40 protein-coding genes and 1 pseudogene are annotated in these 43,949 nt (G+C 77.4%); 15 read left to right on the top strand and 26 right to left on the bottom strand.

What is annotated here, in order from left to right:
* The 12 genes and pseudogenes from KVT14_RS13240 to KVT14_RS13185 form a co-directional block, all read right to left on the bottom strand.
* Positions 1-1,060, bottom strand: a pseudogene (locus KVT14_RS13240) (hypothetical protein); the annotation flags it as partial.
* Complete coding sequence (locus tag KVT14_RS13235; RefSeq protein ID WP_217616093.1) at positions 1,057-1,737, bottom strand: ABC transporter ATP-binding protein; 681 nt, start codon at positions 1,735-1,737, stop codon at positions 1,057-1,059. The pseudogene KVT14_RS13240 and the gene KVT14_RS13235, both read right to left, overlap by 4 nt.
* Before the next feature lie 74 nt (positions 1,738-1,811).
* Positions 1,812-2,807: an ABC transporter ATP-binding protein gene (locus KVT14_RS13230; protein WP_308161063.1), complete on the bottom strand. Its 996-nt coding sequence runs from the start codon at positions 2,805-2,807 to the stop codon at positions 1,812-1,814.
* A 162-nt stretch (positions 2,808-2,969) separates the two neighbouring features.
* On the bottom strand, positions 2,970-3,611 hold the full coding sequence (locus tag KVT14_RS13225) for a DUF3618 domain-containing protein (protein WP_217616087.1): 642 nt from the start codon (positions 3,609-3,611) through the stop codon (positions 2,970-2,972).
* Positions 3,604-3,969, bottom strand: coding sequence for a phage holin family protein (locus KVT14_RS13220; protein ID WP_254630896.1), 366 nt, complete (start codon positions 3,967-3,969; stop codon positions 3,604-3,606). The genes KVT14_RS13225 and KVT14_RS13220 overlap by 8 nt, the downstream gene beginning before the upstream one ends.
* Positions 3,970-4,133: 164 nt before the next feature.
* The gene (locus tag KVT14_RS13215; protein WP_217616085.1) at positions 4,134-5,018 is read right to left on the bottom strand and encodes a hypothetical protein; all 885 of its coding nucleotides are present in this window, start codon (positions 5,016-5,018) and stop codon (positions 4,134-4,136) included.
* Between the two features lie 10 nt (positions 5,019-5,028).
* Positions 5,029-5,910 (bottom strand): manganese catalase family protein, encoded by an 882-nt coding sequence (locus tag KVT14_RS13210; protein ID WP_217616091.1) that lies wholly within the window; start codon positions 5,908-5,910, stop codon positions 5,029-5,031.
* 231 nt (positions 5,911-6,141) lie between these two features.
* Positions 6,142-6,549 (bottom strand): hypothetical protein, encoded by a 408-nt coding sequence (locus tag KVT14_RS13205; RefSeq protein WP_217616090.1) that lies wholly within the window; start codon positions 6,547-6,549, stop codon positions 6,142-6,144.
* 162 nt (positions 6,550-6,711) lie between these two features.
* Positions 6,712-7,101 carry a VOC family protein gene (locus tag KVT14_RS13200; protein ID WP_217616084.1) on the bottom strand — a complete coding sequence of 130 codons (390 nt, stop codon included), beginning with the start codon at positions 7,099-7,101 and terminating at the stop codon, positions 6,712-6,714.
* Positions 7,098-7,409, bottom strand: coding sequence for a helix-turn-helix transcriptional regulator (locus tag KVT14_RS13195; RefSeq protein WP_217616083.1), 312 nt, complete (start codon positions 7,407-7,409; stop codon positions 7,098-7,100). Before KVT14_RS13195 ends, KVT14_RS13200 begins: the two co-directional genes overlap by 4 nt.
* Before the next feature lie 69 nt (positions 7,410-7,478).
* Complete coding sequence (locus tag KVT14_RS13190) at positions 7,479-7,640, bottom strand: hypothetical protein (RefSeq protein WP_217616082.1); 162 nt, start codon at positions 7,638-7,640, stop codon at positions 7,479-7,481.
* A gap of 99 nt (positions 7,641-7,739) precedes the next feature.
* The gene (locus tag KVT14_RS13185; protein WP_217616081.1) at positions 7,740-8,312 is read right to left on the bottom strand and encodes a GPP34 family phosphoprotein; all 573 of its coding nucleotides are present in this window, start codon (positions 8,310-8,312) and stop codon (positions 7,740-7,742) included.
* Positions 8,313-8,515: 203 nt separating this feature from the next.
* Here KVT14_RS13185 and KVT14_RS13180 point away from each other — a divergent pair, with 203 nt between their 5' ends.
* The 8 genes from KVT14_RS13180 (at position 8,516) to KVT14_RS13145 (ending at position 16,692) form a co-directional block, all read left to right on the top strand.
* On the top strand, positions 8,516-10,390 hold the full coding sequence (locus tag KVT14_RS13180; protein WP_217616080.1) for an anthranilate synthase family protein: 1,875 nt from the start codon (positions 8,516-8,518) through the stop codon (positions 10,388-10,390).
* A gap of 37 nt (positions 10,391-10,427) precedes the next feature.
* Entirely contained in the window at positions 10,428-10,808 is a 381-nt protein-coding gene (locus KVT14_RS13175) for a hypothetical protein (protein WP_217616079.1), read from the top strand.
* 50 nt (positions 10,809-10,858) lie between these two features.
* The gene (gene dinB, locus KVT14_RS13170; protein WP_217616078.1) at positions 10,859-12,085 is read left to right on the top strand and encodes a DNA polymerase IV; all 1,227 of its coding nucleotides are present in this window, start codon (positions 10,859-10,861) and stop codon (positions 12,083-12,085) included.
* Between the two features lie 226 nt (positions 12,086-12,311).
* Positions 12,312-12,983, top strand: coding sequence for a PAS and ANTAR domain-containing protein (locus tag KVT14_RS13165; protein ID WP_217616077.1), 672 nt, complete (start codon positions 12,312-12,314; stop codon positions 12,981-12,983).
* A gap of 124 nt (positions 12,984-13,107) precedes the next feature.
* Positions 13,108-13,956 (top strand): UbiA family prenyltransferase, encoded by an 849-nt coding sequence (locus tag KVT14_RS13160; RefSeq protein ID WP_217616076.1) that lies wholly within the window; start codon positions 13,108-13,110, stop codon positions 13,954-13,956.
* A gap of 77 nt (positions 13,957-14,033) precedes the next feature.
* Positions 14,034-15,113 (top strand): type III polyketide synthase, encoded by a 1,080-nt coding sequence (locus tag KVT14_RS13155; protein ID WP_217616075.1) that lies wholly within the window; start codon positions 14,034-14,036, stop codon positions 15,111-15,113.
* Positions 15,114-15,118: 5 nt separating this feature from the next.
* Positions 15,119-15,664, top strand: a complete 546-nt coding sequence (locus KVT14_RS13150; protein WP_147796796.1) for an isoprenylcysteine carboxyl methyltransferase family protein — start codon at positions 15,119-15,121, stop codon at positions 15,662-15,664.
* Positions 15,661-16,692, top strand: coding sequence for an FAD-dependent monooxygenase (locus KVT14_RS13145; RefSeq protein ID WP_217616074.1), 1,032 nt, complete (start codon positions 15,661-15,663; stop codon positions 16,690-16,692). Before KVT14_RS13150 ends, KVT14_RS13145 begins: the two co-directional genes overlap by 4 nt.
* Before the next feature lie 6 nt (positions 16,693-16,698).
* Here the strand turns inward: KVT14_RS13145 and KVT14_RS13140 are convergent, their stop codons facing one another.
* Positions 16,699-17,643, bottom strand: coding sequence for a GGDEF domain-containing protein (locus tag KVT14_RS13140; protein WP_217616073.1), 945 nt, complete (start codon positions 17,641-17,643; stop codon positions 16,699-16,701).
* A gap of 170 nt (positions 17,644-17,813) precedes the next feature.
* Between KVT14_RS13140 and KVT14_RS13135 the strand changes: the two genes are divergently transcribed.
* Both KVT14_RS13135 and KVT14_RS13130 read left to right on the top strand, forming a co-directional pair.
* Positions 17,814-18,674, top strand: a complete 861-nt coding sequence (locus KVT14_RS13135; protein ID WP_217616072.1) for an alpha/beta fold hydrolase — start codon at positions 17,814-17,816, stop codon at positions 18,672-18,674.
* A 107-nt stretch (positions 18,675-18,781) separates the two neighbouring features.
* Positions 18,782-19,537, top strand: coding sequence for a DinB family protein (locus KVT14_RS13130; protein ID WP_217616071.1), 756 nt, complete (start codon positions 18,782-18,784; stop codon positions 19,535-19,537).
* 15 nt (positions 19,538-19,552) lie between these two features.
* On the opposite strand, the gene KVT14_RS13125 is transcribed toward KVT14_RS13130, so the two are convergent.
* Complete coding sequence (locus tag KVT14_RS13125; RefSeq protein ID WP_308161062.1) at positions 19,553-20,350, bottom strand: methyltransferase domain-containing protein; 798 nt, start codon at positions 20,348-20,350, stop codon at positions 19,553-19,555.
* A gap of 20 nt (positions 20,351-20,370) precedes the next feature.
* Positions 20,371-22,836: a family 43 glycosylhydrolase gene (locus tag KVT14_RS13120; protein ID WP_217616070.1), complete on the bottom strand. Its 2,466-nt coding sequence runs from the start codon at positions 22,834-22,836 to the stop codon at positions 20,371-20,373.
* Between the two features lie 182 nt (positions 22,837-23,018).
* Here KVT14_RS13120 and KVT14_RS13115 point away from each other — a divergent pair, with 182 nt between their 5' ends.
* Positions 23,019-23,444 (top strand): PLD nuclease N-terminal domain-containing protein, encoded by a 426-nt coding sequence (locus tag KVT14_RS13115; RefSeq protein WP_217616069.1) that lies wholly within the window; start codon positions 23,019-23,021, stop codon positions 23,442-23,444.
* 6 nt (positions 23,445-23,450) lie between these two features.
* On the opposite strand, the gene KVT14_RS13110 is transcribed toward KVT14_RS13115, so the two are convergent.
* The 3 genes from KVT14_RS13110 to KVT14_RS13100 all read right to left on the bottom strand — a co-directional run bounded on the left by KVT14_RS13110 (position 23,451) and on the right by KVT14_RS13100 (position 27,610).
* Positions 23,451-25,616 (bottom strand): iron ABC transporter permease, encoded by a 2,166-nt coding sequence (locus KVT14_RS13110; RefSeq protein WP_217616068.1) that lies wholly within the window; start codon positions 25,614-25,616, stop codon positions 23,451-23,453.
* Positions 25,617-25,650: 34 nt separating this feature from the next.
* Positions 25,651-26,646, bottom strand: a complete 996-nt coding sequence (locus tag KVT14_RS13105; protein WP_217616067.1) for an iron-siderophore ABC transporter substrate-binding protein — start codon at positions 26,644-26,646, stop codon at positions 25,651-25,653.
* Between the two features lie 97 nt (positions 26,647-26,743).
* Complete coding sequence (locus KVT14_RS13100) at positions 26,744-27,610, bottom strand: ABC transporter ATP-binding protein (RefSeq protein WP_254630888.1); 867 nt, start codon at positions 27,608-27,610, stop codon at positions 26,744-26,746.
* Positions 27,611-27,794: 184 nt separating this feature from the next.
* Here KVT14_RS13100 and KVT14_RS13095 point away from each other — a divergent pair, with 184 nt between their 5' ends.
* Both KVT14_RS13095 and KVT14_RS13090 read left to right on the top strand, forming a co-directional pair.
* Complete coding sequence (locus tag KVT14_RS13095; RefSeq protein WP_217616065.1) at positions 27,795-28,988, top strand: NAD(P)/FAD-dependent oxidoreductase; 1,194 nt, start codon at positions 27,795-27,797, stop codon at positions 28,986-28,988.
* A gap of 31 nt (positions 28,989-29,019) precedes the next feature.
* Complete coding sequence (locus KVT14_RS13090) at positions 29,020-29,520, top strand: glutathione peroxidase (protein WP_217616064.1); 501 nt, start codon at positions 29,020-29,022, stop codon at positions 29,518-29,520.
* Positions 29,521-29,654: 134 nt separating this feature from the next.
* Here the strand turns inward: KVT14_RS13090 and KVT14_RS13085 are convergent, their stop codons facing one another.
* The 8 genes from KVT14_RS13085 to KVT14_RS13050 form a co-directional block, all read right to left on the bottom strand.
* Positions 29,655-30,332, bottom strand: a complete 678-nt coding sequence (locus tag KVT14_RS13085) for a GPP34 family phosphoprotein (protein WP_217616063.1) — start codon at positions 30,330-30,332, stop codon at positions 29,655-29,657.
* Between the two features lie 80 nt (positions 30,333-30,412).
* A complete protein-coding gene (locus tag KVT14_RS13080; protein WP_217616062.1) occupies positions 30,413-33,961 on the bottom strand; it encodes an ABC transporter ATP-binding protein in 3,549 nt (1,182 codons plus the stop codon).
* 157 nt (positions 33,962-34,118) lie between these two features.
* Complete coding sequence (locus KVT14_RS13075) at positions 34,119-34,751, bottom strand: response regulator transcription factor (RefSeq protein ID WP_217616061.1); 633 nt, start codon at positions 34,749-34,751, stop codon at positions 34,119-34,121.
* Positions 34,748-36,139 (bottom strand): histidine kinase, encoded by a 1,392-nt coding sequence (locus KVT14_RS23480; protein ID WP_217616060.1) that lies wholly within the window; start codon positions 36,137-36,139, stop codon positions 34,748-34,750. Before KVT14_RS23480 ends, KVT14_RS13075 begins: the two co-directional genes overlap by 4 nt.
* A 30-nt stretch (positions 36,140-36,169) precedes the next feature.
* Positions 36,170-36,748, bottom strand: a complete 579-nt coding sequence (locus KVT14_RS13065) for a hypothetical protein (protein ID WP_217616059.1) — start codon at positions 36,746-36,748, stop codon at positions 36,170-36,172.
* Between the two features lie 123 nt (positions 36,749-36,871).
* A complete protein-coding gene (locus KVT14_RS13060; protein ID WP_254630882.1) occupies positions 36,872-37,255 on the bottom strand; it encodes a hypothetical protein in 384 nt (127 codons plus the stop codon).
* Positions 37,252-39,261 (bottom strand): ABC transporter ATP-binding protein, encoded by a 2,010-nt coding sequence (locus tag KVT14_RS13055; RefSeq protein ID WP_217616058.1) that lies wholly within the window; start codon positions 39,259-39,261, stop codon positions 37,252-37,254. Before KVT14_RS13055 ends, KVT14_RS13060 begins: the two co-directional genes overlap by 4 nt.
* Positions 39,258-40,991, bottom strand: coding sequence for an ABC transporter ATP-binding protein (locus KVT14_RS13050; protein WP_217616057.1), 1,734 nt, complete (start codon positions 40,989-40,991; stop codon positions 39,258-39,260). Before KVT14_RS13050 ends, KVT14_RS13055 begins: the two co-directional genes overlap by 4 nt.
* Positions 40,992-41,323: 332 nt before the next feature.
* Here KVT14_RS13050 and KVT14_RS13045 point away from each other — a divergent pair, with 332 nt between their 5' ends.
* Together KVT14_RS13045 and KVT14_RS13040 are read left to right on the top strand one after the other, a co-directional pair.
* Positions 41,324-42,238 carry a WecB/TagA/CpsF family glycosyltransferase gene (locus KVT14_RS13045; RefSeq protein WP_217616056.1) on the top strand — a complete coding sequence of 305 codons (915 nt, stop codon included), beginning with the start codon at positions 41,324-41,326 and terminating at the stop codon, positions 42,236-42,238.
* Positions 42,235-43,949 (top strand): glycosyltransferase (locus tag KVT14_RS13040; RefSeq protein ID WP_217616055.1); only part of this gene is annotated, 1,715 nt, incomplete at its 3' end. The genes KVT14_RS13045 and KVT14_RS13040, both read left to right, overlap by 4 nt.

The raw sequence follows: 43,949 nt of genomic DNA, 5'->3' as shown, positions 1-43,949 counted from the left end.
GGCCCGCGAGGAGCAGCGCGGCCGCCGCGCGGGCGACGCCGACCAGCCCCGCGGTCAGCGCCGCGGCCCCCGCCACGGCGTGCTGGGTCGCCACCGCGCGGACCGTCGCCGGGAACGCGGTGCGGACCACCGCGCGGTCCGCACGGTCGCCGAGCGCGTCGGCGAGCGCGGGGCGCAGCCGGGCGACGTCCCGGCCGGCCTGCTCCAGGTCCGCGACGGCGACGCCCGCGGTGCCCGGACGCAGCGTCACCGTCACGACCCCGACGCCGGTCCCCGCGGCGGGCAGCGCACCGGGCGCGACCACGAGGGGCCCGTACGCGGGCGACAGCTTCCGGCCCGAGGTGCCCGGCCGGGGGTGCTCCGGGTCGACCCCGGCACCCCCGAGCAGGTCGCGCTGCCACACCGGCGTCCCGGCGTCGCCCCGGCCGAGCGGCTCGAACACGCCCACGACCCGGACCGTCGTCCGCGGTGCCGCCGCGGGCGCGTCGGGCGACGGGGCCAGGTCCACGGTGTCCCCGGGGACGAGGTCCAGGGCCGCGGCGGTGGCCGCGGGGACCGCGACGTCGACGGGGGCCGTCGCGACCGCGGCGGTCCCCGCGGCCCCGGGAGCCCCGGCGTCCCCGGGCCAGGACCCCGCCACCAGGCGCGCGGCGTCCGCGAGGTCGGCGGCGTCGGTCAGGTACGCGTAGCCCGCGTCGTCCGAGCCGTCCTCGGGCAGCGCCAGCAGGGGCGACTCGGTCCAGGTGGACGCGGTCGCGGGCAGCGGCGCGAGCGCGTCCGCGACGACGGCCGCCACCGCGGGCGCCAGGTCGTCGGCGTCCGCGGCGTCCGCCCCGACGGGCGGCACGACCCGGGCGACCACCTGGGTGCCGCTGGTGCCCGCGGCGGCGAGCGCCGCGTCCAGCGCGTCCCGGCGGCCGGCGGTGAGGAGCAGCCCGCACGCCGCCAGCACCGTCAGGGCGACCAGCGCGGTCGCCGTCACGGCCGCCAGCAGCGGCGCCTGCGCCCGGGCGCGGTGCAGCGCCAGCGCGGGCACCTCCCGGGCCCAGGCGGCGCTCATGCGGGCAGCACGTGCCCGTCGACCAGACGCACCGCCCGGTCCGCCAGCCCGATCATCACCGGGTCGTGGGTCGACACGACCGCCGCCATGCCCTCCGCCTCGACGACCGCCCGGATGAGCGCCATGACCGCGAGGCCGGTCTCGGTGTCGAGCTGGCCGGTGGGCTCGTCGGCGATCAGCAGCCGCGGCGACCCCGCCAGCGCGCGGGCGATCGCGACGCGCTGCTGCTGCCCGCCCGACAGCTCGTCCGGCCGCAGCCCGGCGTGCCCGTCCAGCCCCACGAGCCGGAGCAGCAGGGCCACCCGGCGCTCGCGGTCGGCGACCGGCAGCGCGCGCAGCCGCAGCGGCACGGCCACGTTCTCCGCCGCGCTGAGCACCGGGACCAGCCCGAACGTCTGGAACACGAACCCGACCACGTCGCGGCGCAGCCGGACCTGGCCCGCGGCGTCGAGCGTGGTCACGTCGGTGCCGTCGACGTGCACCGACCCGGCGTCCGGGCGGTCCAGGCCTCCGACGACGTTGAGCAGCGTCGTCTTGCCCGAGCCGGAGCGGCCGACCAGGGCGACGAGCTCGCCGGGCGCCACGTCCAGGTCGACACCCCGCAGCGCGTGCACGGCGGCGCGACCCGAGCCGTAGGTGCGGTGCACGCCGCGGACGCGGACCAGCGGCGCGGTCACCGGGGCCGCGGGCGTCGAGGTGCCGGACCCCGCCACCGCCCCGTCCGGGGTCCCGGCGGCCGCGGTCGACCCGGTCACGCGGCACCGTGCCGGCGCCGCCGGGCCGGCGCGGCGGCACTGCGGTCGCCCGGACCGCCCGATCCCGCGGCGGAGTCCGGCCGCACCGCGACGTGGTCCGCCTCGAGCTGCAGCCGGACCCGGCGGGTGAGGTCGAGCGCCTCCCGGTACTCCCGCGGCACCTGGACCCGCCCGGCCCGGTCCATCACCGCGTACTCCTCGGCGACGACGGCCGCCGCGCCGTCCTCGCCGACGTGCGCGCGCCGCAGCACCTCGCTGCTGGTCCGCCCGTCCCGGATCGCCACCGTGCGCTCCACCTGCCCGCTCACCGCCGGGTCGTGCGTCACGACCACGACCGTGGTCCCCGCGTCCCGCTGGGCGGCGCGCAGCGCGTCGAACACCTGCTGGCCGGTGGCGGTGTCGAGCTCGCCCGTCGGCTCGTCGGCGAGCAGGAGCCGGGGCCGGTTGGCGAGCGCGACCGCGATCGCGACCCGCTGCTGCTCGCCCCCGGACAGCTCGGCGGGGCGCCGCCCGCCCGCGTCGGCGAGCCCGACCAGCTCCAGCAGCTCGCCCACCCGCGCGGCCCGCTGCCCGCGCGGCACCCCCGCCAGCGTGAGCGGGAGCGCGACGTTCTGCCGCGCGCTCAGGTAGGGCACGAGGTTGCGCGCGGTCTGCTGCCGGACGGTCCCCACCACCGTGCGCCGGTACGTCACGCGGTCCCGCGCGGTCAGCGCCCCGAGGTCCCACCGCCCGACGCGGACCCGCCCGGCGCTCGGCGCGTCGGCGGCGGACAGGATCCGCAGCAGGGTGGACTTGCCGGAGCCCGACGCCCCGACGACCGCGACCATCTCCCCCGCGTGCACCAGCAGGTCGAGCCCCTGGAGGGCCTGCACCTCGACGCCGCCGGACCGGAAGATGCGGACCACGGCGTCGCACGCGACGAGGGCCTCGCTCCCGAACTCCTCGGGCGCGGCGAGCCGCTCGCCGAGCTCCTCCACGATGCTGCGCTGCACGGTGCCCCTCCTCGGACGACGGCGGGACTGTACCCCGTGCGTCGTCGCACGTCACCGGCGCGCCGGTGCCGTCACCCGCACGCGCCGGGGCCGGGCCGCGCCGGGACGGCGCGACGCCGCCCCGGGAGCGGCGTGCTCCCGGGGCGGCGTCGTCGGCGCGGGTCAGCCCTGCTGCGGGGCCTGCCGCACCTCCTGGGCCGAGTCCTGCGCCTGGTCCTTCAGGTCGCTCGCCGCCTGGGTGCCCTGCTCCTTGACGGAGCCGACGGCCTCGGCAGCGCGCTCCTTGACCTGGTCGACGGCCTGCTGCGCCGGCTCCCGCAGCTCGTCGACGACCTGGCCGGCGGCCTCCTTGACCTGCGGCGCCAGCTGCTGCGCCTGGTCCTTGACCGCCTGGGCAGCCTGCTGCTCCTTCTGCGAGGACGGCAGCAGCGACGCCGCCAACCAGCCCACGCCGAAGGCGATCAGGCCCGCGGCGAGCGGGTTGCCCTGCGCCTGGCGCGCGACGGTCGACGGCGCGCCCTGCACGCCCTCGGCCAGCCCGTGCGCCGCGCTCCTCGCCGAGTCGGCGGCGGAGTGCGCCGAGCCGGACGCGCTGCCCGCAGCGCCGCTCACGGAGTCACGGGCGTCGTGCACCGTGCCCATGACCCGGTCGCGGACCGAGCCGACCTTGCTGCGGACCTTGTCCGCCTGGCGGTGCGCCACCTGGCGCGGGTCCAGCGCGTCGCCGACCGCGTCCACGTTCGCGCTCAGGTCGGCACGGGTCGCCTCGATCCGCGCACGGATCTCGTCCGGGTTCTCACTCATGGTTCGCCTCCTCGTCACCCTTGAGGGCGTTCGGGATCTTCTTCACCGTCTCCGCCGTGCGCGGCGCGCCCTTGACGCGCTGCAGCTCGGAGCGACCGCGCAGCGCGAGCACGGCCGCGATCACACCCCAGACCACGGCCACGACCAGCGCCGACCAGGCGTGGCCGAGCGGGTGGGCGAGCGCCCACCACAGCGCGATGGACAGGAACAGCAGCACGAAGTGCCCCGCGACGCCCGCACCCGCGAGCATCCCGCTGCCCCGGCCGGCCCGCTTGGCCGACTGCGTCAGCTCGGCCTTGGCCAGCTCGACCTCCTGGCGCACCAGCGCCGACAGGTCCTGCGTGACGTTGCCGATCAGGTCGCCGAGCGACGGGCGCTCGCCGCCCGCCCCGGCCGGTGCCGTCCCCGCCGGCGCCGACCCGGGTGCGTCTCCCAGGGGAGGCACGCCCGCCGTGCCGCCCGTGCCCGCACCACCGGGTCCCGCGCCGGGGGCCGCGGCGACGGTCGGGTCCCCCGGCCCGGTCACGGCTGGTCCTCGCGGCGGAGGCCGGCCAGCGGGTCGCCGCCCGCGGTGCCGGAGTCGTCCGTCGACGGCAGGTGGCCGGGCGTCGGGGCGACCGGGGCGTCGCCGCCCGCCGCCGCCCACGCCTGCTCCTCGGAGCCGAGGCCGCCCTCGTCGGCCGGGCCGGGCTCGCGGTGCTGCCCGCCGAACTCGGCGTCGACGTCCGTCACCTCGGCCGTGCCGCCCGCGACCACGCCCGGCCCGCCCGCGGCCGCGACCGCCGGCGTGAGGTCCTGCGTGGTGGCGGCCGGCGACCCGCCCGCGGATCCCGCGGTGGGGGTGGACAGGCCGGTGGTGGCGCCGGGCAGGGACGAGCCGGTCGAACCGGAGGTCCCGGTCGCGCCGGTGCCGCCGCCGGACGGTGGCGCGTCCTTCAGCCCGCGGGTCAGCCGGCCCGCGAGGACGCCCGCACCGGCCGCCAGGGCCAGGAACACCCCGGGGCGCCGCCGCGCGAAGTCGGTGACCTCGCCCAGCACGTCGCCCGGCTCGCGGTTCTCGAGCCACGTCGCCACGGAGCCGGTGCGCCCGGCCACCTGGCGCACGAGGTCCGCCGCGAGCCCGCCCTGCTCCGAGCCGTCAGCCATCCGGCCCAGCTCGTCGCCGAGCGAGCGGAGGCTGGACGCCGCCCGCGCCTGCTGGTCGGACGCCTGGCTCGTCAGGCCCGCGCGCGCCTCGCCCAGCAGGTCCCGGGCCTGGCCCTTCGCCTCCTGCACGACGTCCGCCGCCTGGTCCTTCGCCTCGTGCAGCACACCCTGGCCGCTGTCGGCCGCCGCGTGCGCCAGTCCGGACGCCTGCTCCTTCGCGGTGCCCACCGCTGCAGCGGCGCCGCTGTCGTTCGTGCTCATCGCGTCCTCCTCACTCGCTCTTGAAGGTGTCCTTGAGCTTCCCGGCGACCTTCTCGGCCGTGTTCGGGAGCGGGGTGGTGCCGTACAGCCGCGGGTCGGGCTGCGTGGGCGGCGGCATCGGCACGCCGGCCGGGGGCTCGGCGACATAGCTGAACTCGCCGAGGCCGTCCGGGGTCGGGCCGGAGGCCCAGGAGCCCTTGTCCGCGTCCGTGCCGTTCGAGAAGTTGATGTACTGGTAGGACACCTCGCGGTGCTCCTGGTCGATCGGGAAGTTGCTCGGGGTCGGGATGCCCTCGAAGCCCTCCTCCTGCAGCTCGCGCGCCGCCGCGATCCACTGGTTCTGGTGCATGGTGTCGCGCGCCAGCAGGAACGCCAGCATGTCCCGCACGCCCTTGTCGTCGGTCATGTGGTAGAGCCGCGCCACCTGCACGCGGCCCTGCATCTCGGCGTTCGCGTTCGCCTGGAAGTCGGCCAGCAGGTTGCCGCTCGCGGTGATGTAGCCCGCACTCCAGGGGTTGCCGTTGCTGTCGACCGGGCGCGCACCGGCTCCGGCGACGATCGCGTGCTGGACGTCGGTGCCGCCCACGATCGCGGCGATCGTCGGGTCGTTCTGCACGGCCTCCTCGGTGATCCCGATGGGCGCCTTCTCGAGCAGCTGGGCGATCATCGTCGCCAGCATCTCGACGTGGCCGAACTCCTCCGCGCCGATGCCGTACAGCAGGTCGCGGTACTTGCCGGGCAGGTGCGTGTTCCAGGACTGGAACCCGTACTGCATCGCGACCGTGATCTCGCCGTACTGCCCGCCCAGGACCTCCTGGAGCTTGCGGGCGTAGACGGCGTCCGGCTTGTCGGGTGTGGCCTTGAACTGCAGCTCTTGACGGTGGAAGAACATCGCGACCTCCGCGCCCCGCACTCGGGGCAGTCGTCTGCGGGAGCCTCGGTCGCGAGAGGTGCCGGTGGCGGCGCCCACCCGGACCGGGCGGTGCGCCGGCGCCCTGCTGCACCGACACGGCGGCGGTCCGTCTAGCGGACCGCCTCGACCCGACGCTAGGTCCGTCCGTGTGAACGCGCCTCTCGGGAGCGCGGTTGTACGCCCTGCGCCGCGGTGCGACGTCGCCGCCGGTCAGGCCGTGGGCCGCGCCTCGTGCCCCGGGCGCCCGTGGGTGCGGTTCCGCTCCTTCAGCTGCGACTCGTAGACGTGCCTGCGACCGCCGACCAGGCGCTCGCGGGTGCGCCGCTCGGCGTCGGCGAACGCGCGGTAGTAGCCGTCGTCGAAGTCCTCGCCGACCTGGAACGTCCAGCGCCCCTCGAGCACGTTCCGGCCGACGACCTCGGCCCGGAGCTCGTCGGCGACCTCGGGGTGCCCCGCCTCGGCGAGCCGGTCGAGCGCGTCGGCGAGCTCGGCGTCGGCCCGGCCGATCAGCCGGTGGAAGGCGTACAGCATCCCGCGGGCGTGCTCGACGACCTCGAAGGCGGCCGTGACCCCGCCGACGGCCTCGACGACGTCGTCGGGCACGCCGGCGGGCGGCAGGTGGGCGGCGTCGGGCCGCTCGGCGGACCCGTCGTCGCGGCGGTCGGCGGTCGGAGGCTGCAGGGCGTCGTCGGTCACCCGGCCATCGTGCGGCGCACCGCCCGAGCCCACCACCGCACGACGGCGCCGCGGCTCGGCGCGGGCCCGGGCCGCAGCCGCCCGTCAGGCGGCCGGCGAGGCGATCTGGACCAGGTTGCCGCAGGTGTCGTCCAGCACCGCCACGACGACCGGACCGGCCTCGGTGGGCGGCTGGACGAACCGCACGCCGAGCGCCTCGAGCCGCGCGTGCTCGGCGCGGACGTCGGCGACGCCGAAGCTCGTCCACGGGATCCCGTCCGCGACGAGCGCGGCCCGGAACGGCCCGACGGCGGGGTGCTCGGCCGGCTCGAGGAGGAGCTCGACGCCGTCCGGGGCCTCGGGCGACACGACGGTGAGCCAGCGGTGCGCGCCGACCGGCACGTCGGTCTTCGGGCGGAAGCCCAGGACGTCCGTGTAGAACGCGAGCGCCCTGCCCTGGTCGTCGACGAACACGGAGGCGGTGGTGATGATCACGGGGACTCCTCGGTGGCTGCGGGTGGGGATGCGGGTGCGGACAGGACGTCGAGCCAGCCGACGACGCCGGCCAGCGGCGTCGGGTCGAGGCGGTGCACGGTCGTCCGCCCCGCGCGGGTCGCCCGGACCAGGCCCGCGTCCGCCAGCACGCCCAGGTGCTTGGAGACCGCCTGCCGGGTGACGACGACGTCGTGGACGGAGATGAGCCGGGTGCACAGCTCGAACAGCGTCTGGCCGTCGCGTCGCCGCAGCTCCTCGAGGAGCAGCCGCCGCGTCGGGTCGGCCAGCGCCCGGAACACCTCGTCCACGCGACCACGATAGGCAACCGCACGGTTGCCCGACAAGCCCTCGCGGGCCACGACCTCTCGCGACGGGCGTCAGTCGGCGGCGCGCCGGGCCGCGCCCTCGGCCAGGCCCGCCGCGAGACCAGTGACCACGCCCGCCGCCAGGCTGACGGCGAACACGCCCAGCAGGCCGCCGACCACCTCCTGCGCCGTCGTCGTCGGCCGCGGCGCGGGCACCGCGACCGCACCCGGCACGTCACCGGCGCCCTGCTGGGCCCGCAGCCGCAGCGCCGCCTGCTGCAGGGCCGCCGCCGGCCAGCAGCCGTCCGCGAGCGACGCCGCCCGCCGCGCGACCTAGGCCGCGGGCACCGGGCCCGGCGGCAGCACGTCCTCCGCGAGCCCGACGGCCGCGAGCAGGGCGGCGAGGGCCCGGGTGCGCCGGTCCGGGGCGGCGCCCTCGACCAGCACCGACCACAGCGCGCGCCGCGCGCCGGACTCCCGCGAGACGTCCGCGGCGGGCCAGCGGAACGTGCCCGGCACGGGACCGGCCACCACCCTGAGCGGACCGCCGTCCGCGAGACGTCCCGCGAGCGCGGCCGGCAGGCCGGCACCCAGGCGCGCCACCAGCTCGACGGGATCCCGCGGCGCCTCGTCGACCCGCTGCACCGCGGCGCGCAGGACCGGGTCACCGGTGACGCCACCGGGCTCGAACGCGCGGGGCGTGACGACCACCTCGTGCCCGCCCGGTGTGCCCCGCAGCTGGACGGCGCCGGCCAGGTCGAGCTCCAGCAGCACGGCCCCGCCCAGCACCGCCTCGCCCGCGAGCACCGAGCCCGTGGGAGGACCGCCCGCGTCGCGCACCGCGAGGTCGCCGCGGTGGTCGTCGAGCAGGAGCAGCAGCAGGTCCTCGGCGATCAGCACGGCCATGCGCGGCACCGTAGCGCTTCTGGGGCCGCGCACGGCCCGTCACTCCCCCCGGTGCAGTAGCGTGTCCGCCATGTGCACGACGCAGAGCTGGTGGCCCGCCTCCTAGGCGGACCCCTCGACGCGTCGACGACCGCCCCTGAACCGGGTGGTAGTGGCCGCGGGCGCGGCGGGACCACCCGGTCCCCGACCGAACGGCACCCGCGATGACCTCCCTGCTCCGCTCCCTGCTCGACGACGACGCCACGCCGTTCGCGGTCCTGCACCGCCGCGGCACGGACTGGCTCGACGTCCTCGTCGGCGACGTCCTCGACGTCGACCGGCTGGCGGACGTGCCGCTCGACGGCGGCACCGTGCTCGCGCTCGTCCCGTTCCGCCAGGTGCGCGAGCGGGGGTTCGCCGCGCACGACGACGGCGCCCCGCTGCGCTGCCTGCGGGTCCGCGAGCGCGAGCGGGTGCCGCTCGCGGAGGCGCTGCCGCTGCTTCCGGCCGCCGTCGCCGTCGAGCCGGAGGGCTTCGACGTCGACGACGCCACCTACGCCGACCGGGTGCGCACGGTGATCGAGGACGAGATCGGCCGGGGCGAGGGCGCGAACTTCGTCCTGCGCCGGGACTTCGTGGCCCGGACGGGGTCCGCCCCCGGGCCCGCGGTGCTGGGGTGGCTGCGCGCGCTGCTGGAGCGCGAGCGCGGCGCGTACTGGACGTTCGCGGTCCGCACGCCCGGGCTCGCCGCCGCCGGCGCGACCCCCGAGCGGCACGTGTCCGTCGCGGGCGGCGTCGCCCGGATGAACCCGATCAGCGGCACGTTCCGGCACGGGGCGCAGCCGCCTACCGGGGCGGAGCTGCTGGCGTTCCTCGCCGACACCAAGGAGAGCGAGGAGCTGTTCATGGTGGTGGACGAGGAGATGAAGATGATGAGCGCGGTCTGCCCGGACGGCGGCCGGATCCTCGGGCCGTACCTCGCGCAGATGTCCCGGCTCACGCACACCGAGTACGTCCTGGAGGGGCGGACCGACCTGGACGTGCGCGAGGTGCTGCGGCTGACGATGTTCGCCCCGACCGTGACCGGCTCGCCGATGGGCAACGCCTGCGCGGTGATCGCCCGGCACGAGTCGACGCCGCGCGGCTACTACTCCGGCGTGCTGGCCCTGCTCGAGCCGGACGGCACGACCCGGCCGGACGGGGCGCCGGGGTACGAGGTCGACGCACCGATCCTCATCCGGACCGCCTACCTCGACGACGCCGGGCGGGTGACCGTGCCGGTCGGCGCCACGCTGGTGCGGCACTCCTCCCCCGACGGCGAGGTCGCCGAGACGCACGCCAAGGCCGCCGGGGTGCTGACCGCCATCGGCGCCCTCGCCCCCGCGCGTTCGGGGGCACCCGCCCCGGTGCTCGCGGACGAGCCCGGCGTCGCGGCGGCCCTCGCGTCGCGGAACGACCGGCTGGCCGCGTTCTGGCTGCGCCCCCAGGGCGCAGCGCCGGACCCGGCGCTCGCGGGCCGCACCGCCCTGGTCGTCGACGTCGAGGACCAGTTCACGACGATGCTCGCGCACCAGCTCCGGCACCTCGGGCTCGACGCCCGGGTGGTGCCGTGGCACGACGTCCCCGACGACCCGGCCACCGACCTGCTGGTGCTGGGGCCCGGCCCGGGCGACGCGCGGCACCTCGACGAGCCGCGGGTCGCGCGGCTGCACGAGCTGCTCGCCCGGCGGCTCGCCACGGGGCGCCCGCTCCTCGCGGTGTGCCTGAGCCACCAGGTGCTCGCGCTCCAGGCCGGCCTGCCGGTCGCGCCGCTGCCCGCGCCGCGGCAGGGCGTGCGGCTCGAGGTCGACGTGTTCGGCGAGCGCGCCGCCATCGGGTTCTACAACACGTTCGCGGCGCACCACGGTCCGGGGGCGGCCCGGACGCCGCTGCTCGGGCTGGAAGTGGCGACCGACGACGCGGGGGTGGTGCACGCGCTGCGCGGCCCCGGGGTCGCGTCGGTGCAGGGGCACCTGGAGAGCGTGCTGTCGTCCGACGGGCTGGCGACGCTGCGCCGGCTCGTCGGGCACGCCCTGGTTACCGCCCCGTCGCCGCGGTGACGGCGGACCCGCCGCGCGCCCGCTAGCGTGACCTGCCATGGCCTCCCGCACCGGCGTCTCCACCGCCTCCGGCTGGCTCGCCGTCGTGGCCCTGGCCGGCACGGCGCTGCTGCTCGTGCCCGGCTGGTTCGGCCGCCCGCCCGGCGCGCTGCTGCTCCCGGTCGCGGCGGCGGCCGCGCTCGGGCTCGGCTGGCTGCTCGACCCTGGGGCGAGCCGGGCGACGTTCGTGGACGGCGCGCTCGCGGCCGTGGGCCTCGGCGCGCTGCTCGGGGGCGCCGCCCTGCTGGTCTCGTCCCTGGTGCGGCTGATCGCGCTCGGCGACGTCGCGGCGCTCGGGTTCGGGCTGGGCGGGGCCGTGCTCGGCACGCTGATCGGCTCCGGCCTGCTGGCGACCCGGATGGACGGCCCGCCGATCTAGGAGCGGGCGCGGGCGAGCGCGTGTCAGACCCCGGGTCGAACATGTGTTCTATGCCCGCCACCGCCGATCCCGCTCCCGTCGCCGGGATCCTGCACGCCGATCTCGACGCGTTCTACGCCTCCGTCGAGCAGCGCGACGACCGCCGGCTGCGCGGGCGCCCGGTGGCCGTCGGCGGCGGGGTGGTGCTGGCCGCGTCGTACGAGGCGAAGCGCCGCGGGGTCCGCACCGCGATGAGCGCGCGGCAGGCGCGGTCGCTGTGCCCGGGCCTCGTCGTGGTCCGGCCCCGCTTCGAGGCCTACTCGGCCGCCAGCAGGGCGGTGTTCGCGATCTTCCGGGACACCACCCCCGCGGTGCAGGGCGTGTCGATAGACGAGGCGTTCCTCGACGTGCGCGGCCTGCACCGGATCGACGCGGCGCCCGTGCGGCTGGGCGCGCGCCTGCGGGACCGGGTCCGGGACGAGGTCGGCCTGCCGATCACGGTCGGGGTGGCCCGGACGCCGTTCCTCGCCAAGGTGGCCAGCCGGGTCGCCAAGCCCGACGGGCTGCTCCTGGTCGACCCCGACGCCGAGGACGCGTTCCTGCACCCGCTCCCGCTCGAGGTCCTCTGGGGCGTCGGCGCGGTCACGGCCGAGAAGCTGCACGCCTTCGGGCTCGCGACCGCCGGGGACGTCGCCGCGCTCCCCCGCTCCGTCCTGGAGCACGCGCTCGGACCGGCCATGGGCCGGCACCTGCACGCCGTGGTGCACGGCCGCACGCCCGACCGCGTCGAGACCGGGCGCCGTCGCGGCTCCGTCGGGGCCCAGCGCGCGCTCGGCCGCGGCCCGCACGACCCGGCGCAGGTCCGCGCCGCGCTCCTGGGTCTGGTCGACCGGGTCTGCCGTCGCATGCGCGGCGGCCACCGCCTGGCGCGGACGGTCGTGCTGCGCCTGCGGTTCGCCGACTACACGAAGGCCACGCGCTCGCGCTCGTTCGCGTTCGCCACGGCGTCCGGGTCCCAGATCGGCGCCGCGGCGGTGGCGCTGCTCGACGAGGCCGCGCCGCTGCTCCGCGAGCGGGGGATCACGCTGGTCGGCGTCGCCCTCAGCGGCCTGGAGCCGGACGGCCACTGGCAGCCGGAGCTGGACCTCGACGGTCCCGCCCCGGACGGGCTGGACGCGGCCGTCGACGCCGTGGCGGAGCGGTTCGGGTCCGCGGCTCTGGTGCGCGGCGCGCTGCTGCGCCGCGGTGCCGGGCTCGAGGTGCCGACCCTCCCCGACGAACCGGACGACCTGGCCTGAGTGCGGCGCGCTCCACCGCGCGGGCGTGGCCGAGGGGTGCTCGCCGTAGGCCTCCCGGGCCGGAGGTCGTCACGCTCGTCCACGGCCGTCGTCGCACGTCACGCGCACCGCCCGCTCCGCGGTGTCGCGGCCGCCCCGACGCGCGTACGGTCGTGGGAGCAACGGTGCCCGGGGGTGGAGCCCACCGCTCGTGCGCGCCGCACCGGACCTGACGAGGGCGGCGTCCATGACCCAGACCACCGACCCGGAGCGCGCGCTGGCGCTCGGCGCCCGCACGCGCGCAGGGGCCTACCGCCTCGACCTCGCGACGCAGCACTGGTGGTGGTCCGACGACGTCTACGCGATCCACGGGTTCGTCCCGCACGAGGTCGTGCCCACGACGGAGCTGCTGCTCGCGCACAAGCACCCCGAGGACCGGGACCAGTCGGTCGCCGTGCTCGACGAGGCGAGTCGCACCGGCGGCGCCTTCGCGACGGTGCACCGGATCGTCGACGCCCGGGGCCGGGAGCGCGTCGTCGCGGTGATCGGCGAGGGGCGCGGGCCGTCCGCCGCGGGACCGCCGTCCGAGCTGGTCGGCTACTTCGTGGACGTCACCGACGTGGTCGACGACCGCGCGCAGGCCGCGGCCACGGTGTCGATCGCCGCCGCGGCGCAGAGCCGGTCGGTGATCGACCAGGCGGTCGGGGTCGTCGCCTTCGTCGAGGAGGTCGACCCGGCCGCCGCGTTCCTGGTGCTGCGTGCGGCCTCGAACGACGCGAACGTGCCGATCCGCGTCCTGGCGCGCGCGATCGTCGGCTCGCTCCCGACGCTCCGGCACGACCCAGGGCGGGTCCGGCACTTCCTCGACGGGCTGCTCGCGCCCGCGCACCGATCCACCGCGACCCCGACCTGCGCCTGAGCACGACGCGCCCGCCCGATCCGCCCGGGCCGGCTCCTTGCCGGCCGGGCCGTCTGCGCCCCGCGCCGCTACGGTCGGCTCGACGGGCGCGCCGCCGCGGCGGGTCCCCCGGGCGAGGAGGGCCATGCCGCCGGCTGCCGCACCGACGACCGCGCGCCGCGCCGTCGCGCTGGTCCGCGCCGCGCACGCCCCACCGGCGTTCGCGGTCACGCTGTTCGCCGGCGCGTACGCCGCGGGCGCGGCGGGTGCTGGTCCTGCGCGCGCCGTGCTGGTGGCGGCCGCGGTGCTCGCCGGCCAGCTGTCGGTCGGCTGGTCGAACGACTGGATCGATGCCGGCCGGGACCTCGCGGTGGGCCGGGCCGACAAGCCGGTGGTCGCCGGGACGGTGACGGTCGCCGCGCTCCGTCGGGCGGCCCTCGTCGCGCTGGCCGCGTGCGCGCTCCTCTCGCTCGCGCTGGGGCCGCCCGCCGCGGTGCTGCACCTGGCCCTGGTCGCGGCCGCCTGGGCCTACAACGCGCGCCTGAAGTCGACCGCGTGGTCCTGGCTGCCGTACGCGGTGGCGTTCGGCGGGCTGCCGTCCGTCGCGACGCTCGGGGTGCCGGGCGGCGACGCGTTCGCGCCCTGGTGGGTGACCGCGGGGGGCGCGCTGCTCGGCGTCGGCGCGCACCTCGCGAACGTGCTGCCCGACCTGCAGGACGACGCGGCGACCGGCGTCCGCGGGCTGCCGCACCGGCTCGGCCGGCGGCGGACCGCGTTCGGGGCGGCCGGGGTGCTGCTCGTGGCCGTCGCGGTGGTGGTGCTGGGGCCGCCGGGCCCGCCCGGGGCGGTCGCGGCGGCGGGACTGGCCCTGGCGGCCGGGCTCGCCGCGTCGGGGGTCGCCGTCGCGCTCGCCCGGCCCGCCAGCCGCTGGCCGTTCGGCGCCGCGATGGCGGTCGCCGCCGTCGCGGTGGTGCTGCTGGTGGTCCAGGGGTGACCGCCGCCGCGGGGCGGTCGCGCGCGGCCACCCGCCGACCGGTCGCGGCCGCGAGGGTCGGAGGGCAGCATCGGGGCATGTCCCGCATCGCGGCCGTCGCCCCCGCGCTCCCCGAGCACGTCTACCCGCAGGCCGAGATCACCGCGGAGGTGGCGGGCCTGGTGACCCGCGACCCCCGGCGGCGGGCCCTGCTGGACCGGGTGCACGCGTCCAGCGGCATCACGACCCGGCACACGGTGCTGCCGCTCGAGAAGTACGCGGGGCTGACGTCGTTCGGCGAGACGAACGACGTGTTCCTGCGCGAGGGCCTGGAGCTGGCCGCGCGGGCGGTGACCGACGCCCTGGCCGCGGTCGGCCTGCGGCCCGCGGACGTCGACCACCTGTTCTTCACCACGGTCACGGGCGTCTCCGCGCCGTCGCTCGACGCGCTGCTCGTGGGCCGGCTCGGGATGCGGCCGGACGTGCGGCGGGTGCCGAGCTTCGGCCTCGGCTGCGCGGGCGGGGCCGCCGGACTCGCCCGGGTCGACGACCACCTCGCGGGCCATCCCGACGAGGTCGCCGTGCTGCTGTCGGTCGAGCTGTGCTCGCTCACGCTGCAGCACGACGACGACTCGACCGCCAACCTGGTCGCGAGCGGCCTGTTCGGCGACGGCGCCGCGGCGGCCGTGCTGCTGGGCGACCGCCGCGCGGTCGCGCTCGGGCTGGACGGGCCGGCCGTCGTCGGCGCCCGCAGCGCGCTCTACCCCGGGACCGAGCACGACCTCGGCTGGCAGGTCGGCGGCTCGGGCTTCCGCATCGTGCTCTCCGGCGGCATGGCGGACACCGTGGCCGCGCACGCCGCCGCGGACGTCGCCGCGCTGCTCGACCCGCTGGGCGCCCGGGTCGCGGACGTCGCCCGCTGGGTCGTGCACCCGGGCGGCCCGAAGATCCTCGACGCCGTGCAGGACGCGCTGGAGCTCGGACCCGAGGCGCTCGCCGGGTCGCGCGCCGCGCTCGCCCGAGCCGGGAACCTGTCGTCGGCCGCCGTGCTGCACGTGCTGGCCGACGTGCTCGCGGGCCCGCCGCCCGACCCGGGGGCGCTGGGAGCGGTCCTGGCGTTCGGCCCCGGGGTGGGCGCCGAGCTGGTCGCGCTGCGCTGGCCGGAGGTGGCCGCGTGAGCTCGCTGCTGTGGTTCGACGTCCTGGTCGCGCTGACGGCCCTCGAGCGGCTGGCCGAGCTCGTCGTCTCGTCGCGGAACGCCCGCTGGTCGTTCGCCCGCGGCGGCGTCGAGTCCGGCCGCGGGCACTTCCCGCCGATGGTGGCCCTGCACACCGGGCTGCTGCTGGCCTGCGTGCTGGAGGCGCACCTCGCCGACCGGCCGTTCCTCCCCTGGCTCGGCTGGCCGGCGCTGGTCCTCGTCCTGGCGAGCCAGGCGCTGCGCTGGTGGTGCATCGCGACGCTCGGCCCCCGGTGGAACACCCGGGTCATCGTCGTGCCGGGGCTCCCGCTGGTGGACCGCGGCCCGTACCGGTGGATCCCGCACCCGAACTACGTCGCCGTGGTCGTCGAGGGCATCGCGCTGCCGCTCGTGCACACCGCCTGGGTCACCGCGCTCGCGTTCACCGTGCTCAACGCGGTGCTGCTGCTCGGGTTCCGGATCCCGGCCGAGGAGCGCGCGCTCGCGGCGGCGACGGGCGGCGGCGGACCGGTGCCCGCGCCGGGCCGGTGAGCGCCACCCCGGACGTCGACGTCCTGGTCGTCGGCGGCGGGCCCGTCGGGCTCGCCGCGGCCCTCGAGGCGCGCCGCGCCGGGCTGTCGGCGCTCGTCGTCGAGCCGCGCGGGACGCCCGTCGACAAGGCGTGCGGCGAGGGCCTGATGCCGCGGGCGGTCGACCTGCTGCGGCGCTGGGACGTCGACCCCGCCGGACGCCCGCTCGCGGGCATCGCCTACGTGCGGGACGACCTGCGCGCCGAGCACCGATTCACCGGGCCGCCCGGCCGCGGTGTGCGCCGCACCGTGCTGCACGCGGCGCTCGCGGACCGGGCCGCCGCCGCGGGCGTCGAGCGGCACGCCGGCCGGGTCGGGGACCTCGCCCAGGACCGGGACGGCGTGACCGCCGCGGGGGTACGCGCCCGGTGGCTGCTCGGCTGCGACGGCCTGCACTCGACGGTCCGGCGGCTCGCCGGGCTGGAGGCCGCGCGCCCGGGCCGCGCCGCGCGCCGGTTCGGCGTCCGCCGGCACTACCGGGTCGCCCCGTGGACCGACCTGGTCGAGGTGCACTGGGGCCGGCACGCCGAGGCGTACGTGACGCCGGTCGGCCCGGACCTGGTCGGGGTGGCGCTGCTCGGGCCGGCCCCGGTCGACGTGGACGCCGAGCTCGCGGCGATGCCCGCCCTCGCGACCCGCCTGGCCGGCGCCCCGGTGGAGGCCGCGGACCGGGGCGCCGGCCCGCTGCGCCAGCGCACCCGCGCGCGGACGGCGGGGCGGGTGCTGCTCGTCGGGGACGCGTCGGGCTACGTGGACGCGCTGACCGGCGAGGGCCTGCGGCTCGGGTTCGCCCAGGCGGTCGCGGCGGTCGCGCACCTCGACGACCCCGCGGGCTACGAGCGCGCCTGGGCGGCGGCGACCCGGGACTACCGGCTGCTGACGTCCACGCTCGTGGGCGTGGCGACGTCGCCCCTGCGCGGGGCGCTCGTGCCGGCGGCGGTGCGGCTGCCTCCCGTGTTCGCCGGGGCGGTGGAGCGCCTGGCCCGCTGACCCGGGCTACGCCGGCGCGCCGGCCTTCCGGTCGTGCTTGTCGGCGTACAGGTCCGCGTCCGCGCGCACCAGCAGGTCCCGGGCGGTGTCGCCCGGTTCGTGCACCGCCACGCCCGCGCTGCACGGCAGCGGGGTCCACGCGCAGGCCAGCGCGGCCCAGCGTCGGGCCGCATCCTCGCCGTGCCCCGGGAGCACCGCGACGAACTCGTCGCCGCCGAGCCGCCCGACGAACCCCGCGCGGTCGAGCTCCGCGTGCCAGTGCGCGACCAGGTCGGCCATGAGGTCGTCGGCGCCGAGGTGCCCGTGCGCGTCGTTGACCCGCCGGAAGTCGTCGATGTCGAGCGCCACCACCGCGAGCGGCTCGCCCCGCCGGCGCGCCCGCGCGAGGGCCGCGTCGAGCCGCGCGTAGAACGGCCCGCGGGTCAGCGCCCCGGTGAGGTGGTCGGTGCCGCCCGCCTCGCGCAGCCGGTGGCCCTGCCACCCGAGCAGGACGCAGGACAGCACGCACAGGGTCGCCATGCTCACGATGTTGGTGGCGTGCACCGGCGCGACCGCCAGCCAGGCACCGACCGCGATCGTCGAGGCCGCGGCCGCCACCACCACGGCCGCGCGGCGCGTGTCCAGCACGTACGCCGCGAGCTGCCCCGCCAGGATCACGCCGAGCGCGAAGACGACCACGCCCTCGGTCGCCCGGCAGCTCGCGAGCACGCCCCCGGCGACGACGATGCCGGCGACGAGCACCACCTCGGTGCTCGTCGGGTGCGCGGGCAGCGTCACCGCGAGCACCGCCAGGAGCGCGTACGCCGCGGCCGCCACCGCCCACCGGCCGGTGGGCGTCTGCGGGTCGACGGGCGTGAGGCCGCCGAGCGCCGTGAGCACGGAGACGACGAGGAGCGCCACGGCGAGCTGCGCGCGCAGGTCCCCGTGCGGCGTCTGCTCCACCGTCGGCATGGCCCGATGGTGCCGTGTCCAGGCGCGGGGCGCGGCTCGCGTGCGGGTGAACTCCGTGACGTGCCAGGCTCCGTCCGGCCCGCACGGCAACCGCTCACCCGAACGGCGGCAGGTCCGTGCGGGGCGGCTCACCCGATCGGACGCGCGCGGTCTCGGCTACCGTCGCGCGGGTGACCGCCGCACCCCCGCCCGAGCCCGCCCGCACCCCCGCGCCGTCCCTCACCTCGTCCCCCGCGGCCGGCGACCGCACCGCGACGGCGGACGACGGCACGCGGCTGCGCTGGCGCGAGCAGGGCGCCGGCAGCCCCGTGCTGCTGCTCCAGGGCCAGGCGACCGCGATGGCGGGCTGGGACCGGGTCGCCGCCGACCTCGCCTCGGAGTTCCGGGTGCTGCGCACCGAGCAGCGCGGGGTCGCCGGCACGGACCCGGGCCCGGGCGGCCGGGTCCCGGACGGGCTGACGACCCGGGACCTCGCCCGGGACGTCCGCGCGGTGCTCGACGCCGCCGGCGTGGCCACGGCCCAGGTCGTCGGGCACTCGATGGGCGGCAAGATCGCGCAGTGGCTCGCGGTGGACGCGCCGGACCGGGTCGCGTCGCTCGTGCTGCTCGCGACCAGCGCCGGCGCGTCGGACGGGGTGCCGCGGGACGCCGAGGCGCACCGGCTGCTGCTCGCCGGCGACGGCGCCGCCCGCACCCGGCTGTTCTTCGACGACGCCTGGGCCGCAAGGCACCCCGACGAGGTGCGGACGTTCTTCGCGCTCGACGCCGACCGGCCGACGCTCCGCGCCCTGTACCGGGCGAGCGCCGAGCACGCCGCGCTCGGCGCCCTCGGGGCGGTGGTCGCGCCGACACTCGTCGTGCACGGCACCGAGGACCGGCTCGCACGCCTCGCGTCCGCGGAGCGGCTGGCGGCGGCGGTGCCGGGTGCCCGACTCGTCGCGGTCGCCGGCGCGCGGCACGGGCTGCACCTCGACAGCGCCGAGGCCGCGGCGGCGGTGCGGGAGTTCCTGCGGGCGCACGCGCCGGGGTGACGCGTCCGGGCCGGACCGGGGCGGCCCGGGGCCGGCCCGGGGCTGGCGCGGCCACCCGCCGCGGGCCTTGACTGGTCCCCCGGCGAGCCTCGACCCAGGGGGACGACATGACGACGACCGACCCGCTCGACCTGCGCGGCGCGCGCCTGGTCGCGGCCGACCTGCACGGCGCGCGGCTCGTCCGCGCCGACCTGTCCCGCGTCGTGATGCGCGGCGTCGAGATCGACGGCGCCGACATCGACGCGCCCTGGCTGCTCGACGGGGGCTCGCTGCTCGTGAACGGCGTGGACGTCGCCCCGTACGTGGACGCCGAGCTGGACCGGCGGTTCCCGGGGCGGTCCCTGCGCCGCGCCGCGGACCCCGAGGGCCTGCGCACCGCGTGGGCCGCCGTGGAGCGGACGTGGGCGGCCACCCTCGACCGCGTCGCCGCGCTGCCCGCCGGCACGGTGGACGTGTCCGTCGACGGCGAGTGGTCGTTCGCGCAGACGCTCCGGCACCTCGTGATGGCGACGGACACCTGGCTCCGGGGCGCGGTGCTCGGCGTCGAGGCGCCGTACCACCGGCTCGGGCAGCCGAACGTGGAGTACGCGGCGGACGGGCACGACCCGTCGGTGTTCGCGGACGGCACCCCGGCGTGGGACGAGGTGCTGGCGGTGCGCGCCGAGCGCGTGGCGATGGTGCGCGACTACCTGGCGGACGTCACCGACGCCGACCTCGCGGGGACCCGGCCGAACCCGTGGGCGCCCGAGCACCGGGAGACCGTGCTGTCCTGCCTGCACACCGTCCTCGAGGAGGAGTGGGAGCACCACCGCTACGCGGTCCGTGACCTCGCGGCGGTCGCCGCCGCCGCACCGGGGGCCTGAGGCCCCGTCGGCCGCTCAGCGGGGCCGGCGGGCGAGCGCGAGCCGGAACGCGTTCCGGAACCGGTACGACCCGTCCGCGAGCCGGAACGGAGCCGCCGCCGCGACCACCACCGGCCCGCGCGCCGCGAGCCCCTCGGCGTCCTCCCCGAGCAGCAGCCCCCGCACGAGCGCGCCTGCGTCCGGAGCCGTCCAGGGCACGTCGACCAGCGCGAGGTGCTCGACCACCAGCCCCGCGCCGGTGAGCAGCGTCCGCACCGGGGCCTCGCGGCGCAGCGGCCCCTCGGGGCCGGGCTCCTCGCCGTCGTCCGCCGCGAGGGCGGCCTCGACCGCGTCGAGCTCGCACCGGTCCCGCTCCGCCCAGCCGCAGACCGCCAGCGCCCCGCCGGGCGCCAGCACCCGGGCCGCCTCCGCGACCGCGGCGACCGGGTCGTCGGCCAGGTGCAGCACGTTCACCGCGGTGACGACGTCGAACGCCGCGTCCGGCCACGGGAGGTCCTCGGCGTCCGCCTCCCGCACGTCCGCCGCGGGGGCCGCGCGGCGGGCGCGGGCGACCATCCCCGGCGCGACGTCCGCCCCCGCCACAGCCGCGCCCCGGGAGGCGGCGTCTGCCAGCAGCTCGCCGGTCCCGCAGCCGACGTCGAGCAGCCGGGTGCCCGGCCCCACGGCGGCCGCGTCGAGCAGCGCTTGCCGGGCCGGGCCCGCGAAGCCGCCCCAGGCCGCGGCCCAGTCCTCGGCCAGCGCGGTCCAGGGGTCGTCGTCGTCGATCGCCGGGGCGAGGTCGGTCGCCGGGCCGAGGTCGGGGTCGTCGCGCACGGACCCAGTCTCACGCGGACTCAGTCCGCCCAGACCCGGAGGTGGTCGAACCGGGCCGTCGCCCGCGGCGCCGCCCCGTCCCACCCGTGCGCCACCAGCCCGACCCGCAGGTCGGTGCCCGCCGGGAAGGTCCACACGCCGCCGGCCACCCAGGTCGCCCCGTCCGTGCTGGTGAGCGCGCGCACCTCGTGCTCGCCCGAGTCGTCGGTCCGGTGCACCAGCCGCAGCCAGGTGGTGTCGCCCGGCGGCCCGACGATGGTCCCGCCGTACGACAGCCGCCCCGCGAAGGGCGTCTCCCGCCCGAACTCGGTCTGCCGGGTGTTCCAGATCGCGACGTGCGACAGCCGGGCGAACTCGTCGTCGCCCGCGTACGCCACGAGCCCCGCCTGCTGGTAGTTGCGCACGTCGTCGGTGCCGAGGTCGACGGACACCGCGGTCTCGGCGGTCCAGTCGCCGTCGGGGACGTCCCGCAGCAGGACGCCCGCGTCGTTCCCCGTGCCGGTCAGGTCCGCCTGCTCGACGGGCCACACCAGCGCCCCGTCCGCGACCGTGACGGCCGGGTCCCGCACCGCGGTCCAGCCGGCCCCGAGGTCCCCGCCCGGCGTCTCGTCGAAGGTGACCTCGTCCACCAGCTCCCCGGTCGACGGCAGCGGCTCCACGTCGCTGACCGGCTGGGCGAGCGGGACGGCGCTGAGGTCGTCGACGTGCACGCCCGAGGTCCGCGCCACCGCACCCGCCCCGCCCGGGCGCAGCCGCTGCGGCAGGTCCAGGGTCACGACGGCCAGCGGGTCGCCGAGCCGGGCCTGGCTCACCTCCGCCCGGGCGAGCCGGCCCTCGACCTCGAGCACCACGGCGTGCCAGGTCGACCAGTCGACGCCGTCGGGCAGCGGGACCGCGGCCCGGGCGGACCCGGACCGGACGACGAGCTCGCCGGCGGCGGGGTCGAGCACGGCGCTCACCCCGGTCCCGACGCGGGCGGCGCCCCGCACCCCCGCGGGGCCGGGAGCCGCCGCGGACCCGCCCGGGGAGCCCCCGCGCCCGAGGCCGAAGCCCGCGACGACGCCCCCGGACGCGCCGGGGTTCAGCCGCACGTCGGCCTCGACCCGCACGGGGCCGGGCAGCCGGGACCGGGTGAGCAAGGCCCCGGCGCCGACCGCCACGGCGTGCCCACCGCCCTGCGGATCGCCGCCGACGGCCCGCCAGGCGTCGCCCCGCCACCCCGCGCCGAGCCCGTCCTCGAAGCCCGCGACCGCGCGCCCGCCCGCGGCGGGTGCGGGCTGGGCGTCGTCCGACGCACCCCTGCCCGCGCGGACCACCGGCCAGCCGTCCACCCAGTCGAGCCGGTCCAGCAGCATGGGGCGGCGGTTGATCCCGTCCGTGCCGTCCAGGTACGGCTGCCCGCGGTCGATCGCGTGGTACACGATCCAGTCCCGCCCGGCCAGGTCGGTCACGACCGCGTTGTGGCCCGTGCCCACCCAGGCGTTCCCGTTCGGCGCGAGCACCGGCGTGCCGCCCGCGCGGGACTGCAGCAGGGGCACGCCCTCGCGGTCGACGTACGGCCCGGTGAGCGAGGTCGACCGCCCGACCTGCACGCTGTACCCGGTGGTCGGGCCGGCGCAGCAGTTCGCGGTCGACGCGAACAGGAACCAGTACCCGCCGCGCCGGACGACGTAGGCCCCCTCGAACTTGTTGTCGACGGCCAGCTGCACCGGCTCGCCGACCGCGCGGGTCCCGGTCGCGTCCAGCTCGGTGACCCAGACGCCCCCGTAGTACGAGCCGTAGACCAGGTGCTCGGTGCCGTCGGGGCCGACGACGTGCGACGGGTCGTACGTCCACAGGAAGTCGTCGGGCGCGCCGTTGCCACCGGGTCGCGGGTCCACGACCGGGGCACCCGCGTCGGTCCACGGACCGGTGGGCGTGGGCGCCGTGGCGACCCCGATCGCCGAGTCCCCGGTCCCCGCGGTCACGGTGGTCTCGGTGACGACGTAGTAGAGCCGGTACTCGCCGTCGACGTACCGCACGTCGGGGGCCCACAGCGCGGCCGGGTGCGCGGGGTCGGCGTCGGCCCAGGACGGCAGGGTGTCCTCGGTGAACGCGTCCCCGACGTACTCCCACGCGACGAGGTCGGCGGACCGGGACACCGGCAGCAGGTGCCGGGTCCCCTCGCCGGCGCGCAGCGGGTCGGTCGTGCCGTACGCGTACCACCAGCCGTCCTGGCCGCGGACCACCGCGGGGTCGGCGAACGTGTCGGCGAAGCCGGCGCTGACGGGGTTGGTGAAGGTCCCGGGGGCGCCGGTCGGGGACGTCGGACCGCCCCCGGTGAAACGCGCGTCGCCGACCGGGACCTCGGCGGCCGCGCGGGCCGGGGGTGCCGCGGCGGGCGCCGACGCGCCGGCCAGCACGAGCGCGAGGGCCGCCGCGGGGGCCGCGGCGCGCACACCGGTCCTCCCCGGGGCGTGCCGGTGCCGTGGGGTGCGCTGCGCCATCGCAGGCTCCTGCCGTTCGTGGGTCCGGAGCACCCCTTCTACGCCCCGCGGCGCACAGCCGCCACTCAGACGGGCGAGCCGGCGGCGCACGATCCGCCATTTCCCGGACAGGGTGGTGCTCGCTCCCCTACCGTCTCCGGTGTCCGCCGACAGCTCCGCACCGCCGACGAGAGGTCCCCGCCGTGATCCGCGTGCTGCCAGTCCTGATCCAGCTCGGGCTGCTCGTCTACTGCCTGATCGACTGCATCCAGACGGACTCGGTCCTGGTGCGCAACCTGCCCAAGACCGCCTGGGTGCTGCTCATCGTGTTCCTGCCGCTCGTCGGCGGGATCGCGTGGCTGGTCGCCGGACGACCGGAGCGGGGCGCGACCGCCCGGTCGGTGCCCTGGCCGAGCACCGCGACCGCCGGGTTCCCCGAGTACGAGCGCCCGCGCGCGACCGGCCCGGACGACGACCCGGAGTTCCTGGCGGGGATGCGCGACTCGGACGACCGGCACGAGCGGATGCTCCGCGACTGGGAGGCCGACCTGCGCGCCCGGGAGCAGGGCCTGCGCGACGGCGGCCCCGCGGCGGACGACGGCACCCCCGGGTCCCGCCCGGGCGCCTGACCGCGGTCAGCGGCGCGAGGTCGCGCGCATCCGCCAGAGCAGCCAGAGGAAGTACGGCGTCCCGACCACGGCCGTGACCAGGCCCGCGGGCAGCTGCGCCGGCGCGATCGCCGTCCGTCCCACCACGTCGGCCACGCAGACCAGCGCCGCGCCGAGCACGACGGTCAGCGGCAGCGTCCACCGGTGCCGCTTGCCGATCAGCATCCGCGCGGCGTGCGGCGCGACCAGCCCGACGAACACCACCGGTCCGATCGCGGCCGTGGCCGCGGCCGTCAGCAGCACCGCGGCCCCGACGTGCAGCGATCGGGACCGCGGCAGGTCGACGCCGAGCACGCGCGGCGTGACGTCGTCGACCTGGACCAGGTCGAGGTCGCGGTGCGTGCGGGCGACGACCAGCACGCCGATCGCCAGCGCCACCGCCATCGGCACCAGCTGCGGCGTCCCGGCGCCGTAGGTCGACCCGCCGAGCCAGGTGATCGCGCGGTTCTGGTTCCACGGGTCGGTGCGGACCAGCAGCAGCGTCGTGACCGCGCTCGCCGCCGCGCCGGTGCCGAGCCCGACCAGCACCATCCGGCCCGACGCCATGCCGGTGCCCGCCGTGACGCCGAACACCAGGAGGCCCGCGAGGACGGCACCGACCAGCGCGCCGCCGAACACCAGCGCGAACGACGGCGCCGCCGTGAGGACGATGACGACGACCGCACCGAGGCCGGCCGCGTGCGCGACGCCGAGGACGCCGGGGTCGGCGAGCGGGTTCCGGGTGACCGTCTGCACCAGCGCACCGGCCAGGGCGAGGCAGGCACCGGCGAGCAGAGCCGCGGCGACCCGCGGCACCCGGGAGTCGAGGATGATGTCCAGCCGCACCGACGCCTTGCCGGCGAGCCAGTTCGCCACGTCGCCGAGCAGCACCGTCGAGTCGCCGAGCAGCACGCCCGCGACGACGACGCCGACCAGGACGAGCACCCCGGCGCCCAGCAGCAGGGCCGGGGCGCGGCGGGCGAGGGCGCTGCCGGCGCGCAGCGTGACCAGCGTGTCGGGCTCCAGCGCGGCGCGCGCCCGGCGGGCCAGGACGACCAGGGCGACGGCGCCGATCAGGCTGGTCACGACGCCGGTCGGGACGGTGACGCCGGAGATCGGGCCGAACACGGCCCGCAGCGCGACGTCGGCGGTGAGCACGAGGGCAGTCCCCGCGACCGCGGCCGCGGGGATCAGGAGCCGGTGCCGGCCGAGCGGCCGGACCCAGGTCGCGAGCAGCCGCACGAGCAGCGGCGCGCACAGGCCGACGAACCCGATGGGGCCGGTCACCGTGACGGCGCAGGTGGCGAGCAGCACCGCCAGCACCACGCCGACGAGGCGGGTCCGGGCCACGTCGACCCCGAGCGACCGGGCGGCGTCGTCGCCGAGCCCGAGCAGGTCGAGCCGGCGGCCCAGCAGGACGAGACCCAGGAACGCGACGACCACGACCGGCGCGACCGTGCGCACGGTGCCCATGCCGTTCTGTCCGAGCGAGCCCGCGCCCCAGGCGAACAGGCCCTGGGTCTCCCAGGGGAACAGCACGAGCAGCGCCTGCGTCACCGACGACAGGCCGAGCGTGATGGCGGTGCCGGCGAGCACCAGGCGCACCGGCGAGGCGGCCGGGCCGCCGGACAGGCCGATCACCACACCCGCCGCGGCGAGGCCGCCCGCGAACGCGACCGCCACGCCCGGCAGGGCGCCGAGCGAGGCCCCGACGACCGCGGCGGCGGTGACGGCGAGGTGCGCGCCCGCGTTGACCGCGAGGGTGTCCGGTGCGGCGAGCGGGTTGCGGGCGATGCCCTGGAGGGCCGCGCCCGAGGCGCCGAGCGCGCAGCCGACCAGCACGCCGGCCGCCAGGCGCGGCAGCCGCGAGGCCGTGACGACCGCCGCGGCCTGGTCGAGGCCGCCCTGCCCGGTGAGCGCCCGCCACAGCTCGCCGACCGTGACGTCCGCGGTGCCCTGGGTGAGGTGCCACGCCGCTGCGGCGACCAGCCACACGACCAGGAGCACGAGCGCGCCGACGAGCCGCACCGGCTGGCGCCGGGCCGGGGTCTGCTCGCGCGCGGCACCGCGCCCCCCGCCCGCCGGTCCGGCGCCGGGCGCGGCAGGGGGCGCGGCGGCGGCGACGGGGCCGGTGGCGGGGGGCGAGGTGGTCACGGTGTCCCTCAGGGGTGGGCGGTGCGGGTGCGGGTCACTCGGCGGTCAGCTGGGCGACCAGGTCGTCCGACCAGCCGGCCAGCGACTCCGGGCCGCCGTAGGCCCAGATGCCGACGCCCGAGCGGTACACGTGGCCCTGCTGCACGAACGGCAGCGACTGCCACACCGGGTTGCTCGCGAGGACGGTCTCGACGACGTCGTCCTCGTCGTCGTTGCCCCAGTAGAGGAACCGGGTCTCGGCCGGCAGCGCCGTCAGGCCCTCGACGTCGACGTAGGACAGGCCGTACGCGTCGTCGCCCGGGTCCTCGGTCGCGGAGCCGAGACCCATCTCGGTGGCGACGGCCTGGAACGCCGTGCGCGGGCCGTGCATGCGGACCGTGACGTTCGCGCCCTCGGCGTACGGCGAGGCGAACACGACGGGCGTGCCCTCCAGACCGGCGTCGGCGATCTTCTGCGCGTTCTCGGCGATGTGCGCCTCGGTGTCGGTGACGACCTGCTCGGCCTCGTCCTCGGCGCCGACCAGGGTCGCGACGCTGCGGAACGTGTCCTCGACGTAGCCGAGCGGGTCGGACGCGTCGGCGCCGTCGAACAGCGCGACCGGCGCGATGCGCTCGAACTGCTCCAGCGCGCCCTCGGGGATCGAGGACGTGACGCCGATGATGAGGTCCGGCTCCAGGCCGGCGATCGCCTCGACCGAGGGCTCGCCGCGGGTGCCGACGTCCTCCGGCTCGCCCTCGAGCGGCACGACCGTGCCCACCCAGGAGGTGTAGCCCGCGACGTCCGCGGCGCCGACCGGGGTGACGCCGAGCGACGTCAGCATCTCGGTCTGCATCCACTCCAGCGACACCACCCGGGTCGCCGGGGCGTCGAGCTCGACGGTCTCGCCGCGGTCGTCCGTGATGGAGACCGGGCCGCCCGCGGCGGCGGTGCCCGTGGTCTCGGCCGCCGGCTCGTCGGTGGTGCCGCAGGCCGCCAGCGCGGCCACCGCGCCGACGGCGACGAGCGCCGTGAGCGTGCGTCGGGTGGTCATCGTTCCTCGTGTCTGCGCGGGAGAAGTGGGCGCCCGCGCGTCGCGCCCTCGGCCGCGGGGAGGCGCGGCGGGTGGAGAGAGAGTCGGTGGCGGCGCGTCAGGCGCCGACCGGGGCGGGGTGCGGGGCGCCGGCCGGCGCGTCCGCGGGTTCGTCGGTGCGGCGACCGGGAGCCCGGCCGGCCACGCGGCGGAGCAGCAGGCGCGGCGCGTGCACGCTGACGTGCCCGGTGCCCGCGTCGGTGCGCACCTCGATGTCGATGTCGTACACGTCGCTGAGCAGCGCGGAGGTCATCGCGTCCTCGGGTGCGCCGTCCGCGACCACGCGGCCGCCGTGCAGGACCAGCACCCGGTCGGCGACCGCCGCGGCCTGCTCCAGGTCGTGCAGCACCACGCCGACCGCGACGCCGTGCGCGTCCGCGAGCTCCCGGACGAGCTCCAGCACCTCGACCTGGTACCGCAGGTCCAGGTGGTTGGTCGGCTCGTCGAGCAGCAGCACACCCGTGTCCTGGGCGAGCGCGGACGCGAACCACACCCGCTGGACCTGGCCGCCGGACAGCGCGTCGACGTCGTCGCCCGCGAGGTCCGCCATCCCGGCGAGCTCCAGCGCGCGGTCCACCGCCGCCCGGCCCTCGGGGTCGGTCCCCCGCCAGCCCTGCCGGTGCGGGTGCCGGCCGAACTCGACCGCGTCCCGGACCGTGATGCCGGCGGGCGTCGGGCGGGACTGCGCGAGCAGCGTGACCCGGCGCGCGAAGTCCCGGGCGGACAGCGCGTGCGCGTCCCCGTCGGCGACCGTGACCCGGCCGGCGGACAGCCGCTGCAGGCGGGCCATGCCCCGCAGCAGCGTGGACTTGCCGGAGCCGTTCGGCCCGACCAGCGCCGTGACCCGGCCGGCGGCGAGCTCGACGCTCGCGCCGGTGACGACGGGGTCGCCGCCGTAGCCGATGCTGACGTCGGCGGCGGCCATCGCGGCGGTGTTCACGGGCACGAACCGGGACATTAGCGAAGGCTTACCTCAGAAGTCCATCCGCGTCCGGTCCGTGACCCGCGATGCGCGGCTCCGCCCGGGCGCCGCGGCCCGCCGGGCGGGCCGGCGTGCGCTCGCCTAGCGTGGCCGGGTCCGAACCCGACGCACGGAGCGTGGTGCACACATGAGCGGTCCCCGGCGGCACGACGTGCTCGTCATCGGCGGCGGCAACGCCGGCCTGTCCCTCGCGGGGCGACTCCGGCGGGACGGCTGCCGCGACGTCGCGGTGGTCGAGCCGCGGTCCGTGCACCACTACCGGCCCCTGCTGTCGTACGTCGCGTCCGGCACCGCGACCCTCGCCGACCTGCGCCGGCCGCAGGACGAGGTCGTCCCGTCGGGCGTCCGGCGGTACGCGGGCACCGTGGCGTCCGTCGACCCGGCGCGGTCGGTCGTCCTCCTCGCCGACGGCACGGAGCTGGGCTACGGCGACCTCGCCGTCTGCCCCGGCTCGGAGGTCGACTGGGACGCGGTCCCCGGCTCGCGGGAGGCGGTGGCGACCGCGCACGCCGCCACCAGCTACCTGCCCGAGCAGGCGGAGAAGACCTGGACCATGCTGTCGTCGCTCCGCTCGGGCCGCGCCGTCTTCGCGATCTCCGACCGGCACGTGCCGTGCGCCCCCGTCGGGCTGAAGCCGCTGTTCGCCGCGGTCGACGTGTGGCGGCGCACCGGCGTGCTCGACGACATCGAGGTCGAACTGCTGGTCGAGGGGCCGCAGCTGGTCCGGCACGAGGCGGCCGACCGCCGGCTGCGGGACGCGGCGGCGGCGTACGGCGTCCGGGTCCGGGTCGGGACCACGGTGCGCTCGGTCGACGCCGAGGGGCGGACGCTGGCGCTCGAGGGGCCGGACGGTGCGTCGACGCTCGGCTACGACGCGCTGTACCTGGCGCCGCCGCACCGCGCGTACGCCTGGATCGCCGAGAGCAGCCTGGCGACCGACGACAGCGAGGGGTTCGTCGCCGTCGACCCGGAGACCCTGCAGCACGTGGCACACCCGAACGTGTGGGGCCTCGGCGACGCCGCGACCGTCGGGACGCTGCCGTCCGGCGGGGCGCTGCGCAAGCAGGTGCCCGTGGTGGCGCGCAACATCCAGGCCCGCCGGACCGGGCGCCCGATGCGGCGGTACGACGGCTACTCGGTCGCGCCCGTCACCACCTCCCGCCGCCGGCTGCTGCTCGCCGAGTTCGACCGGACGGGCCGGCCCGAGCCGTCGCTGCCCGTCGTCGACCTCGCGCGGCCGCGCTCGAGCCTGCTGGTGTTCGACCGGTACCTGGAGCCGCTGATCTACTGGCACAAGCTCATCCAGGGCCGCGTCTCCTGACAGCCGGGCCCGCCGGTGGCAGGGTGAGCGCGTGCAGATCGACGACATCCCGGTCCGGACCCTCCGCGGCGAGGACACCACCTTCGGCGCCCTGACCGACGGGCGCGTGGCCCTCGTGGTCAACGTCGCGTCCCGGTGCGGGCTCGCACCCCAGTACGAGCAGCTCGAGGCGCTGCACCGGTCCTACGGCGGGCGCGGGTTCACCGTCGTCGGCGTGCCCAGCAACCAGTTCCTCCAGGAGCTCGGCTCGTCCGAGGCGATCGCCGAGTACTGCTCCGCCACCTGGGGCGCGACGTTCCCGATGCTGGAGAAGACCCCCGTCAACGGCCGGCACGCCCACCCGCTGTACCGCGCGCTGCACGAGGTGCCCGACGACACCGGCAAGGCCGGGCGGATCACCTGGAACTTCGAGAAGTTCCTGGTCGCGCCGGACGGCCGAGCCCGCCGGTTCCGCCCCCGCGTCCTGCCGGACGCGCCGGAGGTCGTCGCGGCGATCGAGGAGCTCCTCCCGGAGCACACGCCGGAGGCGTGACGGCGCGCGCCTTCCGAGGACGGAGGCCGAGTCCCGGGCGAGTTCGGTGGCTTCCGCCGAGTTCGGTGCCGACAGCGTCCGAACCGGGCTGGGACCACCGAACTGGCGGTGCGCGCTGGGATCGCCGCAGCGGGTCAGCTGCCGGCCGTCGCCGCGACGGTCGTGGCCGCCATCACCGCGGACATCGCCGCCGTGGACGCCGTGATCGCGTCCTGCACCGCCTTGGCCGCCCAGGTGCCCTCCGCGACCTCCTTGGCCCGGCGGCGCACGTCGCGGGCCGGCACTCCCCCGCAGTCCACGGCCGACTGCGCCGCGCCCACCGCGTGCAGCAGCGCCACCAGCGCGCCGGTGCGCGGGTCGGGATCGAGCCCCTGCACCAGCACCGCGGTCAGACGCGACCGGACCTCGTCCTCGTGGCGGCCGTCGGCCTCGGGCCAGCGCGTGCGGGGGAAGAGGCCGAGCACCCGGTCGTCCTCCCGGCGCAGCACCCCGCGCTCCGCGAGCCGGGCCGTGAGCGCGTCCCGCGTGCCCTTGCCGAGCCGGGTCACCAGGTCGGAGGCGGACCGCTCGCGCTCGGCGACCCGGCCGAGCGCCTCGGCGAGCACCGGGTCGGACACGACCGCGCCGGGCGTGACCCCGACCTTGGCGGACGACCACACGCTGGTGCGCTCCCGGACGTGGACGGCCTCGGCGAGGGCGAGCTCCAGCAGCAGCGCGCCGCCGAGCGCGACGTCGAGGTAGCTGGACGTGGGGGTGCCCTTCACGTCGTCCAGGAGCAGGAGCAGCAGGTCCTCGGCGATGAGCGTCGTCACGGGGCCGAGCCTAGCGATGGGCCGCCGGACGCACGCGGTGGGTGCCGGACGCCGCGACCTCGGCGCGTGACCCACGCCGGTCACCCCGCCAGGTGACCCCACCGCGCGGCGAGGTCGCGCCACGGCCCCACCGCCACCACGGCGCCCTCCTCCAGCACCACGACCCGGTCGGCCCGCGCCAGCGCGGCGCGCTTCGACGTCGCACCCACCACCGTCGTGCCGCGCTCCCGCAGGGCGGACCACAGCTCGGTCTCGGTGCTCGCGTCGAGCGCGCTGGACACGTCGTCGGCGAGCAGCAGCTCCGCGTCGGTGGCGAGCGCCCGGGCGAGGGCGAGCCGCTGCACCTGACCGCCCGACAGCCGCACGCCGCGGTGCCCCACGAGCGCGTCGGGCCCGCCCGCCTCGGCGACGTCGGTCGCCATCCGCGCCGCGGCCAGCGGTCCGTCGACGGCGCGGTCGTGGTCGAGGCGCACGTTGTCGGCGAACGTCCCGGACAGCACGCGCGGCACCTGGGCGACGTGCGCGACGCGGCCCGGTCGGAGGAAGGCCTCGGCGTCCTCGACGTCGGTGCCGTTCCACCGGATCCGGCCGGTGTGCGCCATCAGCCCGGCGAGCGCCGACAGCAGGCTGGACTTGCCCGCGCCGACGCGCCCGAGCAGCAGCACGAGCTCGCCGCGCGCGACCGTGAGGTCCACGTCGGCGACGCCGATCGTGCCGTCGTCGTGCACCGCGCCGACGCCGCGGAGCTCCAGGTCGTCGAGCCGGTCCCGCGCGTCCGGACCGGGCCGCGCCGCAGCGCCGGTCGACAGGTCGACCCCGGGCGCCTCGGCCACCAGGTCGGCACCGCCCGCGAACGACGCGGTCGCCTGCTGCCAGGCCCGGGTGCCGGGCGCCTCGGTGACCACCGCGCCCGCGACGACGCCGAACCAGTTGAACCCGGCCACGGCGCCCGCGACCAGCAGCGTGCTCGCGAGGTCCCAGACCCCGGCGAGCAGCGCGCCCCAGGCCACGACCGCGCCGACCTGCACCATGATGATCGGCACGCCGTCGAGGACCGCCTGGACCCGGTGCTCGAACACGGCGGCCTCGACCCGGCCGGCGTCGACCCGGCGCAGGTGCGCGTGCACCTCGGGCGTGCGGGCGGCCAGCTTGACCGTCCGCGCGGCGTCCAGCGCGGAGACCAGCGACCGCCCGAAGCCGGCGCGGGCCGCGGCCGACCGGGTGGCCGAGCGCCCCGCGACGCCGCGACCCGCGAGGGCGCAGACCGCGCTCACGACGAGGACCGCGAGCAGCACGGCGCCCGCGAGCAGCGACCAGCTCAGCACCGCCGTGACCGCCACCAGGACGAGACCGTTGACCAGGTCGACCCAGCGGTCCGCGTAGAGCACGAACCGGTCCGCGTCGAGCGCGCGGGCCACGACCTCGCCCGGCGGGGTCCGGCGCAGCCGGTGCTGCCGGGTCTGCCCGACGAGCACCGACATCCGCACCCGGAGCAGCAGCTCGATCCACCACTTCGGGTACAGCCGGAACGCGAGCGAGCTGCACGGGGCGACGAGCAGGAGGGTCACGGCCAGCGCCACGACGAGGCCGGTGGTCGGCTCCCCCGCGCGCAGGCCCTCGACGGTGTGGCCCCACAGGTAGCCGGTCACCGCGCCCTGGGCGGCGAACAGGCTCGACAGCAGGAACAGCAGACCGCCGAGCAGGCCCCACCGGGGCTTGACCACCAGGGCGTGCGCGATCCCGCGGGCGAGGCTGGGGCCGGTCCCCGGGTCGCGCAGCGCAGGCGGCGGCCCGGTACGCCGGCGGGCGCCGACCTCGGCCGCGCGCTCGTCGGCGTCCGCGGCCGGGGCGGTCGCGGCGACGTCGATCGTGTCCGCGTGCCCCTCGACCCGGCTCGCCTCGAGCAGCGCCCGGAACGGCCCGTCGACCTCGGTCAGGGTCGCACGGTCGCCCTGCTGCACGACGCGTCCGTGGTCGAGCACGACCACCTGGTCCGCGCGTTCGACGGTCCCGAGCCGGTGCGCCACGAGCACGCCGGTCCGCCCGCCGAGCAGCCGCTCCGACGCCGCGACGACGCGCGCCTCGGTGAGCGGGTCCATCCGGGCGGTCGCCTCGTCCAGCACGACCACCTGCACGTCCCGCACCAGCAGCCGGGCGAACGCGACCAGCTGCTCCTCCCCCGCGGACAGCGAGGTCCCGCCGGGCCCGAGGAGCGTGTCGAGCCCGTCGGGCAGCCCGGCGACCCACTCGGCGAGCCGGAGCTCGCGCACGGCGCCCTCGACGTCGGCGCGCGGCACGTCGGCGAACAGCGCGATGTTCTCCGCGAGCGTCCCGGCCAGGATCTCCGTGCGCTGGGTGACCACGCCGACCGCGCCGCGGAGCGCCTGCAGGTCGAGGTCGCGCACGTCGACGCCGCCGAGCAGCACCGAGCCGGGCTCCGGCTCCACCGCCCGGGACAGCAGCGACGCCAGCGTCGACTTGCCCGATCCGGTGCGGCCGACGAGCGCGACGGTCTGCCCCGCGGGCACGCGCAGGTCGACGCCGCGCAGCGCGAACGTGCCCTCCGCGTACGAGAAGTGCAGGTCGCGCAGCTCGAGGTCGAGCGGCCCCTCGGGCACGGCGCGGCCTCCGGCCGGCTCGGGCTCGGTGTCGAGCAGCTCGCGGATGCGGACGATCGCGCCGATCCCCTCCTGCACGTCGGGCAGGTGCCGGGCGAGCTGGTCGAACTGCCCGACGAACGACGCGGTGACCAGGAACAGCGTGACGAGCTGCGCGACGGAGAGGTCGCCCGCGCCCGCGAGCACGACGCCGGCCACGACGACGCCGGCGAGCAGCGCGTGCAGCAGCGTCCCGGCCTTGGCGGTCATCCGGGTCTCGACGGCCAGGACGCGGTCCAGCATCCGGTGCACGACCGCGGACGCCTCGGCGAGGCGCCGGACGGCGAACGCCTGCCCGCGGCTGGTGCGCAGGTCGTCGCGGGCGGCGACCGCCTCCTCGAACGCGGCGGCGTTGTCGGTCCAGGCGCGCTCCTCGACCACCTTGCGGCGTGCGATCTCGCCCAGCGACGGCCGCACGACCAGCACGGTGAGCCCGCCGAGCAGCGGGAACAGCACCCACGCCGGCCACCAGGTGAGGCCGCCGACGATCCAGAGCGGCACGCAGCCGACGACGGTGCGGCCCAGCCCCCAGACCTGCCGGCGCACCAGCGTGCCCACCGCGTGCGTGTCGTCGTCGACCCGGTCGAGCACCTCGCCGACCGCCTGCTCCGAGAGCGTGCCGAGCGGCTGGTGCAGCGCCGCGCTCAGCAGGTCGCCGCGGAGCCGGCCCTCGGCGCGGTCGACGACGCCCGCCCATGCGACCTGCCCGACCGTGTCCACGAGCGCGGCACCGACGAGGCACGCGGCGAGCAACCAGAGCCCCGCGGCCGTCGGGTGCTCGGCGAGCTCGCCGGCGACGACGGTGCCGAGCGCGGCGCCGACCGAGGCGATGGTCAGCGCGACGAGCGCGAAGCCGGCGACCGGACCCCGCAGGCGGCGCCAGTCGAGGCGGCGGGCGGGGTCGAGCGGCGCGCGCGAGGCCCGGTCGGCGGTGGCGTCGACCGGGGGCGGGGGGGTGGTGGTTCCGAGCATCGTCCGTCGACCCTAGGGCGGCCCACCCACACGCCCGAAGCGCATTTCGCCGACGGGCGCCGCTGGGCGCCCCCGGCGACGTCACCTACGGGATCCGGCCCGGCCGCACCCGATCGTCGACGGCCGGGCCGGAACGCGTAGGTGAGCCGCCGGCCGGTCACGCCTCCGGCAGGTGCTCCCGCGCCCAGAGCGCCGCGCTGGTCCGGTCCGCCACGCCGAGCAGCCGGAACACGTGCCCGACGTGCACCTTGACCGTGCGCTCCGCGATGCCGAGCTCGCGCCCGATCTGCTTGTTCGCCAACCCGCGCGCGAGCAGCCGCAGCACGTCGCGCTCCCGCGCGCTGAGCCGGTCCGCAGGCCGGGGCGTGGCGGCGGAGGGCAGCAGCGCGCCGGCCACGCGCGGGTCGAGCGGGGCGTACCCCCGGGCGGCGGACCGGACGGCCGCGACCAGCTCCTCCGGCTCGCAGTCCTTGAGCAGGTAGCCGACCGCGCCCGCACCGACCGCCGCCGACACGCGGTCGTGGTCGGAGAACGACGTCAGCACGACGACGCGGGTCGCCGGCCGCGCCGCCAGGACCTGGCAGGTCGCCTCGACGCCGTCGGTCCCGGGCATCGACAGGTCCATGAGGATCACGTCGGGCGCCAGCTCGGCCGCCAGCGCGACCGCCGCGGCGCCGTCGGCGGCCTGGCCCACGACGCGCATCCCGTCCGCCGCGTCGACCAGCCCGGCCAGCCCGGACCGCACCAGGTGGTGGTCGTCCGCCAGCAGCACCGTGATGTCCTCGGTCATCGCACCTCCACGTCGGGGTCGACGGCGAGCCGCCAGCGCGTGCCCACGCCGGGCGCCGAGTCGACCGACAGCTCCGCACCGGCGGCCGCCGCCAGGTCGCCGAGCACCCGCAGCCCGAGGTGGCCCTCGGGCGGGCTCGCGAGCGTGGCGGCGGCGTCGAACCCGGCGCCGTCGTCGGCGACCTCCAGCACCAGCAGGCCACCCGACCGCGCCAGGCCCACCCGCACCTCGTCCGCGCCCGCGTGGGCGACGGCGTTGCGCACCGTCTCCTGCGCCACCCGGTAGACGAGCTGCTGGGCGTCGACGCCGATCCCCGCCAGCGCGTCCTCGGGCGCGTCGACGGTCACCCGCACGCCGCGGGCGGCGAGACCGCCGGCGAGGTCGGCGAGCGCGGCGCCCAGCCCGGCGGTCCGCAGGCTCGGCGGGTAGATGTCGACGAGCAGCGACCGCAGCCCGCGGATGGACGTCCGCACGGTGCCGCTCGCGGCGCGCACGTCCGCCGCGACGTCCGGGGCGCCGGCCCGCTCGGCGCGCTCGGCGGCGCCGGCGAGGGCGAACGACGAGGCCGCCAGCTCCTGGACCACGCCATCGTGCAGCGTCGCGGCGATCCGGCGGCGCTCCGCGTCGGACGCGTCGACGGCGCTGCGCAGCAGCCGCTCCCGCTGGTCCTGCCCGCGGCGCAGCCGGTCGAGCAGCGTCCACAGGACCGGTAGCAGCAGCACCAGGAGCAGGAGCAGGCTGGTGACCGTGATGCCGGCGAAGCCCCGCCACACGGCGGCGGCGCGCTCGGTGACGACGTCGTACCGGCTGTAGGTCTCGAACAGCAGGACCGTCCCGTCCGGCGTCCAGACCGGGCGGTAGACCTCGAGCAGCCGGCCCTGGTCCCGCTCGAACCGGTTCTCGGGCTCGTCGAGGTCGCTGACCTCGGCCTGCGTCGACGGGTCGGCGAGCACCGCGCGCTCGTCGTCGCCCAGTCCGAACGTGTCGCCGATCAGCCGGGGCTCGTCCGAGTACACGATCCGTCCTTCGGCGTCCCAGAGCTTCACCCGGACGACGGCGTCGCCGAGCACCCGGTCCCGGACGACCGTGTCCAGTGCCGCGAGGGCCTCCGGGTCACCGGCGGCGACGCCGTCGGTCAGCGCGGGCTGCACGACGGCGTCGGCCAGGAGGTCGGTGCTGCGCGCGGCGTCGTTGACGGACTCCTGCTCGGCGATCCGGCGGCTCGCGCTCAGCCCGAGCACCGCGACCAGCACGAGCACGACCGCGGCCGCCGCGCCGACCTGGAGGAACACCCGCCAGGTGCGGACGGGGGCGACCGAGGAGGCGGGCGGCGCGCCGCGGCTGAGGACGACTCGCCCGTCCTCGGCGGCGGGCGCGGGCGTCTGCACAGGCGCCACCCTAGGTGCTGCGGGCACGGGTCAGTCGTCGCTGCCGTGGCCGCCGTGCCGGCCGCCGTCGTCGTCGCCCCCGTGCCGGCCGGAGTCGTCGGAGCCGGAACCTGACGAGTGGTGGCCGGAGTCGTCGGAGCCCGAGCCCGACGAGTGGTGGCCGGAGTCGTCGGAGCCCGAGCCCGACGAGTGGTGGCCGGAGTCGTCGACGGGCGCGGCGGGCGCCGCCGGGGCGGAAGTTACCGCGGGCGCGGCCGGCGCGACGGTGCCCGTCCCGTTCACGCGGCGGTCGTCACCGGGCTCGACGCGGTCGTCGCGGTCGACGCGGCCGCCGTGGTCGTCCGGCACGGCCGAGGGCGAGGAGGAGCCGGAGGGCGTCGTGTCGTCGGACGGCGACGTGGCGGCGCCGGTGCCGTTCGCGCGCCGGTCGTCGCCGGCCTCCGTGCGCAGGTCGCGGTCGGTGGCCCCGCCGCGGTCGTCGGCGGTCGGTGCCTGGCTGGGCACCGAGACCGGCACCTCGCGGCTCAGGCTGGGGTTGGCGGTGAGGCCGACGACGGCCGGCACGATCGCCAGCGCGGCGGCGGCGGTGAACACCAGGGTGCGCTTCATGGGGACTCCTCGGGTGGGTCGTGGATCCGACGAGTCAGTTCTCCCGCGCCGCGGGTCTGCCGCGCGATCGGACGTTGGTACTAGTACCCGTCCCGAGGGGTCCCCGTGCTGGTCAGCGCGCCGTCAGCCCCGTCGGTCCACCAGCAGCCACGCCCCCGCGCCGAGCACCGCCGCGGCGAGCAGCACCGAGGGCCACGCTCCCAGCGCCCCGGCGAGGACGTGCGACGCGACGAAGCACGCCGCACCGAGCAGCACCACGGCCAGCACCCGCGCGGCTCCCGCCGCCCACGACCGCCACGCGCACCACGCCACGCCGAGCACGAGCACGGCCCCGCCGAGCGCCCGGACCCCGGTGCCCTGGGCGACGGCGAACGCCGCCACGAGGGTCACGGCGGCCAGCACGCCGGTCGGGACGGCGGCGAGCGGGCCGCGCGCCCCGGCGGGCCGGGACGGCGCTACCGCCGCCCCGACCCCGCCGGAGGGACCGCCCTGTGCCGGACCGGTCACTCGTCCGCCCCGACGACCGCGCCGGCGAACTGCGACTGGTACAGCCGGTGGTACGCCCCGCCGGCCGCGATGAGCTCGTCGTGCGTGCCCTTCTCGACGATCGCGCCGTGCTCCATGACGAGGATGAGGTCGGCGTCCCGGATGGTCGACAGCCGGTGCGCGATGACGAACGACGTCCGCCCCTGCCGCAGCGAGGCCATCGCCTGCTGCAGCAGCTTCTCGGTCCGGGTGTCGACCGACGACGTGGCCTCGTCGAGGATGAGCACCGACGGCCGCGCGACGAACGCCCGGGCGATGGTGATCAGCTGCTTCTCCCCCGCCGACAGGTTGGCCGCGTCCTCCTCCAGCACGGTGTCGTACCCGTGCGGCAGCGAGTGCACGAACCGGTCGACGTAGGTGGCCTGCGCGGCCGCGAGGATCTCCTCGTCGGTCGCCGACTGCCGGCCGTACCGGATGTTCTCCCGGATCGTGCCCGCGAACAGCCACGGGTCCTGGAGCACCATGCCGGTGCGCGCCCGGGCGTCGTGCCGGGAGAGCGTCGCGATGTCCTGGCCGTTGACCAGGATCCGGCCGCCGTCGAGCTCGTAGAACCGCATGAGCAGGTTGACCAGCGTGGTCTTCCCGGCGCCCGTCGGGCCGACGATCGCGACCGTCTGCCCGGGGCGGACGGTGAACGACAGGTCGGAGATCAGCGGGTGCTCGGGGTCGTACGAGAACGCGACGTGCTCGAACTCGATGGTGCCGTCACCCTCCGCCGGGGCGGGTGCCTGCGGGTCGTCCTCGCTCTGCTCGTCCTCGTCGAGCAGCTGGAACACCCGCTCGGCGGACGCGGTGCCGGACTGCACGACCGCCGCCATCCCGCCGAGCTCGGACAGCGGCTGGGTGAACATCTGCGTGTACTGGATGAACGCCTGCACGCTGCCGAGCAGCATCGTGCCGTTCGCCACCATGAGCCCCCCGAGCACCGCGATGCCGACGTAGGTGAGGTTGCTGACGAACGACATGCCCGGCCAGATGATCCCGGACAGGAACTGCGCCTTGAACGAGGCCTGGTACAGCTCCTCGTTCTCCGCCTTGAACCGGTCCGCGAAGTCCTGCCGGCGGCCGAAGACCTTGACCAGGGCGTGGCCGGAGAAGGACTCCTCGACGCGCGCGTTCAGCCGCCCGACCTTGCGCCACTGGGTGCCGAACGCCTTCTGCGACTTCGGGCCGATGATCCCGAAGATCACGCCCATCAGCGGGATGGAGACCAGCGCCACCAGGGCGAGCTGCCACGAGATCGTGAACATCATGACCAGCACGCCGACGACGGTGAGGATCGAGGTCAGCGCCGAGGACAGCGACTGCTGCATCGTCTGCGTGATGTTGTCGATGTCGTTGGTCACGCGGGAGATCAGCTCGCCGCGCTGCACCTTGTCGAAGTAGGCGAGCGGCAGCCGGTTGATCTTGGTCTCGACCTGCTCGCGCAGCCGCCACATAGCCCGGACCATGATCACGTTGATGATGTAGCCCTGGAGCCACATGAGCAGCGCGCCCGCCACGTACAGCGCGAGGACCGTGACCAGCAGCCGGCCGAGCAGGTCGAAGTCGACCCCCGAGCCGGGCACCAGGTTCTCCGCCGCGGCGACCATGTCCGCGACCCGCTCCTGGCCCGCGGCACGGAGGCCCTCGACGGCCTGCTCCTGGGTGAGGCCCTCGGGCAGCTGCCGGCCCATGAACCCGGTGAACACCGCGTCGGTGGCGCGGCCGAGCACCCGCGGGGCGAGCACCGTGAGCACGACGCCGGCCGTGCCCATGATCGTGACGGCCACGAGGGCCCACTTGTAGGGGCGCAGCAGGCCGAGCATCCGGCCGAACGACTGCCCGAAGTTGTCCGCCTTGCCGGGCGCGACCGAGTCCCACGAGTCCGAGGCCAGGCGTGCCTGCTCCCCGAGCTCGATCTCGAGCTTCTCGTCCTCCGTCAGCTCCGGCTCCGCCGGCTTGGTGCGCGTCTTCTGGTCGCTCATGCGCCGGCCTCCACCGCGAGCTGGGACTCCGCGATCTCGCGGTAGGTCTGGTTGGTCGCGAGCAGCTCGTCGTGCGTGCCGAGGCCGGCCACGCGGCCGTCCTCGAGGACGAGGATCTGGTCCGCGCCGGTCACCGTCGACACCCGCTGGGCGACGACGATCTTGGTGACGTCGGGCAGCTCGCGCCAGAGCGCCTGCCGCAGCCGGGCGTCGGTCGCGAGGTCGAGCGCCGAGAACGAGTCGTCGAAGAGCAGCACCTCCGGCCGGCGCACCAGGGCGCGCGCGATCGCGAGCCGCTGGCGCTGCCCGCCGGACACGTTGGTGCCGCCCTGGGCGATCCGGGCCTCGAGCCCGCCCTCCATCTGGGACACGAAGTCGCTCGCCTGCGCGATCTCGAGCGCGCGCCACAGGTCGGCGTCGGTGGCGTCCTCCTGGCCGAGGCGCAGGTTGGACGCCACGGTCCCGGCGAACAGGAACGGCCGCTGCGGGACCAGGCCGATGCCGGCCCACAGCTCCTCGACGTCGCGGTCCCGGACGTCGACGCCGCCGACGCGCACCGCGCCGCCGGTCGTGTCGAACAGCCGCGGGATCAGCGAGACGAGCGTGGTCTTGCCCGCACCGGTCGACCCGATCACGGCGACCGTCTGGCCCTGGCGGGCCGTGAACGAGACGCCCGACAGCACCGGGTGCTCGGCCTCTGGGTACGCGAACGTCACGTCGTCGAACGCGACCTCGCCCGGCCGCGGCGTGCCGCGCACCGGCTCGGCCGGCTCGGCGAGCGTGGACTCGCTGGTCAGCACCTCGGTGATCCGCTCGGCCGACACGGCGGCGCGCGGGATCATCACCGTCATGAAGGTGGCCATGAGGACGCCCATGAGGATCTGGCCGATGTACTGCATGAACGCGAACAGCGTGCCGACCTGCACGTTGCCGTTGTCGACCTCGATGCCGCCGAACCAGATCACGCCGACCACGGTCACGTTGAGCACGAGCATCGCGAGCGGGAACAGCACCACGAACAGCGAGCCGATCTTGCGGCCGACGACCATGATGTCGGTGTTCGCGCCCCGGAACCGCTCGCCCTCGATGTCCTCCCGGACGAACGCCCGCACGACGCGCACGCCGGTCAGCTGCTCGCGCATGATCCGGTTGACCGCGTCGAGCTTGGTCTGGAACGACCGGAACAGCGGCACCATCCGGCTGATGATGATGCCCGCGACGAGCAGCAGCACCGGCACCGAGACCGCGATCAGCCAGGACAGGCCGACGTCCTGCCGCAGCGCCATGATGATGCCGCCGATCGCGAGCATCGGGGCGCTGACCAGCATCGTCGAGCCCATCATCGCGAGCATCTGGACCTGCTGGACGTCGTTGGTGTTGCGCGTGATGAGCGAGCCCGCCCCGAACCGGGAGATCTCCCGCTCCGAGTAGCCGCTCACCCGCCCGTACACGTCGTCGCGCAGGTCCCGCCCGACCTGCATCGCGGCGCGCGCGGCGAAGTAGGTGGCGACGATCGCCGCGACGATCTGGCCGAGGGACACCACGAGCATGTAGCCGCCCGCGCGCCAGATGAACGCGGTGTCGCCCTGGGCCACGCCCTCGTCGATGATGCGGGCGTTCAGGTTGGGCAGGTAGAGCATGGCGAGCGCCGAGCAGAGCTGGAAGACCAGCACGCCGAGCAGCAGCCAGCGGTAGGGGCGCAGGTAGCGCATCAGCAGACGGGCGAGCACGTGTTCTCCTGGGGTCGGCGGGCGACGAGGTCCGCGACCACGGGGCGGCGGGGGGTCCGTCCGCGATCGGCTCCGACAGGGTAGCCACCCCCACCGACACCCACCGCCACCTTTTCGCCCACCCCCGGGGGGCGTGGAGTCTTGTCCCGCCCGGGGAGCGCGCCCTAGGGTCGCCCTGTCCGAATTGTCCTATATGTCCCTACCGCGGACTCAGGCCACGGGTCCCCGGCGCCGTCGTCCGCCCTGCCGCCCGGCCCCCGGGTCGCAGCACGGGGACGGCCCGGGACGCGGGACCGGGCGCGCGTCGGGCGCGACCGAAGGACGTGACAGCGATGTCGAGCACCGGGGCGCACCGCGCCGCATCCTCCCGCACCTCGCTCCCCTGGCCCCGCGTCCTGCTGGGCGGCACGCCGGTCGACCTGCTCGAGACGGCCGGCGCGGTCGACACCGTGGTGGGGCACGCGTCCCGCGGCGCGGGCTGGCCGCTGGGGGTGATGAGCGCGAACCTCGACCACATCCACCACTTCGGCTACCACGGGCCGTCGTCGCTGGTCCCGTTCGCCTGGGCGCACCCCGACGCCGGCGACCCGTACCCGGCGGGACCGCCGGTCCCCGACCCCCTCGACGGGCTGCCGCCCGTCCGCTGGCTCAACCTCCTGGACGGGGCGCCGCTGGTCCGGCGCGCCGAGCACCTCACCGGGCACGCCTGGCCGCGGCTCGCCGGCAGCGACCTGATCGCGCCGGTGCTCGACCGCGCGGCCGCCGTCGGCCTGCGGGTGGGGTTCCTCGGCGGCTGGCCGGACGTGCTCCACGCGCTGGCGGCGCGGCTCGCGGCGGACCGGCCCGAGCTCGCCGTCGCGGGCCTGTGGTCGCCGCCGCGCCGCGACCTGGACGACGCCGCGGCCTGCCGCGCCTGGGCCGCCCTCGTGCGGCACTCGGGCGCCGACGTCGTGGTGGTGGGGCTCGGCAAGCCGCGGCAGGAGCGGTGGATCGCGCGGTACGGGCCGCTCACCGGCGCGGCCGTGCTGCTCGCGTTCGGCGCGGTGGTCGACTTCCTCGCGGGCGCGGCGCAGAGAGCCCCGGAGGCCGTCCGGGACCACGGCTGGGAGTGGGCGTGGCGCCTCGCGCACGAGCCCCGCCGGCTCGCGCGGCGGTACCTGGTCGACGGGCCGCCCGCGTACGACGTCCTGGCGCGGCGGAGCTTCGTGCTGGTGCCCGGGGCGCCCGAGCCGGCGGGGCGGCCGTGACGGCCCAGGCGGAGCGCCGCGCGACGACCGGGCCGGCCTTCGCGGCGGCCGGCGCGCGCGCGGAGCTCGGGGTGGTCGTGGTGACGTACGACAACGAGGCGCACCTCGACCGCCTGCTCGCCAGCCTGCGCCTCGAGGCGGCGGGCACCCGGATGCGGGTGGTGGTCGTCGACAACGGGTCGTCCGACGGGACGGTGCGGCGCGCCCGCGCGCACGCCGACGTCCGCACGCTGACGGGGCACGGCAACGTCGGCTACGCGGGCGGCATCAACGTCGGGGCGGCGGCGCTCGGCGACGTCCCGGCGGTGCTCGTGCTCAACGCGGACCTGGTGCTCGAGCCCGGTGCCGTGCCCGCCCTGCTGGCACGCCTGCACCGGCCGCGGGCGGGCGTGGTGCTGCCGATGCTGCTCGACCGGTCCGGCGCGGTCCAGCCGTCGCTGCGCCGGGAGCCCTCGGTGACCCGGTCGCTCGGCGACGCCGTGCTGGGGCGGTTCCTCGGCGACCGGCCCGGGTGGCTGTCCGAGACGGTGCGCGACCCCACCGCCTACGCCTGGGCGCACCCGGTCGACTGGGGCACCGGCGCCGCGGTGCTGGTGCGCGCCGAGACCGCCCGGTCGGTCGGCCCGTGGGACGAGCGGTTCTTCCTGTACTCCGAGGAGACCGACTACTGCCGCCGCGTGCGCGAGGCCGGCTGGGAGGTGTGGTTCGAGCCTGCCGCGCGGGTCCGGCACGCCGCCGGCGGCTCCGGGCGCGGCCCGGAGCTGACCGCGCTGCTCCAGGTGAACCGGGTCCGGTACGCCCGCAAGCACCGGGCCGCGCCCGTGGCCGGGGCGACCCTCGCCGTGACGGCGGTGACGTCGCTCGCGCGCACCTGGGACCCGGGGCACCGGTCGGCGGTGCGCGCGCTGCTGGTCCCGGCGGCGCGGCGGGCGCTGCCGAGCGGGCGGCCGACCGGGCTGGCCCAGGCGGACGGCGGCCGGGCAGCCACCGGTCCCGGTCCCGCGACCAGGAGCGCCGCGCCCGCGCGCGTCACCGGCACCGTGGTCGTCCCCGCGCACGACGAGGCGGCGGTCATCGGCCGCACCCTCGCCGGGCTCGCGCCGTGGGCCCGGGCGACCGGGGTCGACGTGGTCGTGGTGTGCAACGGCTGCACCGACGGCACCGCGGACGTGGCGCGGCGGTTCCCCGGGGTGCGGGTGCTCGAGCTGGCCGAGGGGTCCAAGCCCCGCGCCCTGGACGCCGGCGACCGCGCCGCCCGGGCCTTCCCGCGCGTGTACCTCGACGCGGACGTCACGGCGTCCCCCGCGGCGGTCGCCGCGACGCTGCGCGCCCTGGCCGAGGGACCCTGGCTCGCCGCCCGCCCGCCGGCGGCGGTGGACGTCGCCGGGGCGTCCGCCCCGGTGCGCGCCTTCCACCGCGCGCGGGCCCGGCTGGCGGCCCCGCGGGAGGCCCTGTGGGGCGCGGGCGTCTACGGTCTGTCCGCCGCGGGTCACGCGCGGCTCGGCCGGTTCCCGGACCTGGTCGCGGACGACCTGTGGGTGGACGCGCTGTTCGCCCCCGGGGAGAAGCGGGTGGTCGACGCGCCGCCCGTGCGGGTGGTGGCGCCGCGGACCGCCCGGAGCCTGGTGCGGGTGCTCGCGCGGACCGCCCGGGGCACGGCCGAGGTGCGGGCGCGGGCGGCCGCGCGCTCGGACGCGGCACCCGCCGCGCC

The sequence above is a fragment of the Cellulomonas sp. GbtcB1 genome (genome assembly GCF_019091725.1).
Taxonomy (GTDB): domain Bacteria; phylum Actinomycetota; class Actinomycetes; order Actinomycetales; family Cellulomonadaceae; genus Cellulomonas.
This window is presented reverse-complemented; position numbering and strand designations above follow the sequence as displayed.

Excerpts from the sequence above, each read along its gene's own strand:
- KVT14_RS13225 (WP_217616087.1), bottom strand. The coding sequence starts at position 3,611 with ATGAGTGAGAACCCGGACGAGATCCGTGCGCGGATCGAGGCGACCCGT.
- KVT14_RS13215 (WP_217616085.1), bottom strand. The coding sequence starts at position 5,018 with ATGAGCACGAACGACAGCGGCGCCGCTGCAGCGGTGGGCACCGCGAAG.
- KVT14_RS13210 (WP_217616091.1), bottom strand. The coding sequence starts at position 5,910 with ATGTTCTTCCACCGTCAAGAGCTGCAGTTCAAGGCCACACCCGACAAG.
- KVT14_RS13185 (WP_217616081.1), bottom strand. The coding sequence starts at position 8,312 with ATGGCCGTGCTGATCGCCGAGGACCTGCTGCTGCTCCTGCTCGACGAC.
- KVT14_RS13180 (WP_217616080.1), top strand. The coding sequence starts at position 8,516 with ATGACCTCCCTGCTCCGCTCCCTGCTCGACGACGACGCCACGCCGTTC.
- KVT14_RS13175 (WP_217616079.1), top strand. The coding sequence starts at position 10,428 with ATGGCCTCCCGCACCGGCGTCTCCACCGCCTCCGGCTGGCTCGCCGTC.
- dinB (WP_217616078.1), top strand. The coding sequence starts at position 10,859 with ATGCCCGCCACCGCCGATCCCGCTCCCGTCGCCGGGATCCTGCACGCC.
- KVT14_RS13165 (WP_217616077.1), top strand. The coding sequence starts at position 12,312 with ATGACCCAGACCACCGACCCGGAGCGCGCGCTGGCGCTCGGCGCCCGC.
- KVT14_RS13160 (WP_217616076.1), top strand. The coding sequence starts at position 13,108 with ATGCCGCCGGCTGCCGCACCGACGACCGCGCGCCGCGCCGTCGCGCTG.
- KVT14_RS13155 (WP_217616075.1), top strand. The coding sequence starts at position 14,034 with ATGTCCCGCATCGCGGCCGTCGCCCCCGCGCTCCCCGAGCACGTCTAC.
- KVT14_RS13140 (WP_217616073.1), bottom strand. The coding sequence starts at position 17,643 with ATGCCGACGGTGGAGCAGACGCCGCACGGGGACCTGCGCGCGCAGCTC.
- KVT14_RS13130 (WP_217616071.1), top strand. The coding sequence starts at position 18,782 with ATGACGACGACCGACCCGCTCGACCTGCGCGGCGCGCGCCTGGTCGCG.
- KVT14_RS13120 (WP_217616070.1), bottom strand. The coding sequence starts at position 22,836 with ATGGCGCAGCGCACCCCACGGCACCGGCACGCCCCGGGGAGGACCGGT.
- KVT14_RS13105 (WP_217616067.1), bottom strand. The coding sequence starts at position 26,646 with ATGACCACCCGACGCACGCTCACGGCGCTCGTCGCCGTCGGCGCGGTG.
- KVT14_RS13100 (WP_254630888.1), bottom strand. The coding sequence starts at position 27,610 with ATGGCCGCCGCCGACGTCAGCATCGGCTACGGCGGCGACCCCGTCGTC.
- KVT14_RS13095 (WP_217616065.1), top strand. The coding sequence starts at position 27,795 with ATGAGCGGTCCCCGGCGGCACGACGTGCTCGTCATCGGCGGCGGCAAC.
- KVT14_RS13080 (WP_217616062.1), bottom strand. The coding sequence starts at position 33,961 with ATGCTCGGAACCACCACCCCCCCGCCCCCGGTCGACGCCACCGCCGAC.
- KVT14_RS13075 (WP_217616061.1), bottom strand. The coding sequence starts at position 34,751 with ATGACCGAGGACATCACGGTGCTGCTGGCGGACGACCACCACCTGGTG.
- KVT14_RS13065 (WP_217616059.1), bottom strand. The coding sequence starts at position 36,748 with ATGAAGCGCACCCTGGTGTTCACCGCCGCCGCCGCGCTGGCGATCGTG.
- KVT14_RS13055 (WP_217616058.1), bottom strand. The coding sequence starts at position 39,261 with ATGAGCGACCAGAAGACGCGCACCAAGCCGGCGGAGCCGGAGCTGACG.
- KVT14_RS13045 (WP_217616056.1), top strand. The coding sequence starts at position 41,324 with ATGTCGAGCACCGGGGCGCACCGCGCCGCATCCTCCCGCACCTCGCTC.